General features: G+C 72.9%; 34 protein-coding genes and 1 tRNA gene. 24 read left to right on the top strand and 11 right to left on the bottom strand.

The annotated features are described in order from the left end of the window. The first annotated feature begins 265 nt into the window (after positions 1–265). Together ACWGKU_RS22890 and ACWGKU_RS22895 are read left to right on the top strand one after the other, a co-directional pair. Positions 266–844, top strand: a complete 579-nt coding sequence (locus ACWGKU_RS22890) for a TerD family protein (protein WP_359914478.1) — start codon at positions 266–268, stop codon at positions 842–844. Between the two features lie 147 nt (positions 845–991). Continuing rightward, positions 992–2,086 (top strand): DUF475 domain-containing protein, encoded by a 1,095-nt coding sequence (locus ACWGKU_RS22895; protein WP_380549982.1) that lies wholly within the window; start codon positions 992–994, stop codon positions 2,084–2,086. Positions 2,087–2,175: 89 nt separating this feature from the next. Here ACWGKU_RS22895 and ACWGKU_RS22900 read toward each other — a convergent pair whose 3' ends face one another. Next, on the bottom strand, positions 2,176–3,339 hold the full coding sequence (locus ACWGKU_RS22900; protein WP_387689635.1) for a DUF2637 domain-containing protein: 1,164 nt from the start codon (positions 3,337–3,339) through the stop codon (positions 2,176–2,178). A 340-nt stretch (positions 3,340–3,679) separates the two neighbouring features. On the opposite strand from ACWGKU_RS22900, the gene ACWGKU_RS22905 reads away from it, so the two are divergent. Next, positions 3,680–4,420, top strand: a complete 741-nt coding sequence (locus ACWGKU_RS22905; protein WP_380549977.1) for a Tellurium resistance — start codon at positions 3,680–3,682, stop codon at positions 4,418–4,420. Between the two features lie 108 nt (positions 4,421–4,528). On the opposite strand, the gene ACWGKU_RS22910 is transcribed toward ACWGKU_RS22905, so the two are convergent. Next, positions 4,529–5,710 (bottom strand): TerD family protein, encoded by a 1,182-nt coding sequence (locus ACWGKU_RS22910; protein WP_452179301.1) that lies wholly within the window; start codon positions 5,708–5,710, stop codon positions 4,529–4,531. Positions 5,711–6,066: 356 nt separating this feature from the next. Between ACWGKU_RS22910 and ACWGKU_RS22915 the strand changes: the two genes are divergently transcribed. The 3 genes from ACWGKU_RS22915 (at position 6,067) to ACWGKU_RS22925 (ending at position 10,945) form a co-directional block, all read left to right on the top strand. Next, complete coding sequence (locus tag ACWGKU_RS22915; RefSeq protein ID WP_452179302.1) at positions 6,067–7,314, top strand: HpcH/HpaI aldolase/citrate lyase family protein; 1,248 nt, start codon at positions 6,067–6,069, stop codon at positions 7,312–7,314. 170 nt (positions 7,315–7,484) lie between these two features. Then, positions 7,485–10,112, top strand: a complete 2,628-nt coding sequence (locus ACWGKU_RS22920) for a phosphoribosyltransferase (protein WP_452179303.1) — start codon at positions 7,485–7,487, stop codon at positions 10,110–10,112. Beyond that, the gene (locus ACWGKU_RS22925; protein WP_452179304.1) at positions 10,112–10,945 is read left to right on the top strand and encodes an HAD family hydrolase; all 834 of its coding nucleotides are present in this window, start codon (positions 10,112–10,114) and stop codon (positions 10,943–10,945) included. Before ACWGKU_RS22920 ends, ACWGKU_RS22925 begins: the two co-directional genes overlap by 1 nt. 16 nt (positions 10,946–10,961) lie before the next feature. Here the strand turns inward: ACWGKU_RS22925 and ACWGKU_RS22930 are convergent, their stop codons facing one another. Together ACWGKU_RS22930 and ACWGKU_RS22935 are read right to left on the bottom strand one after the other, a co-directional pair. Next, positions 10,962–11,180, bottom strand: a complete 219-nt coding sequence (locus ACWGKU_RS22930) for an FmdB family zinc ribbon protein (protein WP_452179305.1) — start codon at positions 11,178–11,180, stop codon at positions 10,962–10,964. A gap of 112 nt (positions 11,181–11,292) precedes the next feature. Further along, entirely contained in the window at positions 11,293–12,702 is a 1,410-nt protein-coding gene (locus ACWGKU_RS22935) for a coiled-coil domain-containing protein (protein ID WP_380353456.1), read from the bottom strand. A gap of 172 nt (positions 12,703–12,874) precedes the next feature. Between ACWGKU_RS22935 and ACWGKU_RS22940 the strand changes: the two genes are divergently transcribed. The 9 genes from ACWGKU_RS22940 (at position 12,875) to ACWGKU_RS22980 (ending at position 25,307) form a co-directional block, all read left to right on the top strand. Next, positions 12,875–12,949, top strand: a tRNA-Val gene (locus ACWGKU_RS22940). 223 nt (positions 12,950–13,172) lie between these two features. Further along, the gene (locus ACWGKU_RS22945; protein WP_452179306.1) at positions 13,173–15,755 is read left to right on the top strand and encodes a tetratricopeptide repeat protein; all 2,583 of its coding nucleotides are present in this window, start codon (positions 13,173–13,175) and stop codon (positions 15,753–15,755) included. Positions 15,756–15,933: 178 nt separating this feature from the next. Continuing rightward, entirely contained in the window at positions 15,934–16,638 is a 705-nt protein-coding gene (locus ACWGKU_RS22950) for a VIT1/CCC1 transporter family protein (RefSeq protein WP_452191549.1), read from the top strand. Between the two features lie 173 nt (positions 16,639–16,811). Continuing rightward, the gene (locus tag ACWGKU_RS22955; protein WP_452179308.1) at positions 16,812–19,358 is read left to right on the top strand and encodes an ATP-dependent Clp protease ATP-binding subunit; all 2,547 of its coding nucleotides are present in this window, start codon (positions 16,812–16,814) and stop codon (positions 19,356–19,358) included. 94 nt (positions 19,359–19,452) lie between these two features. Then, a complete protein-coding gene (locus ACWGKU_RS22960) occupies positions 19,453–20,709 on the top strand; it encodes a sensor histidine kinase (RefSeq protein ID WP_452179309.1) in 1,257 nt (418 codons plus the stop codon). Continuing rightward, a complete protein-coding gene (locus ACWGKU_RS22965; RefSeq protein WP_359907250.1) occupies positions 20,706–21,383 on the top strand; it encodes a response regulator transcription factor in 678 nt (225 codons plus the stop codon). The genes ACWGKU_RS22960 and ACWGKU_RS22965 overlap by 4 nt, the downstream gene beginning before the upstream one ends. Before the next feature lie 284 nt (positions 21,384–21,667). Continuing rightward, positions 21,668–21,985, top strand: a complete 318-nt coding sequence (locus ACWGKU_RS22970; protein ID WP_452179310.1) for an SHOCT domain-containing protein — start codon at positions 21,668–21,670, stop codon at positions 21,983–21,985. Continuing rightward, a complete protein-coding gene (locus tag ACWGKU_RS22975) occupies positions 21,982–22,737 on the top strand; it encodes an ABC transporter ATP-binding protein (RefSeq protein WP_401048064.1) in 756 nt (251 codons plus the stop codon). Before ACWGKU_RS22970 ends, ACWGKU_RS22975 begins: the two co-directional genes overlap by 4 nt. Then, on the top strand, positions 22,734–25,307 hold the full coding sequence (locus ACWGKU_RS22980) for an ABC transporter permease (RefSeq protein WP_452179311.1): 2,574 nt from the start codon (positions 22,734–22,736) through the stop codon (positions 25,305–25,307). Before ACWGKU_RS22975 ends, ACWGKU_RS22980 begins: the two co-directional genes overlap by 4 nt. 70 nt (positions 25,308–25,377) lie before the next feature. Here ACWGKU_RS22980 and ACWGKU_RS22985 read toward each other — a convergent pair whose 3' ends face one another. From ACWGKU_RS22985 to ACWGKU_RS22995, 3 genes are all read right to left on the bottom strand, one after another. After that, complete coding sequence (locus ACWGKU_RS22985; protein WP_380550451.1) at positions 25,378–26,193, bottom strand: metallophosphoesterase family protein; 816 nt, start codon at positions 26,191–26,193, stop codon at positions 25,378–25,380. A 347-nt stretch (positions 26,194–26,540) separates the two neighbouring features. After that, complete coding sequence (locus ACWGKU_RS22990) at positions 26,541–26,864, bottom strand: DUF4190 domain-containing protein (RefSeq protein WP_452179318.1); 324 nt, start codon at positions 26,862–26,864, stop codon at positions 26,541–26,543. A 162-nt stretch (positions 26,865–27,026) separates the two neighbouring features. Continuing rightward, positions 27,027–27,182: a hypothetical protein gene (locus ACWGKU_RS22995; RefSeq protein WP_224277104.1), complete on the bottom strand. Its 156-nt coding sequence runs from the start codon at positions 27,180–27,182 to the stop codon at positions 27,027–27,029. Between the two features lie 120 nt (positions 27,183–27,302). Here ACWGKU_RS22995 and ACWGKU_RS23000 point away from each other — a divergent pair, with 120 nt between their 5' ends. The 6 genes from ACWGKU_RS23000 (at position 27,303) to ACWGKU_RS23025 (ending at position 34,398) form a co-directional block, all read left to right on the top strand. Further along, entirely contained in the window at positions 27,303–27,932 is a 630-nt protein-coding gene (locus ACWGKU_RS23000) for a TetR family transcriptional regulator (protein ID WP_452179312.1), read from the top strand. Between the two features lie 379 nt (positions 27,933–28,311). Then, entirely contained in the window at positions 28,312–29,166 is an 855-nt protein-coding gene (locus tag ACWGKU_RS23005; RefSeq protein WP_380550460.1) for a S1 family peptidase, read from the top strand. 197 nt (positions 29,167–29,363) lie between these two features. Continuing rightward, a complete protein-coding gene (locus ACWGKU_RS23010; protein WP_380550463.1) occupies positions 29,364–30,884 on the top strand; it encodes a S28 family serine protease in 1,521 nt (506 codons plus the stop codon). 202 nt (positions 30,885–31,086) lie between these two features. After that, positions 31,087–31,785 (top strand): TetR/AcrR family transcriptional regulator, encoded by a 699-nt coding sequence (locus tag ACWGKU_RS23015; protein WP_452179313.1) that lies wholly within the window; start codon positions 31,087–31,089, stop codon positions 31,783–31,785. Continuing rightward, the gene (locus ACWGKU_RS23020) at positions 31,769–33,403 is read left to right on the top strand and encodes an acyl-CoA dehydrogenase family protein (protein WP_380550469.1); all 1,635 of its coding nucleotides are present in this window, start codon (positions 31,769–31,771) and stop codon (positions 33,401–33,403) included. Before ACWGKU_RS23015 ends, ACWGKU_RS23020 begins: the two co-directional genes overlap by 17 nt. 155 nt (positions 33,404–33,558) lie before the next feature. Then, positions 33,559–34,398: an amidohydrolase family protein gene (locus ACWGKU_RS23025; protein WP_359907261.1), complete on the top strand. Its 840-nt coding sequence runs from the start codon at positions 33,559–33,561 to the stop codon at positions 34,396–34,398. Here ACWGKU_RS23025 and ACWGKU_RS23030 read toward each other — a convergent pair whose 3' ends face one another. Continuing rightward, positions 34,399–35,202 carry an inositol monophosphatase family protein gene (locus ACWGKU_RS23030; protein WP_452179315.1) on the bottom strand — a complete coding sequence of 268 codons (804 nt, stop codon included), beginning with the start codon at positions 35,200–35,202 and terminating at the stop codon, positions 34,399–34,401. It abuts the gene before it with no gap. A gap of 162 nt (positions 35,203–35,364) precedes the next feature. On the opposite strand from ACWGKU_RS23030, the gene ACWGKU_RS23035 reads away from it, so the two are divergent. Then, positions 35,365–36,357 (top strand): Lrp/AsnC family transcriptional regulator, encoded by a 993-nt coding sequence (locus ACWGKU_RS23035; protein ID WP_401056487.1) that lies wholly within the window; start codon positions 35,365–35,367, stop codon positions 36,355–36,357. A gap of 156 nt (positions 36,358–36,513) precedes the next feature. After that, entirely contained in the window at positions 36,514–36,936 is a 423-nt protein-coding gene (locus ACWGKU_RS23040; RefSeq protein ID WP_452179319.1) for a hypothetical protein, read from the top strand. On the opposite strand, the gene ACWGKU_RS23045 is transcribed toward ACWGKU_RS23040, so the two are convergent. The 3 genes from ACWGKU_RS23045 to ACWGKU_RS23055 form a co-directional block, all read right to left on the bottom strand. Then, complete coding sequence (locus ACWGKU_RS23045; RefSeq protein ID WP_452179316.1) at positions 36,933–37,820, bottom strand: helix-turn-helix domain-containing protein; 888 nt, start codon at positions 37,818–37,820, stop codon at positions 36,933–36,935. The genes ACWGKU_RS23040 and ACWGKU_RS23045 overlap by 4 nt on opposite strands. 93 nt (positions 37,821–37,913) lie before the next feature. Further along, positions 37,914–38,396 (bottom strand): hypothetical protein, encoded by a 483-nt coding sequence (locus ACWGKU_RS23050; protein ID WP_359907208.1) that lies wholly within the window; start codon positions 38,394–38,396, stop codon positions 37,914–37,916. Between the two features lie 238 nt (positions 38,397–38,634). After that, a complete protein-coding gene (locus ACWGKU_RS23055; protein WP_359907205.1) occupies positions 38,635–39,342 on the bottom strand; it encodes a 4'-phosphopantetheinyl transferase family protein in 708 nt (235 codons plus the stop codon). A 300-nt stretch (positions 39,343–39,642) separates the two neighbouring features. On the opposite strand from ACWGKU_RS23055, the gene ACWGKU_RS23060 reads away from it, so the two are divergent. Further along, on the top strand, positions 39,643–41,082 hold the full coding sequence (locus ACWGKU_RS23060; RefSeq protein WP_452179317.1) for a choice-of-anchor A family protein: 1,440 nt from the start codon (positions 39,643–39,645) through the stop codon (positions 41,080–41,082). The last annotated feature ends 63 nt before the right edge of the window (positions 41,083–41,145 follow it).

Here is a 41,145-nt window from a genome sequence, read left to right on the forward strand (position 1 = left end):
TTTAACTTTTCGCTGCCGTGTTGGCCCAACGCTTCGCCCCCCCCGCGGGCGGGGGGGGGGGGGGGCGGCGCGCGGTGCCGGGGGGCCCCCCGCCCCCCCCGGGGGCGGGGCCCCGCCCCGGCTTCGTCCGGCCCGGTGCCGCGGCGGTTCCTCGCACTGCGAGGATGTGAGTTCAGGAAGTTCAGCCGACCAGAACCGGTCGGCCGGGGCCGCGGGGGACTACACCTGGAAGGCGCCCCGGGAGAAGCAAGGGAGGAAGAACGTCATGGTGGTCACGCTCGCCAAGGGTGGCAACGTCTCGCTCACCAAGGCCGCGCCGAACCTGACACAGGTCCAGATCGGCCTCGGCTGGTCCGCCCGTTCGACCACGGGCGCCCCGTTCGACCTCGACGCGAGCGCCCTGATCTGCGGTGGCGGGCGAGTGCTCGGTGACGAGTACTTCGTCTTCTACAACAACCTCAAGAGCCCCGAGGGCTCGGTGGAGCACCAGGGCGACAACCTCACCGGCGGCGACGAAACGGGTGACGACGAGGTGGTCCTGGTCAGCCTGGACCTCGTCCCGGCACAGGCCGACAAGGTGATCTTCGCGGTCTCGATCTACGAGGCCGAGGCGCGGCTCCAGAACTTCGGTCAGGTCCGCAACGCCTACATCCGGGTCGTCAACTCGGTCGACGGCCAGGAGATCGCCCGCTACGACCTGTCCGAGGACGCGTCCAGCGAGACCGCGATGATCTTCGGTGAGCTGTACCGCTACGCGGGCGAGTGGAAGTTCCGCGCAGTGGGCCAGGGGTACGCCTCCGGCCTGCGTGGCATCGCGCTCGACTTCGGCGTGAACGTACAGTAAAGGCGGAAATCGGACTTGTCGCACCCGACCCGATCATGAGAACAGAGGGCAGTGCGGGGGTGACCTGACCGGGCCGGGCCCGGTCAGGACGTCTCGGGGACGAGGCCGCCCCCGGCACGGCCAGAACCCGAAAGGTAGCCAACTCCCGTGTTCCTCCGCACATTCGGCTGGTCGTTCGCGATCACCGCCATCGGCCTGATCGCGGCCGGACTGCTCTGGGGAGCCCAAGGCTTCGGCATCGTGCTGATCCTCTCCATCCTGGAGATCTCCCTGTCGTTCGACAACGCGGTGGTCAACGCCACGGTGTTGAAGCGGATGAACCCGTACTGGCAGAAGATCTTCCTGACCGTCGGTGTCCTCATCGCGGTCTTCGGCATGCGCCTGGTCTTCCCGCTGCTGGTCGTCGGCCTCACCGCGAAGCTCAGCCCCGCGACGGTCATCGACCTCGCGCTGCACTCCGAGAAGACCTACGAGGGCCTCACCTACGGCCAGTACCTGGAAGCGGCCAACCCGGCCATCGCGGCCTTCGGCGGCGTCTTCCTGCTGATGATCTTCCTCGACTTCATCTTCGAGGAGAAGGACTACAACTGGCTGGCCTGGATCGAGCGCCCGCTGGAGAAGGTCGGCAAGCTGGAGGCCTTCTCCACCGTCGTCGCCCTGGTCGCCCTGCTGCTCGCCTCCAACTTCTTCGCCGGGGAGCACGCGGAAACCGTTCTGCTCGCCGGTGTCCTCGGCCTGGTCACCTACCTCGCCGTCAACGGCCTCTCCTCGATCTTCGAGTCGGGGCTGGAGGCCGAGGAGGAGCGCGAGGAGGAGGCGGAGAAGGCCGGCAAGTCGATCGTCCAGGTCGGCGGCAAGGCCGCGTTCTTCCTCTTCCTCTACCTGGAGGTCCTGGACGCCTCGTTCTCCTTCGACGGCGTGGTCGGCGCGTTCGCCATCTCCAGTGACATCTTCCAGATCACCCTGGGCCTCGGCATCGGCGCGATGTACATCCGCTCGCTGACCGTCTTCCTGGTCCGCAAGGGCACCCTGGACGACTACGTCTACCTGGAGCACGGCGCGCACTACGCGATCGGCGCGCTGGCGGCGATCCTGCTGATCGGGATCAAGTACCACATCCCGGAGATCGTCACCGGGCTGATCGGCGTCGCCTTCATCGGGCTGGCGCTCGGCTCGTCGATCCTGCGCAACCGGCGCGAGGGCGCGGACGAGGAACCGGAGCTGGTCGGCACCGGAAAGTAGTCCGCAGGGCAAGCGAAACGGCCGCCTCCGGGATTTCCCGGGGGCGGCCGTTCCTCGTGGTCCGCGGTCGTGGCCGCAGGGTGCCGGGGTCAGCCGAGCTGCTGCTCGATCGCGCGCAGCTTGCGCTCCAGCGAGTCCAGCTTCGGCATCGACAGGGTGTCGTCGTCGGCCGTCAGGTCGATGGCCGAGCCGCTGCGGGACGACCCGGTGCCGGAGGAGGACGACGAGTACGAGGACGAGGAGTAGGAGGAGGACGAGTAGGACGAGGACGAGTACGAGGAGCCGACGGCGGCGCGGGGGCGGCGGCCGGCGTCCAGGGCGGCCGGCTCCGGCGAGTCGCCGGACAGGAGCGAGGCCGAGGTCGAGGTGGTGGCGTCGGATCCCGCGGCTAGGGCAGGCTCCGTAGCGCTCGGGCCGTCTCCGGCAGCCGTGAGGGCGGGAACCTGGCGGCCGCCGCGGGTCCGGGCGAGCATGCCGCCCTGCCGGGAGATGGCCTTCAGCTCGGCCCGCTCGCGGCGGTCGGCCGTACGGGCGCGGGCCTTGGCGTCCAGCTTCGCCTGGCGCTCCTCGCGCACCTCGTCGACCGCCTCGTCCAGGCTGCGGACGTTCTCCAGCAGCATCAGCGACCAGGCCGCGTAGGTCTCGCGCGGGGCGCGCAGCCAGCGGACGATGCGGATCTGCGGCAGCGGGCGCGGCACCAGGCCCTGCTCGCGCAGCGCGGCCTTGCGGGTCTGCTTCAGCGCCCGGTCGAACAGGATCGCCGCCGAGATCGACATGCCGGAGAAGAACTGCGGGGCGCCGTCGTGCGACACGCCGCGCGGGGCGTGCACCCAGTTGAACCAGGCCGAGGCGATCGCGAACACCCAGACCAGCAGGCGCGAACCGAGCGCGGCGTCACCGTGGCTGGCCTCGCGGACGGCGAGCACCGAGCAGAACATCGCGGCGCCGTCCAGACCGAACGGGACGAGGTACTCCCAGCCGCCGGACAGACCCAGGTTCTCCTTGCCGAAGCCGACCAGGCCGTGGAAGGAGAGGGCGGCCGCGACACCGGCGCAGCAGAACAGCAGCGTGTACGAGGAGATGCCGTAGATCATCTCCTTGCGCCGACGGCGCTCCTCGCTGCGCTCCCAGGAGTCGCCGGACTCGTCCTTCTTCGAGCTCTTGAATCGCAGCGTCGCCATCAGGACGGCGACGAACAGCAGGGCTGCGCCGCCGACGACGGTCCAGACCAGCTGTATGGAGGTCAGGTTCATTGCGGGTCGGGCCTCGGGTTTCCGCAGGGGACAGGATCACAGCGCGACACAGGCGGTCAGGGCCCGCCGAGCGGGAGCTGCCTGACGGTTCGTTCGTCGCCGCACGACGGGCCCGCCGCGCCCGCGCAGGGGCGGACGGGACACCTGTGCGGCTAGACGATATCGCGTCCGAAGGGGCGGCATGCTACGGGAGGGCGGCTTCCTCCCGCCAATCGACCCGCCGGTCGGGCCCGGTTGGGTAGAGGAGGGGGCGGACTGGGTATCCGACGGCCGGGCCGATGCCCGATCATTGGTCGGCGGACCGTCAGAACGCCTGACGGGAGCAGGGGGAGAGGACTGCATGGTCTCGATCTGGGAGTACCTGCGCGGGGACAAGAGCTACACCTTCGACAACCCCGGCGGTCAGCACAAGGTCATACTCACCAAGTCGGCCCCGCAGCACGCGATCACCGGGTCGGCCGCCACCACCGGCTACCTCTACGTCAACCTGCACTGGACGATGAGCGCCGGAGGCGCCGCCCGGCCGAGCACCCGGGAGTCCGTGAAGCGGTTCCTCAGCCCGCGGATCCTGCGGCCGCAGGACCCGGACTCGCCGCAGGGCACCGAGCCGACGAACGTCGACCTCGACCTGGCCTGCATGTACGAGCTCTCGGACGGGAGCACCGGCGTGGTGCAGCCGCTTGGCGGGCTCTTCGGAGACCTCCAGAACGCGCCGTACATCAAGCTCAGCGGCGACGACCAGTACGGGGCGCCGTCCGGCGAGACGATGTACGTCAACCTGGAGAAGAAGGACAAGTTCAAGCGGCTGCTGATCTTCGTCTACATCTACGACGGCACGCCGGCCTTCGAGCAGTCGCACGCGGTGGTCACGATCGTGCCGCAGACCGGGCCGCGGATCGAGATCAAGCTGGAGGAGCGGGCCCGGGCGGCGCGCTCCTGCGCGGTGGTGCTGATCGAGAACTCGGGGGACAACCAGCTGACGGTGCGCCGCGAGGTGCGGTACGTCAACGGGTTCCAGGCGGACATCGACCGGCTGTACGGCTTCGGGATGCAGTGGCAGCGCGGGTACAAGAGCGACTGACGGCGGTCGGCGGTCGGCGGTTCCATCGCGGTTCCATGGCAGTTCCATGGTGGGGCCGGGCCCGGGTCTCGGCAGGGCCGGGGCTGTCGGGCGGCCCCGCCGGGGACGTCAGCGGGGCTGGAACTGCGGGCCCTGCGGGGGCAGCGCGAACTCCTCGCCGGTGGAGGCCGGGGGCTGGGCCGTCGGCGGCTGCGGCGGGACGGGCGGCTGCTGGCCGGTGCCGGGCTGCGGGTAGCCGTAGCCGGCGGGGCGCTGCTGCTGCGGGACGGGCTGGTTCGGCTGGGGATAGCCGTAACCGCCCGGCTGCTGCTGGTAGGGCTGCTGGCCGGTGCCCGGCTGCGGGTAGCCGTAGCCGCCGGCGGGCTGCTGCTGGGGGTGGCCGTACGCCGGGCCGGTCTGCTGGGGGTAGCCGTAGCCGGTGCCGGGCTGGTGGCCCGGGGGTGCGGTGGGCGGCGGGGGCATGGTCGGCGGGGCCGCGGGCGGTGGCGGGGTCGCCGGTGCGGGCGAGGCGCTCGCGGCGGCGGTGGCCGGGGCCGGGGCGGTGGCCGGCGGCTGGGTGGGCGGCTGGGTCGGGGCGGGCGGCTGGGCCGGCGGCGACTGCGGGACGGCCGGGGCCAGCGTGAAGGTGCCCGGCTCGGGGGTGGTCGAGCGCGGGTCCGGCATCGCGGTGCTGCGCGGGTCGAGAGTGCCGAACGGCGTGGTGGACACGGGCACCTGGGCGGGCACCTGGTCGGCCTCCGCCTCGTCGTCCACCATGATGCCGAAGTCGGTGGCGAGACCGATCAGCCCGGAGGTGTAGCCCTGGCCGATCGCCCGGAACTTCCAGGACCCGGACCGGCGGTACAGCTCGCCGGCGACCAGGGCGGTGACGTTCTCGGCGTCGTCGATCTCGAACTCGGCGAGCGCGGGCACGCCCTCGCCGGCCGTGGCGTCGAAGAGCAGCAGGCGCAGCCCCGGCACCGCGCGGAACGGTCCGCCCTCGGAGGAGCCGGCCAGCACCACCCGGTCCACCTCGGCGGGCAGCTTGCCCAGCTCGACCTCGATCGTGTCGATGATCTCGGCGCCGCCGGAGGTCTGCTGCTTGGGCAGGTGGCGGACCAGGCCGGAGGGGTGGCGGGGCTGGTTGTAGAAGACGAAGTCGGCGTCCGAGCGGACCTTGCCGGAGGCGCCGAGCAGCAGCGCCGACGCGTCCACGTCCGGCGCACCGGGCGTGGCGCTCCAGCGCAGCACGGCGCGGACCGCCGCCGCCGGCAGTGCGATGTTGGCGCCCTTGGCCATCACGTGCGTCATAGCCGACCATCCTGCCTGTTCGCCACCCCTTCGGACAACGTGACCGGACCGGTCCGTGCCGGGTCGGACTTTGCCAAGACTTGCGCTTTCCGAGGTTTGCCGCCGTCGTTTCCGGGGTTCGTCGCCGTTCCGCCCATGATCGTCCAAGTGGACCGGGATGTTCCGGGAGTTCAGTGCCGGGGAACCGGGACCGGCCGGATCCCGTCCGTACGATGGGCGGTCGAAAGGTCCCCGGGGTTTCGACGCAGGGGCGCCCGGCGGAGGCGCCCCGGGAACCAAGGCGCCCGGTCGGCCGGTTGACCAGGGTGTCGTCGGCAACCGGTCAGGGGCCGGTCCACTTCCTGGAGGAGAGCACCTTGCGCCATTTCGGCCACCTCGCCGAGGACGTACGCGGCCGGCTCTTCCTGGAACAGCCGCGCCCGTTCGACGTGCGGAGCGAGCCGACGGTGCTCGCCACCGCCCTCGGCGGCACCCTCTACAGCCCGGCCACCCGGCCCGCCCTGGCCGCCGACATCCGCAAACTCGCTGGTCGGGGCGTGGTGTCGATGGTGCTCTGCCTGGAGGACGCGATCGCCGACCACGAGGTGGACGCGGGCGAGCGGAACCTGGTCGAGCAACTGAATGACCTGGTCAAGGATTTCACCTCCTGTACACAGGGCCATCCCCTGCTCTTCATCAGGGTCCGCACCGCCACCCAGATCCTCGACCTGGCCCGGCGCCTCGGACCGGCCGTCGAACTGCTGAGCGGCTTCGTACTGCCGAAGTTCACCCCCGAGAACGGTGGCGAGTACCTGGCCGCGCTGGCCGCCGCCGAGGCCGCGACCGGGCGGCGGCTGTTCGCCATGCCCGTCCTGGAGTCACCCGAACTCGCCCACCTGGAGACCAGGCGGGACCAGCTCTTCGGCATCGCCGACCTGCTCGCCGGCCACCGCGAGCGGGTGCTCGCCGTCCGGCTCGGTGTCACCGACCTCTGCTCCGCGTACGGCCTGCGGCGCTCGCCCGACCTCACCGCGTACGACGTGGCGCTGGTCGCGTCGGTGATCGGGGACGTGGTCAACGTGCTCGGCCGGGCGGACGGCACCGGGTACACCGTCACCGGACCGGTCTGGGAGTACTTCCCGGTGCAGGAGCGGATGTTCAAGCCGCAGTTGCGCCGGACCCCGTTCGCCGGGGCGTCCGTCTCCGCCGCGGCCGGGGCTGCGGCCGGGGCTGTCGGGGTTGCCGGGACTGCCGGGGCACTGCGGGCCTCCGGGGAGGAGGTCCGCCGACGGATCATCGAACACGACCTGGACGGGCTGATCCGGGAGGTCGAACTCGACCGGGCCAACGGCCTGCTCGGCAAGACCTGCATCCACCCCAGCCATGTGCCGGCCGTGCACGCCCTCTCCGTGGTCACGCACGAGGAGTACTGCGACGCCCGAGACATCCTCCGGCAGGAGCAGGACGGCGGCGGGGTACTTCGCTCGGCGTACACCAACAAGATGAACGAGGCCCGGCCGCACCGGGCCTGGGCGGAGCGGGTGCTGCTGCGGGCGGAGGTGTTCGGGGTGGCCCGGGAGGACGTGAGCTTCGCGGAACTGCTGTCGGCCTGCCTGTGCGGCTGACTGTTTCCGCGACCGAACCCGAGCCGTTCCCTCCGGTTCCCCCGGCGGGGATATGACGGATCCGTGAGCGGCGGGCACCGACGCACCAACGCACCAACGCACCAACGCACCGACGTACCGACGTACCAGCGCACGAACGCACGAACGCACCATCGAAGGCAGGACCAGCAGTGACAGCAACACCGCAGACGTGGACCGGCCGTTGGGTCGCCGACCGGGCCGGGATCGCGCTGACCGGATCCGAGCGCCTCCCCGAACTCGTCGGCCTGGCGCTGCGCTCGGGGAACCCCAAGCGCGCCCACCTGCTGGTCTCCAACGTGCTCGGCAAGCACGTGCCGCAGCGGCCCTCGGTGGTCCACGGCACCGGGCTCGAACTCGGCCGCCGGGTCCGCGAACTGCTCGGCGCCGCGGCCACCGCGCGCGCCGTCGTGCTCGGCTACGCGGAGACGGCCACCGGCCTCGGCCACAGCGTCGCCGACGGCCTGGACGCCCCCTACCTGCACTCCACCCGCCGACCGGTGCCCGGCCTGGCCCCGGTCGGCGGCTTCGAGGAGGAGCACTCGCACGCCACCTCGCACCTGTTGCTCCCCGCCGACCCCGCACTCCTCGCCGGGGACGGGCCGCTGGTGCTGGTGGACGACGAGTTCTCCACCGGCCGCACGGTGCTCAACACCATCCGCGACCTGCACGCCCGCCACCCCCGCGGCCACTACGTGGTGGTCGCCCTGGTGGACCTGCGCTCCGCGGCCGACCGGCGCCGGCTCGACGAGGCCGCCGCCGAACTCGGCGTCCGGCTGGACCTGGTGGCCACCGCGAGCGGGACCGTCGAGCTGCCCGAGGACGTCGTGGCCCGGGCCGAGCGGCTGATCGCCGGGGCGGCACCGGAGGAAGCGCCACCGGCGGCCCCCGCGGCGCCGCTGGCCCGGATCGCGCTGGACTGGCCCGCCGGACTCCCGGACGGCGGCCGGCACGGCTTCACCGCCCGCGACCGCGCCCGGCTGGACGCCGCCCTGCCCCGACTCGCCGGACAGCTGGCCGAGGCCCTGCCCGCAGGGGCACGGCGGGTGCTGGTGCTCGGCTTCGAGGAGCTGATGTACGCGCCGCTGCGCCTGGCCGGCGCCCTCGACGAACGGCTCGGCGGCAACCGCGTCCGGTTCTCCACCACCACCCGCTCGCCCGTCCTGGCGGTGGACGACCCCGGCTACGCCATCCGCACCAGGCTCGCCTTCCCCGCCCACGACGACCCGCAGGACGGTGGCTCGCCCGAGCGCTACGCGTACAACGTCGCCCCCGGCAGCGACCCGGCGCGGCGCTTCGACGCGGTGGTGCTGGTGGTGGACGACATGGCCGACACCCCGGCGCTGCACGAGGGCGAGCGGGCGCTGCTCGGCCAGCTGCGGCAGGTGACCGACCGGGTGGTGCTCGCCGTGCTGCCCTCGCACCGGCCGGCGGCCGGGGGTGCCGCTTCGCCGGCTGGGCCTGCTGCGCCGTCCATTTCGCCGTCGCCGTCGCCGTCGCCGTCGCCGTCGCCGTCGCCGTCGCTGCCCGTGCCGCTGCCCGTGCCGCTGTACGGGCCGGCGTTCTCCTCGTACCCGGCCGAGGAGGTGGCCTGGCTCCTCAAGGACCTCTCCGGGGTCGCGCTCGAAGCCCCCACCGAGGAGCGCGAGGAGGCAGTCCAGAATGGCGGCGCGCACTACGCCGAGTCGCTGCCGGTCGAGTACCAGCCCAGCCCCGAGTACCAGGAGCTGTTCCAGCAGGCACTGCGCGGCTCCGCCGGCCGGATCGCGCTCGCCGTCGGCACCGTCGCCGAGACGCTGCTGCGCGAGCGCGGCCCCGGGCTGGTGCTCGCCTCGCTGGCCCGCGCCGGCACGCCCGTCGGCATCCTGGTCCGGCGCTGGCTGGCCTTCGCGCACGGCCTGTCCGTCCCGCACTACGCGGTCTCGATCGTGCGCGGCCGCGGCATCGACCCGGTCGCGCTGCGGTACCTGGCGGCCCACCACCGCGCGCAGGACGTGGTGTTCGTCGACGGCTGGACCGGCAAGGGCGCGATCACCCGCGAACTGGCCGGCGCGCTGGCCGGCACCGACTTCGACCCGGACCTCGCGGTGCTGGCCGACCCGGGCCGCTGCGTTCGGACGTACGGCACCCGGGACGACTTCCTGATCCCGTCCGCCTGCCTCAACTCCACCGTCTCCGGGCTGGTCTCGCGCACCGTGCTGCGGGCCGGGCTGATCGGGCCGGACGACTTCCACGGCGCCAAGCACTACGCCGAACTGGCCGGGAGCGACGTCTCGGCGGCCTTCCTGGACGCGGTGGCCGCCCGCTTCGGCGAGGTCCGTGCCGCGGTGGCCGAGGGCGCCGGCCGGCTCGCCGACGACCCGCAGCGGGCGCCCGACTGGGCCGGCTGGGCCGCGGTCGAGCGGATCAGCGCCGAGTACGGCATCGACAACGTCAACCTGGTCAAGCCCGGCGTCGGCGAGACGACGCGGGTGCTGCTGCGGCGCGTCCCCTGGCGGATCCTCGCCCGGCGCGGCGCCGGCGCGGACCTCGACCACGTCCGGCTGCTCGCCGCCCAGCGCGGAGTCGAGGTCGAGGAGGTGGACGGCCTGCCGTACACCTGCGTCGGCCTGATCCACCCCCGCTACAGCCGCGGGGCGACCGGGGGCGACGGGCGTGCCGTGACCGACGGGCACCCCGGCACCGACGTGCGCCCCGGCGCCGACGGGAGTGCCGTGACCGACCGGCGTGCCTTCACCGATGGGCGCGTCGCGACCGAGACTACGGGGAGGGATTCCTGATGGGTGTTCTGGTGGCCAGCGACCTCGACCGGACGCTGATCTACTCCGAACGGGCCATGGCCCTGGCCGAGCCCGACCGGCTCGCGCCGCGGCTGCTCTGCGTCGAGGTGTACCAGGGGCGGCCGCTGTCCTTCATGACCGAGCGGGCCGCCGGGCTGCTCGCCGACCTCGCCCGGGAGGTCTGCTTCGTCCCGGCCACCACCCGGACACCGGAGCAGTACGGGCGGGTCAACCTGCCCGGCCCGACGCCGGACTGGGTCCCCGCCTACGCGATCTGCGCCAACGGCGGGCAGCTGCTGGTGGACGGCGTGCCGGACCGCGACTGGCGGGCCGAGATCACCACGCGGATCGCGGCCGGCTCGGCCCCGCTGGAGGAGGTGACCCGGCGGCTCGCCCTCTGCGCCGACCCGGAGTGGACGCACAAGCGGCGGGTCGCCGACGAACTGTTCGCCTACCTGGTGGTCGAGCGCGCCGCGCTGCCGGAGGGGTGGCTCGACGAGCTGACCGGCTGGTGCGCCGAACGCGGCTGGACGGTCTCCCTGCAGGGGCGCAAGGTGTACGCGGTGCCCGCGCCGCTCACCAAGAGCGCCGCGCTGGCCGAGGTCGTCCGGCGCGCCGGCGCCGACACGGTGCTGGCGGCCGGGGACTCACTGCTCGACGCGGACCTGCTGCTCGCGGCGGACGCGGGCTGGCGCCCGGGACACGGCGAACTCGCCGACAGCGGCTGGACGGCCCCCGGCGTCACCGCCCTGACGGAGGTGGGGGTGACGGCGGGGGAGGAGATCGTCAGGCGGTTCCTCGCCGGAACGTCCGCCCTGCCGGTCGGGGTCTGACCGGGACCGGCCCCGGTCAGCCGCAGCAACCGCCCCCGCAGCAACCGCCCCCGCCCCCGGCGGCGGGGGCCTGCTGGGCGGCGGCCGCGCCGCCCGTGACGGCGACGGTGGACAGCAGCTTCACGGTGTCCTCGTGGCTCTGCGGGCAGACGGCGGGGTCGTTGGCCTGGGCCATCGGGCGGCGGAGCTCGAAGGTGGCGCCGCAGGAGCGGCAGCGGAAGTCGTAGCGTGGCATACCGGCAGCGTACCCAGCGGGGGTGGCTGCCGGGAGCCCTGTTCCGGTGCCGTCGGTGCCGCCGGTGCCGTCGGTGCCGTCGGTGTTCCCGGTCCTACCGGCCTTCCCGGTCCTACCGGTGACCGCCGAGGTCCCCGCGGATCAGCTCGATCACCCGCGCCGCCGTGTCCCGCACGCCCGCGAGCTCGGTCAGGAAGTGCCAGTAGTCGGGGTGCCGGCCCGCCGCCTCCAGCGCGGCCACCGCGCGGTCCAGCCGGGCCACCGCCTCGTCCAGCGGGGCGGCGTGCCGCGGGTCCGGCGCGCTGCGCCCGGCCATCGCCAGCCGCTGCGCGTCCCGGATCGCGAAGCGGGCACGCTCGATCTCCCGGTTGGGGTCGTGCTGCACCTCGTTCAGCTGCCGCAGCCGGTCGTTCACCGCGGACACCGAGCCGTCGGCGGTCTCCAGCAGCGCGCGGACCGTCCCGATCGCGGCGGTGGCGTCCGCCCAGCGCTGCTCGTCCCGCGCCCGGGCGGCCTCGGCGAGCTTGCGCTCGGCGGCGCGGCCGGTCTCCGCGACCTGGTCCGACACCCGCTGGAGGTCCTGCCAGCAGGCGGTGCTGAACCGGCGGCGCAACTCGCTCAGAGCGGGCTCGACCGTCGCGGCCTTGGTCTCCAGCGCCTGGATGCGGGTCCGCAGACTCGCCACCCGCCGGTCGATCTCCCGCGCCCGCTCCGGCAACTGCCCGGCGTCGGCGGCGATCGCCTCGGCGCGGTGCTTCACGTCGTCCGCGCGCCGCAGGGTGTCCGCGACCCCGTGCCGGGCCGGGCCCTCGTTCAGCCGGCCGAGCTCGGGCGCCAGTTCGGCCAGCCGGGCCGCCAGGTCGTCCGCCCGCAGGCCTGCGCCGCGCGCCTCGTCCAGCGCGGTGGTGGCCGCGAGCAGCGCGCGCTTGGCCTGCTCGACCGCCGGGGTGACCCGCATCAGCTGCTGCTCGGCGTGCTGGACGGTCGGCTGGAGACGGCGCAGGAAGTCGTTCAGCTCCGCCCTGGCCGAGCCCAGCTGGCCCTTCACATCCTCCAACTGGCGCTTGGCCTGCGCGGCCGTGCCCGCGTCCAGGGTCTCGCTGTCCAGGTTGTGGGCGTCGAGCGCGGCGAGGTAGTTCACGGTGACCTGGTCGACCCGGCCGGAGATCGCCGCCAGGTCGGCCAGCGCGCGCTGCGCCGCCTGGCCCTCCTCCGCCGCGCGGACCGTCTCCACCGCGAGCTGCACCTCGCGCTGGGTCTCCTCCAGCTCGTAGAACGCCTCCTGGGCCGCCGCCCGGGCCTCCCGGGCCTGTGCTCGTCCGCCCTCACCGCCGCCGCGCCGGCCCCACCAGCCGCCGGTCCCCGCCGAGGCCAGCCCGACCGCCCCCAGCGCACCCGCCAGCACCACCGGCAACACCAACGCGTCGGCCAGCGCACTCCCCGCCCGACGCCGCCCCCGCCCGCTCCCGCCGGCCACCGTCACTGCGCGCTCCCTGCTCCGACCCGCTGATCCGGCCTCCATTCTCCCCGATCCCCCCACCGGCCCGGCACCCCCTCCCACCCCATCCACCTCACGGCCCCGCACCCCGCCGCACCCCCGCCCACCCGCCACCCCACCGGACACCCGACCCACACCACCTCCCGGGACCAGGTACCCTAGGCACTCGTCGTACGCCCACCGGGCATGCGGCAGGGGGCGCGTAGCTCAGTGGTAGAGCGCTGCTCTTACAAAGCAGATGTCGGCGGTTCGAAACCGTCCGCGCCCACCACCCCAAGGGCCGGTCCGGGAGGTACACACCTCCCGGACCGGCCCTCGGCCGTTGCCGGTGTGCCGGTTGGTACACCGAGGGCGGCGCCACCCCACGGACTCGACGATTCCCGGCTGTCCGGTGAACCCATAGGTGTGAACGAAGGAAAATCCTCCGGCCTCCTTTCGGTCGGCACGCTACCGTGCTGGGTGGTCACATCGGGTGGCGAGGAAGTCGGGGCGCGGTGAGGGTTACTCAGACCAGGCGGATCGAGCGGGCCGGCGTCAATGCGCTTCGCATGCTGCTGGAAGAGCACGATCAGATCGTTCAGGAGATCGACGGGGGGAACGACTACGGGGAAGACCTTTTGGTGATGCTCACCGAAGGCGGGTACCGGACTGGTGTCTGTGTGGCGATCCAGGTCAAGAGCGGGCAGAAGTACAAGCGGTCGAACGGTTACGCGATTCCCGTCGACGGTCATGTCGAAGACTGGCGCAACAGCATCATCCCGGTATTCGGCGTGGTGTACGACGTCGATTCGAGGAAGCTATTCTGGGTCAATATCAGCAGGGTGCTTCAGGAGGATTTCGACCCGCCTTCCTGGATTCCGCTTGGGACCACTCGGAAGCTTTCCGGTACAACGGTCGCGGATTTTCTGAGCGAGGTCCACGAGTATGCGCGCTCCGTAAGATCCAGAGGGGGAACGAAGTCGATCCTCCAGGCCCGTCCTGTCCGCGGGGCGGTGCGTTCTCCGGCGAACTGGTTCGTGGGCCGTGAGGAGCACTCCGCTCTGCTCCGGCAGATCCTGACCGGTGCAGCGGACCGGAGGCTGCTCTTGACGGGGATGGCCGGAGTGGGCAAGACCTCCCTTGTCGACAACGTCCTCGGAGACCTGTCAGTTCGGGAGGCGTACCCGGGGGGCCTGGTCTTCGTCGACATGAACGGGTTCACCGGTGACCGCCGCACCATGGGGCGTCCCGAGGACGCGTATGCCCCCGTGCTCTCGGCGTTGGGAGTCCCGGCGGCGGAGCTGCCGGTCGAGGTCGGGTTGCTGCCCTCCTACTACCACGACTTCCTCGACCGGCGTGCCGCAGAGGGAAATCCGGTGCTTCTGGTGTTCGACAACGTGGCCCAGCTCTCGCAGGTCGCGGAGCTGGTCCCGAGAGCCGATGCGCACGGGCTGGTGATCACCTCGCGTATGCGCATTGGGATCATGGACGGTGTCGAGTGTGTACCCCTGGGCTGCATGACAGTCGAGGAGTCCGATGCGCTCTTCCGGAGGATCCTTACGCCGAGCCGGTGGGCCGACGCGGGCGAGGAGCGCGAGCGGCTCTGGGAACTCTGCGGCCGGCTCCCGCTGGCGATGCGGATTTCGGCGGCCATCCTGAAGGAGGACCCGACCCTGGGAGTCTCTGGCCTGGTCGAGGAACTGGCGGAGGCCAGGACCCGGCTGGATGTCCTGCGATACGGCGACACGGCCGTCCGAGCCGCATTGGAAGTCTCGTTCCGGCACCTCGACGAAGACTTGAAGGAGCCGTTCTGCAGGCTCTCCGTCAACCCCACCCCGCAGGTGTCCGAGGAGATCGCGAGCGTCCTGATCGGGGTTCCGGTGGCGAGGGTCCGAACGGTGCTCCGGCGGATCGGGCAGGCCAGCCTGCTGTCCCGTGACTCCTCGGAGCGGTGGGTACTGCACGATCTCGTCTATCTGTTCAGTTCGGAGAAGTCCAACGAACTCATGGTCAGGTCCCGACATCGCGAACTCTTCGGAGAGCTTGCGAGGCGGTACTACGAGATCTCCGAGGAGGCCGATAGGGCGCTGCGCAGCACCCACCGCGACGGAACCGGGCGTTTCGATTCCATCAGCGGGGCGCTTGACTGGTTCGATACGGAACACATGAACCTGAAGGGGGCGGCGTTGCGGGCGACCAGCGAAGACCTGCCCGAGGACGCGTACTTCATCTTCATGCAACTGGTGCTCTTCTTCGACATACGGGGACGTGCGGCCGATATGTTCCAGTGTGCGACAGCGGCGTTCGAGGCTGCCAGAGCGTGCGGGAACGTCGAATGGCAGGTCCGTGCCCTGAACAACCTCGGACTGTGTCTGACGGCCCGGAGGGAGTTCGACGACGCGATCAGGAAGTTGACGAAGGCGGTTGCGATAGCCGAACGGATCGGCTTCCTGGAAGGTCAGTGCGACGCCAACACCAGCCTGGGCGCTGCCGTGCGCCAGCGTCGGAGCCCGGCTGCCGCGATCCCGGTCCTTCTTGAGTCGGTCCGGCTGGCCAAGCGCACGGGCAGCCCGGTGAAGATCGGTGCCGCCCTTACCAATCTCGGCACGGCGTTTCGGGAATCCGGGAGACTGAAGGACGCTGGCGAAGCGTTGGCCGAGTCCATTCTCTTTCACAAGGCATCCGGAGACCTTCGGAAGGAAGCCTCGGCGCACGGCGGGCTGGCTCTGGTTTTCAACGATTCCGGTCGCTTCGAGTCGGCGCTGGGCAGCTATCGGGACTCCCTGACCGCTTACCAGGAGGTCCAGGACGAGTTCGGGGTGGCTCTCGCCCACCTGAACCTGGGGGCCACATATCTGCACATGGGTGATCTGCGCAGAGCGACCGAGGCCCTGGAGTACGCTCGCGCCCGCTTCGAGGAGATGAGTGATGACTTCCATCTGGCGAGCGTGCTGGCCAACCTCGGCAATGTGCGGAAGCTGGCGGGTGACGTCTCTGGATCAGCGGTCCACTACCGGGCGTCACGGGGGATCTTCGAGCGGATCGGCGCGCCTGATCGGGTCCGGTTGGTCGATTCCCTGCTAGCGAAGCTGGACTGAGGCACCGTCCTGTAGGTGTCGGTGCCCGTTGGGGACGGTTCGGCCGCGCAGGCAGGGGCACCGGCCCGACGCGAGCCGGAACCGGCGCACGCCGGTCACAGCGGACGGGCGGGTGGCGGGGCCGCGGGTGGCGGGCGAGGATCGGGGGGACCGGGCGGACCCCTGAGAGCGGTGGCGGATGGCTGAGCAGCTCGGGGAGTCGCGGGCGGAGCTTTCCTCGCGCCTGAACTGGCTGCGCGCGGCCGTGCTGGGGGCCAATGACGGCGTGGTGTCGACGGCCGGCCTCGTGACCGGTGTGGCGGGCGCGGAGGGTTCCCGGACGGCGCTGCTCGCGGCCGGGGTGGCCGGGCTGTTGGCGGGGGCGATGTCGATGGCGGCGGGCGAGTACGTCTCGGTCAGCACCCAGCGGGACACCGAGCGGGCCGCGTTGGCGCAGGAGCGGCGGGAGCTCGCGGAGGATCCGGAGGGGGAGCTCGACGAGCTGACCGACTACTACCGGGGCAGCGGGCTGGAGGACGGCCTGGCCCGGGAGGTGGCGACGGCGCTGACCGAGCGGGATGCGCTGGCGGCCCACGCGCAGACCGAACTGGGCATCGACCCGGACGTGTTGACCAACCCCTGGGAGGCGGCGCTGGCGAGCGCGGCGGCGTTCACGCTGGGCGCGCTGGTGCCGCTGTTGGCGGTGCTGCTGCCGCCGGAGTCGTGGCGGCTGCTGGTGACGGTGGTGGCGGTGGCGGTCGCGCTGACCGTGTCGGGCTGGACGAGTGCCTGGTTGGGCGGGGCGGGGCCGGGGCGGGCGATCATGCGCAACGTCGTGGGCGGGCTGCTGGCGATGGGGGTGACGTACAGCGGCGGTGTGCTGCTGGACCAGGTCATCGGGTGAACGCGAGTTCCCGGCCCCGTGAACGGTTCTGTGTCGGGCCCGCACGTCCGCCCGCATGTCCCGCCGGCGGCGAGGCCCGGGCACGCCGGGTGACGGCGCCGCCCGGCTCGACAGGCGAGGTGCCGCGGCCTGTGTTTGTGTGGCTGCAAACCGCTTGGGAGAGGTGAAGCGCCGTGACCGTGCCCCCGTTCGGATCGAACGATCCGTTCTCCGATCTGCTCAGCCGGTTCTTCGGGATGAGCCCGCTGGCTTCCCCGCCCGCCGTGCAGCGGGTGCCGATCGGGCGGTTGCTCAGCGAGTCCTCGCAGGAGCTGCTCGCGCTGGCCGCGCGGCGGGCGGCCGAGGACGGCTCCAGTGACCTCGACACCGCGCACCTGGCGTGGGCGGCCACCCGGGTGGAACCCTCGCGCCGGATGCTGGAACGGGCCGGTATCGATCCGGACCGGCTCTCCGGGGACCTGGAGCACGCCCTGCCCGCGGGCGACCCCGAGGCGGTGGACGGCCGACCGGCGCTCACCCCCTCGGCCAAGCGCGCGCTGCTCGCCGCGCACGCCCAGTCGCAGGCGGTGGGCGCCTCGTACATCGGCCCGGAGCACATCCTCGGCGCGCTGCTCGACCAGGAGCGCTCGGGGGCCGGGGTGGCGCTGCGCAACGCGGCGCCCTCGCAGGAGGCGCTGAAGTCGGTGCTGGAGGGGCGCGGCACCGGCGGCGAGCGCAGCAGTACGGGTGCCCGCCCGAGCGAGACGCCGACGCTGGACGAGTACGGGCGCGACCTCACCGAGGAGGCGCGTTCGGGCCGGTTGGACCCGGTGGTGGGCCGGGCCGAGGAGATCGAGCAGACCGTCGAGATCCTTTCCCGGCGGACCAAGAACAATCCGGTGCTGATCGGTGAGCCGGGCGTCGGCAAGACGGCGATCGTCGAGGGCCTGGCCCAGCGGATCGTCTCCGGGGACGTGCCGCAGAGCCTCAAGGAGAAGCGGGTGGTCACCCTCGACCTGACCGCGCTGGTGGCGGGTTCCAAGTACCGGGGCGAGTTCGAGGAGCGGCTGAAGAACGTGATCGACGAGGTCACCGCGGCCGAGAAGAGCGTGATCCTGTTCCTGGACGAGCTGCACACCGTGGTCGGCGCGGGCGGCGGTGGCGAGGGTTCGATGGACGCCGGCAACATCCTCAAACCGGCGCTCGCGCGCGGTGAGTTGAGCGTGGTCGGCGCGACCACGCTGGACGAGTACCGCAAGCACGTGGAGAAGGACGCCGCGCTGGAGCGCCGCTTCCAGCCGGTGCTGGTGCCCGAGCCGAGCGTCGAGGAGACCGTCGAGATCCTCCACGGGCTGCGCGACGCGTACGAGGCGCACCACCAGGTGCGGTTCACCGACGAGGCGCTGGACGCGGCGGCGACGCTCTCCGACCGGTACGTCAGCGACCGTTTCCTGCCCGACAAGGCGATCGACCTGTTGGACCAGGCCGGCGCGCGGGTCCGGCTGCGCAGCCTGAGCGGGTCGACCGAGGCGACCGGGGTGCAGGACCGGATCACCAAGCTGAAGCGGGAGCTGGACGAGGCCGTCGCGGACGAGGAGTTCGTCCGGGCCGCCAACCTGAAGACCGAGCTGCGGCAGACCGAGGACGAACTGGCGGCGATGGCCGAGTCCCGCGAGGAGGTCGTCGATGTGACGGCCGACGACATCGCGCAGGTGCTCTCCTCCCGGACCGGTATCCCGGTCGCGGAGCTGAACGCGACCGAGAAGGAGCGGCTGCTCAAGCTGGAGGAGCACCTGCACGAGAAGGTGATCGGCCAGGACGAGGCGGTCACGGCCGTCGCCCAGGCGGTGCGCCGCGGCCGGGCCGGGATGGGCGACCCGGACCGTCCGACCGGTTCCTTCCTCTTCCTCGGGCCGACCGGCGTCGGCAAGACCGAGCTGGCGAAGGCGCTGGCGGCGCTGCTGTTCGGCGACCCGGACCGGATGATCCGCTTCGACATGAGCGAGTTCCAGGAGAAGCACACCGTCTCCCGGCTGGTCGGCTCCCCGCCCGGGTACGTCGGTTACGAGGAGGCCGGGCAGCTGACCGAGGCGGTGCGCCGCAAGCCGTACAGCGTGCTGCTCTTCGACGAGGTGGAGAAGGCGCACCCGGACGTCTTCAACCTGCTGCTCCAGGTGTTGGACGACGGGCGGCTGACCGACTCCCAGGGGCGTACGGTCGACTTCCGCAACACCGTGGTGATCATGACCAGCAACATCGGCTCCCAGCGGATCCTCGACCACGCGGGGAACGTGGACGAGATCCGTGACGACCTGATGCGCGACCTGAGGCAGCAGTTCCGGCCGGAGTTCCTCAACCGGATCGACGAGGTGATCGTCTTCCACGCGCTCACCCGGAAGGACCTGCTCTCGGTGGTGGACCTGCTGCTGGACCGCAGCCGGCGCCGGCTGCGGGCCCAGGACGTCGAGCTGGACGTCACCGGGACGGCCAAGGAGTACCTGGTCAACCGGGGCTACCAGCCGGAGTTCGGGGCCCGGCCGCTGCGCCGGACGATCCAGTCGGAGTTGGACAACCGGATTTCCAACCTGCTGCTGGACGGTTCGGTGCGGGAGGGGGACACGCTGATCGCGGACGTGAGCGACGGGGAGCTGGTGGTGACGCTGGCGCGGCCGGAGGCGTCGGCGACCTTCGAGGAGGCGGAGGCGAAGGCCCGGGCCGGCTCGGCGGCCTCGGGGGACTGAGGACGCCCAGGGGCGGGCGTACTCCAGCGGGAGTACGCCCGAACGCCACTGCTGGAGGACGCGCGGGGACGCGTCGCGGGTCTAGCTTGTGGGCATGATGCCGCCCACGTCCCCGCCGACCGAGCCGCCCTCGGCGGAGCGGCCACCGGCGCAGCCGCCGGAGGAGCCGCCCGAGCCGTGGAGCCCGCCGTGGGTGCGCGCGGCCAAGGCGGGCTACCCGCTCGGGACGGCGGCGGCGGTCGCGGTGCTCCAGGTGGTCGGCTCGACCTTCGCCGGGCACAACCAGCACGGGCGGGCCCCGCTGGACGCCCTCGGCTACCTCCTGCTGCTGCTCGGGCCGGCGCTGCTGGTGCTGCGCGAGCGCCGGCCGGTCGCGGTGGTGGCCGGCACCTCGGTGGTCACCGCCGGGTACCTGGCCGCCGGGTACCCGTACGGGCCTGCCTTCGTGAGCTGGCTGATCGCCTGCTGCGTGGCGATCGGCTCCGGGCACCGCCGGGCGGCCTGGGCCGGTGCGGGGGGCGTCTACCTGGTGCACCTGCTCGGCACCTTCGTCCTGCCGCAGAGCTGGCAGCGCGCGGCCCTGCCGTCCGGCAGCGTCTGGCCGCAGGAACTCGGGCTGCTGGCCTGGCTGCTGCTGGTGATGGCGGGGGGCGAGCTGGTCCGGTTCCGGCGCGAGCGGATCGCCGCCCACCGGGCCTACCGGCAGCAGCTGGAGGAGCGCCGGGCCAACGAGGAACGGCTCAGGATGGCCCGGGAGCTGCACGACATCCTGGCGCACAGCCTGTCGCTGATCAGCATCCAGGCCGGGGTCGCGCTGGCGCTGCTCGACCGTCGGCCGGAGGAGGCCCGCGGCGCGCTGGTCACCATCAAGTCGACCAGCAAAGAGGCGCTCGGCGAGGTCCGCCAGGTGCTCGCGACGCTGCGCGGGCCCGGGGCGGCGCCGCGCGGGCCGGCCCCGGGGCTGGACCGGCTGGACGAACTCACCGAGCAGGCGGACCGGGTGGGCCTGGCGGCGGAGGTGCAGGAGCGCGGCGAGCGGCGCGCGCTGTCCGCCGCCGTCGACCTCACCGCCTTCCGGATCGTCCAGGAGGCGCTCACCAACGTGGTCCGGCACTCGGCGGCCCGCCAGGCGGTCGTGGTGCTGGACTGGACGGACCCGGCCGTGCTGGTGGTCCGGGTGGAGGACCCGGGGCCCGCGGTGCTCGCGGACGCGGGCGGGTCGGGCAGCGGGCTGGTCGGGATGCGGGAACGCGCGGCGGCGTTCGGTGGCACCATCGCCGCGGGGCCGCTGCCCGACGGCGGCTTCCGGGTCCGGGCGGAGCTGCCGACACCGAAGGCGGAGAGCGATTGATTCGGGTACTGCTGGCGGATGACCAGCTGCTGGTCAGGGCGGGCTTCCGGGCCCTGCTGGACCTCCAGGACGACTTGACGGTGGTCGGCGAGGCGGACGACGGCGAGGCCGCGCTGCGGCTCGCCCGTGAACTCGTGCCGGACGTCGTGCTGATGGACATCCGGATGCCGCGGATGGACGGGCTGGAGGCGACCAGGAGGATCGCCGAGGACCCGGCGCTGTCCCCCGTGCGGGTGGTCGTGCTGACCACCTTCGAGCTGGACGAGTACGTGTTCGAGGCGCTGCGCTCGGGGGCCGCGGGCTTCCTGGTCAAGGACACCGAGCCGGCCGAACTGCTGCGGGCGATCCGGGTCGCCGTCGCGGGGGACGCGCTGCTCTCGCCGGGCGTCACCAGGCGGCTGATCGGCGAGTTCGCCGCCCGGTCGAAGGCGCCCGAGGCCGTGCCGGAGGGGCTCTCGGACATCTCGATGCTGACCGAGCGGGAGCGCGAGGTGCTGGCCCTGGTCGGGATGGGGCTGTCCAACGAGGAGATCGCCCGGCGGCTGGTGGTCAGCCCGCTGACGGCGAAGACGCACGTCAGCCGGGCGATGGTGAAGCTCGGCGTGCGGGACCGGGCGCAACTGGTGGTGCTGGCCTACGAGTCGGGGCTGGTGCGGCCGGGCTGGCTGGGCTGACCGGCTCCTGGCGGTTGCGGTCCACGGGTGGTTGGTCCACGGGTGGTCGGTCCACGGGTGGTTGGTCGATGGGCGGTTGCGGTCCACAGGGCGGGTGCGCCGGAGTCGTCGCCGTCGCGCGGCTGCTTCCGGCCCCGCGTGTCGCAGGCGGTTCCTACTCTCCCGGGAGTATCCCAACTGCCGCTGCTGGTAGGACGCGTGATGAGACCTCGCTGCGGGACGCTCCAGTCACCTCGGGAACCACCCGAGGTCCTGGAGGCCCACCACCGAGGAGTTGAACCACCATGTACACCCAGCTGGCCGACTGGCACGGCCCCGGCCCATGGATCCTGCTGATCCCATTGATCTGGATCGCCGTGGTGGTCCTGGTGATCGCGGTGCTGCGCCGCACGGTCTGGCGGCGGCACGGCTGCGGCTTCGGGTACGGGTACGGGGTTGGAACCGGAGCCGGAACCGGAGCCGGAGTCGCGGCGGAGCATCCGCTGGCCGTCCTGGGCCGGCGCTATGCGGAGGGGGACATCGACGCCGAGGAGTACCGCGCCAAGCGGGCCGTGCTCAGCGAGTCGCCGCGGGACGACGCCAAGGGAGGTGGCGCCAGGTGACCACCCTGGACGTCGTACGGGGCACCGCCGCCCGGGTCGCCGACGCCGTGAAGGTCTACGGCGTCGGCGGCACCGAGGTCCGCGCGCTGGACCACGTGACGGTGGAGTTCCCGGCCGGGCGGTTCACCGCGATCATGGGCCCGTCCGGCTCGGGCAAGTCCACCCTGATGCACTGCGCGGCCGGGCTGGACAGGCTCACCGCCGGCAGCGCCTGGATCGGCGACACCGAACTCGGCCCGCTCAACGACCGGCGGCTCACGCTGCTGCGCCGGGAGCGGATCGGCTTCGTGTTCCAGGCCTTCAACCTGGTGCCCACGCTCACCGTCCTGGAGAACATCACCCTCCCGCTCGACCTGGCCGGGGTCGCCCCGGACCAGGCCTGGCTGGAGACGCTGGTCGACGTGGTCGGACTCGGCGACCGGCTGCGGCACCGTCCGAGCGAGCTCTCCGGCGGCCAGCAGCAGCGGGTCGCGGTGGCCCGGGCGCTGGCCGGGCGGCCCCGGGTGGTCTTCGCCGACGAGCCGACGGGCAACCTCGACTCCCGCAGCGGCGGCGAGGTGCTCGGCCTGTTGCGCCGGGCGGTGGACGAGATGGGCCGGGCCGTGGTCATGGTCACCCACGACCCGACGGCCGCCGGCTGGGCCGACGAGGCGCTCTTCCTCGCCGACGGACGGCTGGTGGACCGGATGCGGCAGCCCACCTCCGCCCTGGTGCTGGACCGGATGAAGGCCTTCGAACGGGGGCGGTCGTGAACGCCGTTCCCCTCCGGCTCAGCCTGCGCTCGCTGCGCGCCCACAAACGGCGGCTGGCCGGCACCCTCCTGTCCATCCTGCTCGGGGTGAGCTTCCTGACCGGCACGATGGTGCTCGGCGACACCCTGCGGGCCAACTTCGACACCCTCTTCGCCGACGCCAACGCCGGCACCGACGTCGTGGTCCGCAGCGCCGACGTGCTGGACTCGGCGGGCACGGTCGGCGGGGTGCGGGCGCCGGTGGCGGTGACGCTCGCCGACCGGCTGCGCACCGTGCCGGGGGTGGCGGCCGCGGAGCCGTCCGTCCAGGGCGCGGGCCAGCTCATCGGGAGCAACGGCAAGCCGATCGGCGGTCAGGGCCCGCCCACCCTGGCGGGCAACTGGCTGGTCGACGGCCGGCTCAATCCGTACCGGCTGGCCGAGGGCCGGGCGCCGGCCGCCCCGGGCGAGGTGGTGGTGAACCGGGGCGCGGCGAAGTCGGGCGGGCTGCGCGTCGGCTCGACCACCGTGCTGCGCACCCCCGATCCGGTGCCGGTCACCGTCGTCGGCATCGCCACCTTCGGGGCGGACGCGGACGGCATGGGGCCGAGCACCTTCACCGCGATGACCTTCGCGGACGCCGAGCGGTACCTCACGCCCAAGGGCGAGGGCCAGGCCGGCTCGATCCAGGTCCGCGCCGCGGGCGGGGTCTCCCAGCGGGAGCTGGTCGACCGGATCACCCCGCACCTGCCCGCAGGCGTCCAGGCGATCACCGGCGCGGCGGCCACCCAGGAGTCCACCCAACTGGTGTCCGGGCGGTTCCTGACCATGTTCACCACGCTGCTGCTGGTCTTCGCCGGGATCGCGCTGCTGGTGGCGACGTTCACCATCCACAACACCTTCGCCATCGTGGTCGCCCAGCGGACCAGGGAGAACGCGCTGCTGCGGGCGCTCGGGGCGGTGCGCGGCCAGGTGCTCGGGGCGACCCTGGCGGAGGCGCTGGCGGTCGGCCTGCTGGCCTCGCTGGGCGGGCTGCTGGGCGGGATCGGGGTGGCCGCCGGGCTCAAGGCGCTCTTCTCCGCACTCGGCTTCGCCCTGCCGACCGGCGGCATGGTGATCGGCACGGCCGCCGTCCTGCTGCCGCTGCTGGTCGGCACGCTGGTCGCGGTGGGCTCCGCGCTGCTGCCGGCCGTCCGGGCCGGGCGGACGGCTCCGCTCGCGGCCCTGCGGGAGACCGGGGTCGACCGGGCGGCGCAGGGGCGCTCGGGCGCCGTCCGGGTGGTGCTCGGCGGCCTGTTGCTGACCGGGGGAGTGCCGGTGGCCGTCCTCGGGGCGACGGACGGCCCGTCCGTGCTGCTGACGGCCGTCGGGGCCCTGGCGGTACTGGCCGGCATGGTGGTGCTCGGCCCGGTCGCCGCGGCCCTCGCGGTGCGGACGCTGGGCGCGCCGCTGCCCAGGCTGCGCGGGGTCTCCGGGGTGCTCGCCCGGCGCAACGCGGCCCGCAACCCGCGCCGGACGGCGGCCACCGCGAGCGCCCTGATGATCGGGGTCGCGGTGGTCACGCTGTTCACCGTTTTCGGTGCCTCGATCAAGGCCACCCTGGACTCCACGGTGAGCAGGTCCTTCGCGGGCGATCTCGCCGTCACCACCGCCTCGTTCGGGGCCGGCGGCAGCGGGATCGGCCCCAAGGTGGCGGACGCCCTGGCCGCCCTGCCCGAGGTGCGGCAGACGGTCGGGCTCGGCCGCGGCGTGGCCCGGATCGACGGGCACGGCCGGACGCTGGACGTGACCGACCCGGCCCGGCTGTCCGGGATCGTGGACCTCGGCCGGGTCGACGGCTCGCTGGCCGCGCTCGGCACGGACGGGCTGGCGGTCTCCCGCAGCGAGGCGCAGCAGCGCGGCTGGCGGCTCGGACAGTCCGTCACCGTGGGTTTCACCGACGGGGCGAGCGGTCCGTTCACGATCCGTGCACTGTACGAGGGCGGCAGCCTGGCCGGGGACTACCTGATGACCCGGCAGGCCTGGGCCCCGCACCGGGGGCAGGACGCGGACACCATGGTCGCGGTCGGGCTGCGCGACGGCGTGTCGGCCGCCGCGGGCAAGGCGGCGGTGGAACGGGCGCTGGTCCCGTACGGCAGCCCGCAGGTGCAGGACCGCGCCGAGTACGCCAAGAGCGCGGCCTCCGGCGTCGACACGATGCTCTCGGTGGTCTACGCGCTGCTGGCGCTGGCGGTGCTGATCGCGCTGCTGGGCATCACCAACACCCTGACGCTGGCGGTGCACGAGCGGACCAGGGAGCTGGGGCTGCTGCGGGCGGTCGGTCAGAGCAGCGCCCAGCTGCGCGGCATGGTGCGCTGGGAGTCGGTGCTGGTGGCGGCCTTCGGGACGGTCGGCGGTCTGGGGCTCGGAGCCTTCCTCGGCTGGGCCCTGGTGCGGGCCTCGGACAGCGCCGGGACGGGATCGTTCGCGATACCGCCCCTCCAGCTGGCCGTGGTCCTGGTGGCCGGGCTGCTGGCGGGCGCGGTCGCCGGACTCCGCCCGGCGGGCCGGGCGGCGCGGCTGGACATCCTGCGGGCGATCGCGACGGAGTAGGAGGCGGTGGAACGGGAGACGGCAGAGCAGGAGCGGTGGAGAAGGAGGTGGGAGCGGCTGAACCGGATGCTCAGTCCGCCGTCTGCGGGAAGACCTCCCGCAGCAGGGGGTTCGGCAGTCCGCGCTTGCGCCACTCGCGCGGGTAGCCGAGCGAGACCTCCGTGAACGGGACGCCGTCGTAGGTGGTCCGGCGCGGGATGTGGAGGTGGCCGTAGATCATCGCCGCGGTGTTGAACCGGGTGTGCCAGTCTGCGGTCAGCTCGGTCCCGCACCACTGGGCGAACTCGGGATACCAGAGGATATCGGTGGGCTGGCGGACCAGCGGGTAGTGGTTGACGAAGACCAGCGGGACGTCCGGGTCGCAGGCCGCCAGCCGCTTCTCGGTCAGCCGGACGCGCTCGCGGCACCAGGAGTCACGGTCCGGGAACGGGTCCGGGTAGAGCATCCGCTCGTCCGCGCAGACGACGCCGGTCTCGTAGGCGGCCGCCAAGGAGGCTTCCTTGGTGGTCGTGCCCGGCGCACGGAAGGTGTAGTCGTAGAGGAGGAAGAGCGGGACGATGCGGACCGGACCACCGGGGCCCTCCCAGACCGGGTACGGGTCCTCGGGGGTCACCACACCGAGCCGGCGGCAGCGTTCCACCAGGTGCTCGTAGCGGGCCACCCCGCGCAGCTGGACCGGGTCCTCGGGGTGGGTCCACAGCTCGTGGTTGCCGGGCACCCACACCACGCGGGCGAAGCGCTCGGCGAGCAGGCCGAGGGCCCACTCGATGCTGGTGGTGAGCTCGGCGACGTCACCGGCGACGAGCAGCCAGTCGCCGGGGTGGGAGGGCTGGAGCTTCTCCACCAGGTCGCGGTTCTCCTGGTAGGAGATGTGCAGATCGCTCACGGCGAGCAGCCGTCCACCCGTTGGGGTGGGTCGTTCCGGCTGTGCGTCGCTGCGGTTCTCCGTAGTCACTCCTGCCCCCTGAGGTCGTCCGGCCGATGGGGCCCACCCTACGGGGCGGGCCGGGGGAACGGGGCGGGTTGACGGGATCAGTCGTTCGAACAGTCGCTCCGGCAGTCGGGATCCGCCGAGTGAGCCGCTACGAGAACCGTCGGCGCATCGCTGGGCGCGTCGCCGGGTGAATCGCTGGGTGAATCGCTGGGCGCATCAAGGGCGAAGGGCGGATCGGGAACGGAGAGCAGCGAGGGGCGAGTACAGGAGCCAGGAACGGAAGGGGAGTTGGGCCGGATTCAGGAGCCGATGTCGATGAGCACCCCGTGGGAGGTGACGAGGGTGACGGCGAGGATCGCCAGTGAGGCGATGCCGAGGGCCAGGCCCAGGAGGGCGCGGCCGCGCCGGCTGGTGCCGCGGACCAACGCCAGCGTGGCCAGGGTGATGGCGATCGGCCCGAGGACGATGTTGAACAGCAGCAGGCCGGGCAGGCCGAGGAGGAAGGAGGCGATGGCGAGGCCGTCGGCCTCGGCGGTTCCCTGGCGGTTCGGTTCCTGACGGTCGGTTCCCTGATGGTCGGATCCCTGGCGGTCAGGTACCTGAGGGTCGGTCGTCCGGCGGATGTCCGCCTGACGGCCGGTCGCCTGGCCGAGGCTCGCCGGGCGGCTGACGATCCGCCGGACGGTGGTCGGAAGCGAGGCGGCCGGGTGGCCGGTGACGGTGCTCATGGTGGTGCGGGTCCTCTCTGTGGAGTGGCCGCGGGTGCGGTCCGCGGAGCGGCCGGGTCAGCGGTGCCGGAGGCGGGCGATGCCCTCGCGGGCGCCGAAGGCGAGCAGCCAGGCGGTGATGCCGGCGGAGGCGGCGAGGAAGACCGGGAGCGAGGTGTGGGCGGCGGTGCCGATCAGGACACCCATGGCGACCAGGGCGGAGAACAGGATCACGGCTGGCTCCTTCGGCTGCGGCTGGGACTGCGCCGATTTGGGTTGACAAGTGTTCACTGACTTCGGCCCCACTGTACGCTCGGCTGGCCAAGTTCAGCAAACGATTGTTTACTGAATGGCGTGAGTCACACCGTTGGGGCCAGGCAGGCCCAGAAGCAGCAGAGTCGGCGGGCCTTGCTGGACGCCGGACTGCACCTGTTGGCCGATCAGAACCTGGCGAGCCTGGGCGTTCGCGAGGTCACCCGCGAGGCGGGGCTCTCCCCGGCCGCCTTCTACCGGCACTTCCCGGACCTCGCGGCCCTCGGGGTGGCACTGGTCGAGGAGTCGTTGGCCAGCCTGCACATCATGATCCGTGCGGTGCTCACCGAGGCCGGTGGTGCCGAGGAGCTGATCGACCGTGCGGTGGACGTGATCGAACGACACGTCCGCGAGCACCGGGGGCACGTCCGCTTCCTGGCGCGTGAGCGGCACGGCGGGGTCCGGCAGGTGCGGGAGGCGATCGATGCCGAACTCGGCCGCTTCGCCGCCGAGGTGGGAGCCGCCCTGGCGCTGCAGCCGGAGTCACGGGGGTGGAGCGAGCGGGACCTGCGGATGCTCGCCGAGCTGTACGTCGACCGCATGGTCTCCACGGCCGCCGCCTTCCTGGAGGCGCTGGAGACGGACCCGGCGCGGGAGCGGCGGATCGCCGCCACCGCGCGCTTCCAGCTGCGCCTGATCAGCCTCGGCCGGGAGCGCTGGCAGGCGGGTTGACCGTAGGGGCGCGGCAGTTGACCGGCCGGCGGAGACCTGTGGCCGGCGCGTGGCTGCCCGCGGTGGGGTTGTGAATCCAGCGGTGTTCCGGCCCGGCCGGCCCGCGATCCGGCTCGCGCGGCCCGTGAACCGGCTGTGGATCCGGCCGCGATTCGGCCTGTGTCCCGGATCGCGTGCCGGTCCGCACTTCGCTCCGCACTTCGCTCCGTACTCCGGTCCGTACTCCGGACCGCGTGCCGAGTCGCGTGCCGGGCGGCGGTAACCGGCCAATGCGTCTTGGGAGGTTCTTGGTGTTGCTTTGACTCTTGACAGTGGGTCATGTCCGCGACAGCTTTGGTGGACCCCCACCCGTGGACCCCCCCACACCGAGAGGTCTCTCATGAAGAAGCCGCTCATAGGCACGGTTGCCACACTCCTGGTCGCCGGGGCCACCGCCTTCGTCGGAGCCGTTCCGGCCCAGGCCGCAGCCACGGCCGCCAAGCCCGCCGCCAAGCCTGTCGCCGCCGTCACCTTCGCCGGGACGGTCGCGCTCAGCAACTGCTCCGGCTCGCTGGTGCGGATGCCCGGTTCGGCCGCGAGCGACCCGGCCCTCGTGCTCTCCAACGGCCACTGCCTGGAGACCGGTATGCCCGGTCCGGGCCAGGTCGTCCTCAACCGGTCCTCCAGCCGGAGCTTCACCCTGCTCAACGCGAGCGGCGGCAGCGCGGCCACACTACGTGCGACCAAGATCGTCTACGGCGCGATGACCGACACCGACGTGTCGATCTACCAGCTGAACACCACCTACGCGTCGATCCAGTCCCGGTACGGGATAGCCCCGTTGACCCTCGCCGCCACCCACCCGGTCCAGGGCACCTCGATCCGGGTCGTCTCCGGCTACTGGAAGAAGATCTACTCCTGCTCGGTCGACGGCTTCGCCTACCGACTGAAGGAAGCCGACTGGACCTTCAAGGACTCGGTCCGCTACACCTCCACCTGCAACGTGATCGGCGGCACCTCCGGCTCGCCGGTGGTCGACGCCTCGACCGGCCAGGTGGTCGCCGTCAACAACACGATCAACGAGAGCGGCGAGACCTGCACCCTGGACAACCCCTGTGAGGTCGACCAGAACGGTGCCGTGACGGTTCGTCCTGGCATCGGCTACGCCCAGGAGACCTACGGGATCCCGGCCTGCTTCGCCGCCGGCAACCGCTTCGACCTCACCCTCCCCGGCTGCACCCTGCCCCGCCCGTAGGAAGCCAGGACAACCCCGCTGACCAGCACGTTTCTCCCGATGGGCCATCCGCGAACGGCGGGTGGCCCATTCGGCCGTCCATCGGTCGGCCACCGCACCACCTGCACTATCCGCACGACCAGCACGACCAGCACGACCCGCGCCGCACGGCCGCACCGGCAGGCGGCATTCATGTCAGTTGAACAGATGGAGAGTTGATGACCACCACCGTGAGAAGGCTGCTGGTGTCGGCCCTGCTGATACCGCTGCTCGCGTTCGGCGGCCTGGCGAGCCCGGCGTCCGCCGCCGACGGCCAGGGCGCGCAGGGTGCCCAGGGGGCGCAGGACGGCCAGGGCAACGGGTCCCGCCACGGCCGGAGCCCCGCCGACGACCCGACCGCCGACATCAAGGACCGTCTGGCGGCGATCCCCGGGGTGACCATCACCGAGGAGAAGCCGACCACCACCGGTCACCGCTACTTCATCGCCACGTACACCCAGCCGATCGACCACAACCGCCCCTGGCTGGGCACCTTCCAGCAGCGCTTCAGCCTGCTGCACCGCGGCTACGACCGCCCGACCGTCTTCTACACCAACGGCTACACCCTGGGCACCAACCCGTCCCGCACCGAGCCGACCCGGCTGGTGGACGGCAACCAGGTGTCCATCGAGTACCGGTTCTTCACCCCCTCCCGCCCGAACCCGGCGGACTGGTCCAAGGCCGGCATCCGCCAGGGCGCCGCGGACTCGCACCGGCTGGTGACCGCGCTCAAGCGGATCTACCAGGAGGAGTGGCTGTCCACCGGCGCCAGCAAGGGCGGCATGTCCTCCACCTTCTACCGCCGCTTCTACCCGGACGACGTGGCCGGCACGATCGCCTACGTCGCGCCGAACAACACGAACGTCAACGACTACGCGGCGTACAGCGAGTTCTTCCGGACCGTCGGCACCCCCGAGTGCCGGGCCAGGCTGAACGCCGCCCAGCGTGAGCTGCTGGTGCGCCGCGACCGCCTGGAGGCCCGCTTCGTCGCCGACAACACGGCGGCCGGGTCCACCTTCAACACCCTCGGCACCCCGGACCGCGCCTACGAGGCCGGTGTGCTGGACGTGGTCTGGGCGTTCTGGCAGTACAGCCTGGAGGCGGACTGCGCCAAGGTCCCGGTGGCCGCCACCGCGACCGACGACGAGCTGTACGCCTGGTTCGACTCGCAGTCCGGCATCACCGGCAACAGCGACCAGTCGCTGGCGAAGTACACCGCGTACTACTACCAGGCCGCGACCGAGCTGGGTGCGCCGTTCTTCGACGTCTCGCACCTCAATGGCGTGCTGCACTACGACTACAAGGAGCTCTACTCGGTCCGCAGCTACGTGCCGAAGGAGATCCCGACCGTCTTCAACCCGAACGCGATGCCCGACATCGACCGCTGGGTGAAGCGCGAGGGCGAGCGGATCATGTACGTCTACGGCGGCAACGACCCGTGGGGCGCCAAGCCGTTCCGTCTCGGCCGGGGCAGCGAGGACAGCTACGTCTACACCGTGCCCGGTGGCAACCACGGCTCGAAGATCGAGCAGCTGCCGGCCGCGCAGTCGGCGGAGGCCACCGCCAAGGTGCTGGAGTGGGCGGGCCTGGGTGACCCCAACGCCGCCCGTTCGCTCGCCAAGTCGCCGCAGGCGGGCGCGGAGTTCGGCCCGCTCGACGTCGAGGGCCAGCGGCTGGAGCAGGAGCGCCGCCCGCTGTAGCGCTCGCGCGCAGTAGGCCGCGCCACGAAGCACGAGGAGGAGGCCGCCCCCTGGTACGCGGGGGGCGGCCTCCTCGCGTCGTCCCGGAAGCATCAGGCCGCGGAGCCGTTCCGGAAGCGCGAACGCGGGGCCGGGACACAGGGCCGGGAAACGGTCGGGTCGCCCCCTCCCCGAAGCAGTGAATCAGTGCTTCAATGCTTCCATGGCCTACCGACGCACCCCCGCCGTACAAGCCCGCCTGGACGCCCAGCGGGAAGCGGTGCTCCAGTCGGCGGTCGGCCTGCTCGCCGAGCGCGGCTACGGCGGCTGCACGATGGCCGCCGTGGCGGACCGCGCCGGGATCGCCACCGGCAGCCTCTACCAGCACTTCTCCGGCAAGGCCGAGCTGTCGGTGCAGCTCTTCCGCCGGGTGGTCACGCACGAGATCGACGCGGTCAACGCCGCCGTCGCCCTCCGGGACACCCCGCGGCAGCGGATCGCCGCCGTGGTCGAGACCTTCGCCGCCCGTGCCCTGCGCGTGCCCCGGCTGGCGTACGCGCTGCTGGTCGAGCCGGCCGACGCGGTCGTGGACGAGGAGCGCCTGGTGTTCCGGCGGGCGTTCCGGGACGTGATCGCCACCGAGATCGCCGCCGCCGTGGCGAGCGGCGAACTGCCCGAGCAGGATCCGGTACTGACCGCCGCCGCCCTGGTCGGCGCGGTCGGCGAGGCCCTGGCCGGCCCGCTCGCGGCCGCACCGGTCGCCGCCGGGCCCGAGCGCGGCGACGGCACCACCAGCAGCAGCGCCACCACCAGCAGCATTACCGCCAGCGGCGGCACCAGGAGCGACAGCACCGCGGTGGTCCCCGCCCTGGTCTCCTTCACCCTGCGTGCCCTGGGAGGACGCGATGACAGCGACGCATGAGGTCACCAACCAGGTGCCCCTGCCGTACGGCCACGACACCGCCGCCGACCCCACCCTGCTCGACGCCCTCCGGCGGGCCGACGCCGGCTGGGCCGAGCCCGAGCTGCGCGAGCTGGGCCGGCTGGCCGGTTCCGAGCAGGCCGCCGAGTGGGGCCGGCTGGCCAACGAGAACCCGCCGGTGCTGCGCACCCACGACCGCTTCGGCCACCGCATCGACGAGGTCGAGTTCCATCCGTCCTGGCACGAGCTGATGCGCACCGCCGTCTCGTACGGCCTGCACGCCGCGCCCTGGCGCGACGAGCGCCCCGGTGCCCACTCCGCCCGTGCCGCCAGGTTCTTCGTCTGGGGCCAGGTCGAGGCCGGTCACACCTGCCCGGTCTCGATGACCTACGCCGCCGTCCCGGCGCTGCGCGCCAACCCGGCGCTGGCCGCCGAGCTGGAGCCGCTGCTGGCCGCGCGGGAGTACGACTTCGGGCTGCGCGAGCCGCGCACCAAGCGCGGGCTGATCGCCGGCATGTCGATGACGGAGAAGCAGGGCGGCTCGGACGTCCGCACCAACACCACCACCGCCGTCCCGCACGCCGACGGCACCTACCGGCTCACCGGCCACAAGTGGTTCACCTCGGCGCCGATGTCCGACCTCTTCCTGACCCTCGCCCAGGCCCCGGGCGGCCTCAGCTGCTTCGTGCTGCCGCGCGTCCTGCCGGACGGCAGCCGCAACCGCCTCCAGCTGATGCGGCTCAAGGACAAGCTCGGCAACAAGTCCAACGCCTCGGCCGAGCTGGAGTACGACGGTGCGGTCGGCCTGCTGGTCGGTGAGGAGGGCCGGGGCGTCCCGACCATCATCGAGATGGTCAACATGACCCGGCTGGACTGCACCATCGGCGCGGCCTCCGGCATGCGCTACGGCGCCACCCGGGCGGTCCACCACGCCCTGCACCGGCGGGCGTTCGGCAAGGCGCTGGTCGACCAGCCGCTGATGCGCAACGTGCTCGCCGACCTGGTGGTGGAGTCCGAGGCGGCCACGATCACGGCCATGCGGCTCGCCCGGGCCACCGACCTGACCCTCGCCGGGGACGGGAACGAGGCGCTGGTCCGGCGGCTGGGCCTGGCGGTGGCCAAGTACTGGGTGTGCAAGCGCGGTCCGGCGCACTCCGCCGAGGCGCTGGAGTGCCTGGGCGGCAACGGCTACGTCGAGGAGTCCGGGATGCCCCGGCTCTACCGGGAGGCGCCGCTGGTGTCGATCTGGGAGGGCTCCGGCAACGTCGCCGCCCTGGACGCGCTGCGTGCCATGGCCAAGCGCCCGGAGAGCGTCGAGGCCTTCCTGGGCGAACTCGACGCCGCCGCGGGCGCGGACCGCCGGCTGGACGCGGCCGTCGCCGCGCTGCGCAAGGAGCTGACCGACCTGGGCGACCTGGAGTACCGCACCCGCCGGCTGGTCGAGTCGATGGCGCTGGCGTTCCAGGGCTCGCTGCTGGTCCGGTACGGCAGCCCGGCGGTGGCCGACGCGTTCTGCGCGAGTCGGCTGGGCGGTGACCACGGCGCGGCCTTCGGCACCCTGCCGGCCGGGGTCGACACCGCGGCGATCATCGACCGCGCCCGCCCGGTGATCGTGTGAGCGGTCAGGACCGGGCGAGCGACCAGGACCGGGGAAGTGACCAGGACCGGGCGAGCGACCAGGGTCGGGAGAACGACCAGGGTCGGGAGAACGACCAGGACCGGGCGGGCGGTCAGGAAGCGGACGGCGTACGGCGGTTCTGGCAGGAGCTCGGCCTGCCCGGGCTGATCGACGTGCACACCCACTTCATGCCGAAGAACGTCCTCGACAAGGTGTGGGCGTACTTCGACGCGGCCGGCCCGCTGGTGAACCGGCCCTGGCCGATCACCTACCGCGAGGCGGAGGAACAACGGGTCCGCCGGCTGCGGGACTTCGGCGTCCGGGCGTTCACGTCCATGCTCTACCCGCACAAGCCCGGCATGGCCGGCTGGCTGAACGCCTGGGCCGCCGAATTCGCCGCCCGCACCCCGGAGTGCCTGCACACCGCGACCTTCTTCCCCGAGCCCGGGGCGCCCGGCTACGTGGCCCGGGCGATCGAGGACGGTGCCCGGGTGTTCAAGGCGCACCTCCAGGTCGGCGGCTACGATCCGGCGGACCCGCTGCTGGACGAGGTCTGGGGGCTGCTCGCCGAGACCGGCACCCCGGTGGTCACCCACTGCGGGTCCGGGCCGGTGCCGGGCAGGTTCACCGGCCCCGGCCCGATCGGTGCGGTGCTGGAGCGGCACCCCGGTCTGGTCCTGGTGGTCGCCCATCTCGGGATGCCCGAGTACCGCGGCTTCCTCGACCTGGCCGAGCGCCACCCGGCCGTCCGGCTGGACACCACCATCGCGTTCACCGACTTCGCCGAGGCCGACGTCCCGTTCCCGCGCGGGGAGCTGCCGCGCCTGCGCGGGCTCCGGGAACGCGTCCTGCTCGGCAGCGACTTCCCCAACATCCCGTACCGGTACGTGCACCAGCTGGAGGCGCTGGCCGGGCTGGGGCTGGGGGAGGAGTGGCTGCGGGCGGTCTGCCACGACAACGCGGCCGCCCTCTTCGGCATCAAGCCCGAGGACTGATCACCGCACCGTCCGCAGCAGTTCCAGCGCCCGGGCGTGCAGCCCGGGCGCGGCGGCGAGGAAGCCGTCGGAGCCGGTCGTCCAGGCCGACCCGGCGGCGTCCGTCACCGCGGCGCCCGCCTCGCGCGCGATCAGCGCGCCGGGCAGCAGGTTGCCCGCGTCGAGGCCGTACTCCCAGAACAGCGCCAGGTGGCCGGAGCCGACCTGGGCCACCTGGAGCGCGGTGGGGCCGAGGTTGCGCACCGCCAGGACGGCACCCGCCATCGCGGACAGCGACTCGCCCGCCCGGCGCAGCGCCACCGGGTCGGCGGCCACCCGGGGCGGCTGGCTGGTGGCGGCGACGGTGACGGCCAACTCCCGTTCCAGGGGCGCGATCGGCCGTCCGTCCAGCTCGGCGCCGCCGCCGAGCACCGCCCGGTAGGTGCGGCCGTCCTGTTCCGGGGCGTGCACCACGGCCAGCACCGCCGCGCCGTCCCGGACCAGTGTGGCGGTCACCGCCCAGTGCGGCTGCCCGAGCAGGTACTGCACCGCGCCGTCGGTCGCGTCGCACAGCCACCACTCGCCCTCGGCGGGCACCGACCCGTCCAGTTCCTCGGGCACCCAGCCGGCCTGCGGGTGCAGTGCCGTCAGCCGCTCCCGCAGTACGGCGGCGGCCGGGCCGTCCAGTTCGGCGAAGCGGGCCGCGGCCTCCTCGGCGGTCCGGGCGGGGACCGGGTCGGCGGACCGGCGTGCGGCCAGCCCCGCACCGACCTCCCGCACCGCGGCCTCCACACCCTCCGCCAGCGTCCACAGCTCGTTCGTCACGGTGACTCCTCCTCCTCGATTCCTCACCCCGGGCCGGGGCCCCGACCGGAGCTTCCGACCGGGGCTCGGGGCCGGTGTGCTCCGGCCGCCCGGGACAAGGAGTACCGTCAGGGCTGCCGAACAGGACGCAGAAGCCGCCGAGAGTGACGGGGATCGGACACCATGGACCTCTCCACCGCCGATCCGGACAGTGTGCTGGACGTCCTCGACCGCCGCCTGGTGTGCGCCCTCCAGGTGGACGGACGGGCCGAGCCCGGCCGGATCGCCGAGGTCCTGGGCGTGTCCGCGCGGACGGTCACCCGCCGGCTGGGCCGGATGCGGCAGGCCGGGGTGCTGCGGGTGGTCCGGCTGCCGGACGTCGAGGACGCGGCCGTGGGCGCGCTGCTGCTGCGGGTCCGGGTGCTGAGCGGCCGGGTGGACGCCATCGCCCAGGCCCTTGCCGACCGCCCCGACGTCCCGTTCGTCGACGTGATGCTCGGCGGCCACGAGGTCGGCGCCGTGATGCTCACCGACGCCGGTTCCCGCGACCGGCTGCTGTACGGGCAGCTGCCCGCGACCGGCGCCGTCACCGAGACCACCACCCACGCGGTGCTGCACGCCTTCGCCGACGCCGGGCAGTGGCAGGCCGGGCACCTGACCGAGGAGGAGGCCGAGGCGCTCGCCCGGCCCGCCGTCCCGCGCCCCGCCGCACCCCCGCCGCTGGACGGCCTCGACCGCGCGCTGCTGGAGCGGCTGGGCGAGGACGCCCGGCAGTCCCACGCCGTGCTGGCCGCGGCCGTCGGCGCGCCCGAGTCCACGGTGCGCCGCCGGCTGCACCGGCTCGACGGGGCGGGGCTGCTGCGCACCCACGCCACCGTGGATCCGCGGCTGCTCGGCATGGCCGTGGACGCCAACCTCTGGCTGGACGTGCCGCCCGGCCGGATCGCCGAGGTCGGGGCGGCGCTGGCCCGTCACCCGCAGGTGCACGGGGTGTTCGCCACCAGCGGTCCGGCCAACCTGCTGGCCACGGTGTTCTGCCCGGACCACGGCGAGCTGTACCGCTTCCTCACCGACGCCCTCGGCCCGCTCGGCGTCGCCCGCGCCGAGACCACCATCACCGCCCGCGCGGTGAAGCGGGCGGGAGTGCTGCTCCGGCAGCCGCCCCGGAGGCCGTAGGGCGTGTCTGACAATTCCCGCCGGGCACCCGACGGCCGTTACCCGCGGGGTAATCGACGCCCGCCGCCGCACCGGGCAGGGTGGTGGCACCCGGTGAGGCCGCCACGGTCCCGGGCTCCCACCCCCGACAGGAGGCGATCCGCCGTGTCCGCCCACGTGAACACCCTCACCCCCGCCAGGCCCGGTTCCGTCCTCTCGCCCCGGACGGTGCGCGGCGCCCTCGCCCTGGACGCCCTGGTCACCGGCGGCAACGGCCTGGCCTACCTGGTCCTCTCCGGCCCGCTCGGCGAACTGCTCGGCGCCGGCCGCACCACCCTGGTCGATGTCGGGCTGCTGCTCCTCGGCTACGCGCTCGCGGTCGGCGCGCTGGCCGCCCGCCGACGGCCGCCGGTGCTCGGGGTGCGGACCGTGATCGACGTCAACCTCGCCTGGGTGGTGCTCAGCCTGGTCGCGATGGAGGTGTGGCTGGAGCCGACCACCGCCGGGTCGGTCTGGATCCCGATGCAGGCCGCGGTGGTGGCCCTGTTCGCCGTCCTCCAGTTCACCGCCCTGCGGCGAGAGGCCCGCGAGCGGGCCTAGCGTTCGGGCCCGACGGCGGCCTGCAGGAACCGTGCCGTCTCCGTGTCGGCGGGGAGGAAGGTCTCCATGGCCAGCTCGGAGACGGTGACGTCCACCGGCGTGTTGAAGGTCGCGATGGTGGAGAGGAAGGAGAGCACCCGTCCCTCGTGCCGGATCTGCATCGGCAGCGCGAACGGGAACCCGTCGACGGCCGGTCCGCCCGTGACGGATCCGGCCGCGGCCGGTCCGTTCCCGGCCGAGCCGTTCCCGGTCGGTCCGCCCGCCGGGTCCTCGGCGGGCGGTTCGGGGTAGCCGCGGACCTCCTCGTACAGTCGGCGCAGCGGCTCGGCGCGGACCAGCTCCAGCTGCCGTTCCATCCGCTCCAGCAGGTGCTGCCGCCACTGCCGCAGGTTGACGATGCGCGGAGCCAGCCCGTCGGGGTGCAGGGTGACGCGGATCGCGTTGAACGGCGGTTCCAGCAGGTGAGGGGCGACGCCGTTGATGAGCAGCCCGAGCGAGCGGTTGGCCGCCAGCACCCGGAAGGACCCGTCGACCACGACCGCCGGGTACGGGTCGTGGGCGGCCAGCAGCCGTTCCAGTCCGCCGCGCAGCGCGGCCATCGACGGGTCGTCCAGCGGTGTCTCGCGATAGTGCGGGGCGTAACCGGCCGCCAGCAGCAGGGTGTTGCGCTCGCGCACCGGGACGTCCAGTTGCTCGGCCAGTCGCAGCACCAGCTCCCGGCTCGGCCGGGAGCGGCCGTTCTCGACGAAGCTGAGGTGGCGGGCCGAGGAGTCCGCCCGCAGTGCCAGTTGCAGCTGGCTGAGCTGCCGTCGTTCCCGCCAGCCGCGCAGCAGCGGGCCGACACCGGTTCCCGTCGGGCTGCCCATGCCCGCCATGATCGTCATGGCCCAGGACGGTACTCGAACGGGCCCGGTCGGCGGGAGGGGGCGCGGTGGTCGGGAGGGCGCGGCGGGAGCAGGGGACCGGGGAGCAGGGCCTCAGACGCCGGTGCTCGACCCCGGGCGGATGACCATGAGCACCACGACCACGGCCCACAGCAGGTTGAACACCCCGGCGGTCATCGGCAGCATCTTCAGGCCGCCGACGGCCTTGGTGTGCTGCTCGTCCGACGGGTCGAGTTCGAGCGCGTCCACCGCGGCCTGCTGGCCGGGCAGCACGAAGAGCAGCAGGGCGAGCGCGGCGATCGCGGTCAGCACCATCGAGACGATCACCCAGGACTGCCCGAGCACGTCCATCACCTGGGCCAGGCCGATGCCCAGCACCGGCACCGCGACCCCGAGCAGCGCGTAGACCTGGGTGATCCGGTGCAGCACGCGCAGCACGCCGGCGTCGGAGGCCCGGTCCGGGCCGCCGGCCAGCGCGGCTTTCGCCCGGCGCGGGAACATGCTGACGGCCACCGCGACCGGGCCTATGAACAGGACCGACACGAGGACGTGCAGGCTCAGCAGGAACTTGGCCATGGCGGGGCACCCTTTGGATCCGGTGGGCAGCTGGTGGGCGGGCACCCGCGTTCGGCGTGCCCACGACCAGGCACGCTAACACCGCTTACTTCCCGGCCCACCGCGCGGGTGGGCGCCGGGGAGCCCGCTCCGGCCCGGTACTCGGCCCGTCCCGGCCCGTCCCGTCCCGGCCCGTCCCGTCCCGTCCCGGCACCGAGCCGGCTCCGTCCCGGTGCCGAGCCCCCTCCGGCCCGGCCGTTCAGCCCGCCGCCGTGAGCTCCACGATCCGGGGCGGGGCGGTGCTGACGGCGCCCACGGCGGCGGCGTGCTCCGGGTCGGTCCAGTCGAGCAGGTGCAGGTCCTCCCACCGGCTGCGCAGCGGCGGGCCCGGCGGGACGGACAGCGGCAGGGCGGAGAGGTCGACCCGGCCGAGGGTGTCCAGGGTGGCCCGTCCGATCTTGATCAGCGATTCCTTGCGCACCCAGAGCCGCAGGAAGGCCTGTTCCGGCTCCGGGTCGGCCTCGACCAGGGCGAGCTCGGCCGGGGCCAGCACCCGGCGGGCGACCGAACGCAGCGAGCCGCCCCGGTCGGACAGCTCGACGTCGACCCCGACCGGCTGGAACCCGGCGCCGGCGGCGACCACGCCCCGGGTGTGCGACAGGCTGACGTGCACCCCGGGGTGGTCCGGCAGGTAGGGCTTGCCGTGGTCGGCGAGCCCGCAGTCCGGGCACTGCTGGGCGAGGACGAGGCCGGCCACCGGTACGTCGAGCAGCCGGGCGGCGCAGAGCCGGACCAGCAGGTGCCCGGCGGTGAAGTCGATCCGACCGGACTCGTGCCGGAAGCGCGCGGCGCGTTCCCGCTCCATGGCGGTCAGCAGGTGCTCGCCCGCCTCGGGATGCCGCAGTACGGCGTCGGCGGACGCGACGGAGACGAGCGGCGCGCTCTGTTCCTGGGCCTCGGTGGTCATGCCTCCCAACCTAGGCCCTCGCCGCCGGTCGGCGCCCGCCCTGGGGATCCCTGCTCCGTACGTATGAGTTTCGGATCCGATCTGAGGGTCTGTAGGCTGCGATAAGTCCGTTTTGGTATTGGATATCCCGGATCTATGGGATCGCCAGCAGATCGTATGGAACGTGGCGGGTCATCCGGTCTCGCCCTTTTCTCGTGCACGGAGGAATTGTCGATGGATCAGGCCACCGGTTCGCCGGATCACAGAACGACCGCCGTGAGAACTCCGGCGACGCGCGGGCGCCGGGCCATCAGGATCGCGGTGGCGACCGCCGTCACCGCGCTGCCGCTGGCCGCGGTGCTGACGGTCGGTTCGGCCGCTCCGCTGGCCCCGCCGCTGGGCGCCTGCACGGGACCCGACTGCCCCGCCACCTGGCCGCCGCCCAACAACGGCGACTTCACCGGCCGCGACTCCACCATCAACGTCTTCGCCGGTGGCAACTACACCGTGAACGGCCGGGCCGCGGAGGCCGAGGGCAAGATCGTCGCGCTGGGGAACCTGACCGTCGACAAGAACGGCGGCGGCATCTACAACATGGGCGTCGTCGGTGTCGGTTCGCGCGTGGTGCCGCCGAACGGCAGCGACTTCGTGACCACCGGTGGCAACGTCGACGTGGTGACCGGCAACGCGATCCTGATCGGCGGCAGTGACTCGCACGGGCCGGCCTTCGGCAACCTGCGGCACGCGGGCTCCGTCACCGGCACCGTGAACATCGACCCCACCGGCGAGTCGATCCAGGACCCGAACGCCGCCGCGCCGTACCAGACGGTGCTGACCCAGATCGAGGAGGTCTCCGACTGCGTCGGCCGGGCCACCGCGACCGGCACCGTCGACATCTCCTCCAGTCAGGCGACCTTCACCGGTGACGGGACCAGTATGAAGCAGGTCTTCAACGTCACCCAGAACCTCGCCTCGCCGTCCGGCGGGCAGATCGGCCTGGTCTTCAACAACATCCCGGCCGGCGCCACCGTCGTGGTGAACATGCTCGGGGACAGCCCGATCATCAACACCTACACCGGTACCGGGCTGGCCGGCGACCAGACCACCGACATGCGCTCGAAGCTCATGTACAACTTCCCGACCGCGACCTCGGCGCAGATCCTCGGCAGCGCCCAGTTCCAGGGCTCGGTCATGGCCGGCAACCCCGGCGGCACCACGACCATCGCCCAGCCGGGCATGAACGGCCGGGTGTACCTCGCGGGCAACCTGATCCACACCGGCACCGGCGGCTACGAGATCCACAGCTACCCGTTCGACGGCGACCTGCCGGACTGCGTCGTGACGCCCAGCCCGTCGCCGACCTCACCGACGCCTTCGCCCTCGCCGACCTCGCCGTCCCCGACGTCTCCGAGCCCGACGTCCCCGTCGCCGACCTCACCGTCCCCCACGTCGCCGTCGCCGACGTCTCCGAGCCCGACGTCCCCGTCGCCGACGTCTCCCACCCCGACGTCCCCGTCGCCGACCTCACCCGCGCCGACCTCGCCGTCGGCCAGTGCGACGACGTCGAGTGCCGGTCCGGCCCCGACCAGCCACCGTCCGACCGGGCAGCCGACCAGCCACCACCCCGGTGGCGGCGGTGAGTTGCCCTCCACCGGCGCGGGCAACGCCCCGGTGGTCTTCGGCGTGGCGGGCGTCGGCCTGCTCGGCCTCGGCGGCCTGGCCGTGCTGGCCGCCCGTCGTCGTCGCGGCCGCCACGGCTGACGGTCCGTACGGCTGAGGAGCTGAGGAGCCGAACAGCCGAACAGCGGCGCAGGCCGCCCGGGT

The sequence above is a fragment of the Kitasatospora sp. NPDC054768 genome (assembly GCF_053612025.1).

Coding starts and splice junctions, on each gene's coding strand:
- ACWGKU_RS22970 (WP_452179310.1), top strand. CDS start 21,668: ATGTACACCCAGCTGGCCGACTGGCACGGCCCCGGCCCATGGATCCTG.
- ACWGKU_RS23020 (WP_380550469.1), top strand. CDS start 31,769: ATGACAGCGACGCATGAGGTCACCAACCAGGTGCCCCTGCCGTACGGC.
- ACWGKU_RS22960 (WP_452179309.1), top strand. CDS start 19,453: ATGATGCCGCCCACGTCCCCGCCGACCGAGCCGCCCTCGGCGGAGCGG.
- ACWGKU_RS23035 (WP_401056487.1), top strand. CDS start 35,365: ATGGACCTCTCCACCGCCGATCCGGACAGTGTGCTGGACGTCCTCGAC.
- ACWGKU_RS23010 (WP_380550463.1), top strand. CDS start 29,364: ATGACCACCACCGTGAGAAGGCTGCTGGTGTCGGCCCTGCTGATACCG.
- ACWGKU_RS23005 (WP_380550460.1), top strand. CDS start 28,312: ATGAAGAAGCCGCTCATAGGCACGGTTGCCACACTCCTGGTCGCCGGG.
- ACWGKU_RS22930 (WP_452179305.1), bottom strand. CDS start 11,180: ATGCCACGCTACGACTTCCGCTGCCGCTCCTGCGGCGCCACCTTCGAG.
- ACWGKU_RS22935 (WP_380353456.1), bottom strand. CDS start 12,702: ATGGAGGCCGGATCAGCGGGTCGGAGCAGGGAGCGCGCAGTGACGGTG.
- ACWGKU_RS23050 (WP_359907208.1), bottom strand. CDS start 38,396: ATGGCCAAGTTCCTGCTGAGCCTGCACGTCCTCGTGTCGGTCCTGTTC.
- ACWGKU_RS22900 (WP_387689635.1), bottom strand. CDS start 3,339: ATGAACCTGACCTCCATACAGCTGGTCTGGACCGTCGTCGGCGGCGCA.
- ACWGKU_RS23015 (WP_452179313.1), top strand. CDS start 31,087: ATGGCCTACCGACGCACCCCCGCCGTACAAGCCCGCCTGGACGCCCAG.
- ACWGKU_RS22905 (WP_380549977.1), top strand. CDS start 3,680: ATGGTCTCGATCTGGGAGTACCTGCGCGGGGACAAGAGCTACACCTTC.
- ACWGKU_RS22950 (WP_452191549.1), top strand. CDS start 15,934: ATGGCTGAGCAGCTCGGGGAGTCGCGGGCGGAGCTTTCCTCGCGCCTG.
- ACWGKU_RS22925 (WP_452179304.1), top strand. CDS start 10,112: ATGGGTGTTCTGGTGGCCAGCGACCTCGACCGGACGCTGATCTACTCC.
- ACWGKU_RS23045 (WP_452179316.1), bottom strand. CDS start 37,820: ATGACGATCATGGCGGGCATGGGCAGCCCGACGGGAACCGGTGTCGGC.
- ACWGKU_RS23055 (WP_359907205.1), bottom strand. CDS start 39,342: ATGACCACCGAGGCCCAGGAACAGAGCGCGCCGCTCGTCTCCGTCGCG.
- ACWGKU_RS22890 (WP_359914478.1), top strand. CDS start 266: ATGGTGGTCACGCTCGCCAAGGGTGGCAACGTCTCGCTCACCAAGGCC.
- ACWGKU_RS22910 (WP_452179301.1), bottom strand. CDS start 5,710: ATGACGCACGTGATGGCCAAGGGCGCCAACATCGCACTGCCGGCGGCG.